The sequence below is a fragment of the Streptomyces sp. NPDC003248 genome (genome assembly GCF_055563235.1).
Genome location: NZ_JBVHDT010000008.1, coordinates 168,541 through 226,211 on the forward strand (window position 1 = coordinate 168,541; position 57,671 = coordinate 226,211).

Consider the following 57,671-nt stretch of genomic DNA (forward strand, 5'->3'; position numbering starts at 1 on the left):
CCCGGCGCGGCGCCGCCCCGCGTGGCCGCCCAGCCCCCGGTGGTGCGCGGCTCCCCGCCCCCCCCCCGCCCGCCCCCCCCCCCGCCCCCCCCCGGGGGGGGGGGGCCCCCCACGGCCTGCCTGGGGATCGTGCGGCGGGCACCGGTCAAGAGCGCTCCGGTACCTCCCGGACGAGTTCGTACGCGACGTCCTCGGCGGACCGGCAGACCAGCACGCGGTGGGCGCCCGCCGGAACCCGCCAGGCGGCCGACGCCGCGTCCCATCGGGACCAGGCGCGCTCGTCGAGACGGACCCGCACCTCGGCCGACTCCCCCACGCCCAGGGTGACCCCGGCGAAGCCGCCCAGCCGTGCGTCCTTCTCACCGGGCGCCGCCAGGTACACCTGTACGACGTCACGGCCGGGCCGGTCACCGGTGTTCGTCACGGTCAGCCGCACCGACCACGTCTCCGGCCGCTCAGGACCGCCGGCACCGTCCCGGACGAGTTCGGCGCGTCCGTACCGCCAGGTGGTGTAGCCCTGCCCGGCGCCGAAGGCGAAACGGGCTGGGGTGCCCGTGCCGAGCAGGTGGCGGTAGCCGGTCGGTTCGGCCGCCGTGTAGTGCCGGGTGAGGTCGGCGTCGAGAGTCTCCCCGTGGGTGGAGCGGTCGGCGTCGGTACGCGGAACGGTCACCGGCATACGGCCGCCCGGTTCGTCGTCGCCCGCCAGCACGCGGGCGAGCGCCTCACCGTATCCCTGGCCCGCGTACCAGGTCTGGAGCACGGCGGGGACGTCGTCCGCCCAGGGCGCGTCGACCGGACGCCCGGCGTTGACGACGACGACGGTGTGCGCGTTGGCGTCCGCCACGCGCCGGATCAGCTCCCGCTGTTCCGCGGGGAGTGCGGAGTGGGGCAGGTCGCGGCTCTCGCGGGCGGTCCGCAGTTCGTCGCCGACGACCAGCACGACGGCGTCGGCGTCCGCGGCGGCGCGAACCGCCCGTTCGACGGCGTCCGGTGTGGCGGGAGGTGCGGCGCTCACGGTGAGGGCCTGGACCCGCCCGCCCCCGGTGGTCATGTCGGCGACGACGCGCACCGGCTCGCCCGCCCGCAGTGCGACGGCGCCCGTGCTGGTCTCCGCACGGGCGACCTGGCCCATGAGGTCGCCGGGGGCGGGTGCGGGCCGGTGCGCGAGGCGCCGGCCGTCGACCGTGAGCACGGTGTCACCGGATCCGCCCGCGCCGATCGTCCACAGGCCGTCCCGGTCGGGCGTGAGGACGGCGGTCAGGCGCAGCCGGCCCGGCTCGGTGGTCGGCCCGACGCCCGGGACCGTGCCGAACCAGACGAAGGAGCTGTCGCCGCGGGTCTCGGCCACGACGCGGGTGTCGTCGCGGAAGTGCTCCAGCAGAACACCGCGGTGCCCGTCCGGCGTGGTGACGTCGAAGGCCCCCAGGGGTGCCGCGGGCGTGCTGTCCACGCCTCGTTCGTGGACGATCTCGCAGGAGGAGCCGTAGCGTGCGCGCAGTGCCTCGATCGGGGTGACGGCGCTGTCGGCGGGACGGACCCGGCCGAACGTGGCTCCCTGGTGACAGGGCCGGTCGGCGTTGGGGCCGATGACGGCGAGCCGGGTGAGGCGGTCCGGTTCCAGGGGCAGCAGCCCGTTTCCGTTGCGCACCAGGACGAACGAGGCCGCGGCGGCCCGCACCAGGATCTCGTGGGCGCGGTCGGCGGGCACGTACTCGTCGGGACGGGCCGGGACGTGGTCGGCGCCGTCGAGACGGCCGACCCGCCGGGCCAGCCGCAGCAGTCGGGTCGTGGCGTCGTCGACGCGCTCCTGCGGCACCTGCCCGCGCTCGACGGCCTCGGCGAGGCGTCGGCCGAAGTGGAGGGCGGGTCCCGGCATCTCCAGGTCACAGCCGGCGAGAGCCGGGCCCACGGTCTCGTGCAGGGCGAAGTAGTCGGAGATGACGAGCCCGTCGAAGCCCCACTCGCCCTTGACGATGTCCAGCAGTTCGGTGCTGGCCGCGCAGGGAACGCCGTTGAGCCGGTTGTAGGCGGTCATCAGGGCCCAGGCCCCGGCCCGGACGGCGAGTTCGAAGGGCCGCAGATAGACCTCGCGCAGCGAGGCGTCGTCCACCGTGCTGTTCATGCGCCGGCGTTCGGTCTCGGTGTCGTTGGCCACCAGGTGTTTCGGGACGGCGGCCACCCCCTGTCCCTGGAGTCCCTGGACGAAGGCGGCTCCCAGCAGGCCGGCCAGCAGCGGGTCCTCGGAGAGCATCTCGAAGGTGCGGCCGGACAGGCCGGTGCGGGCGAGGTTGAGGTTGGGGGCGTAGACCGCGTCGATGCCGCGGCGGCGGGCCTCCGACGCCTCGGCCGCGGCGACGGCCCGGACCGTGGAGGGGTCCCAGGTCGCGCCGAGGGCGATGCCGCTGGGCAGGAGCAGAGAGGTGTCACGTTCGTCGAAGGTCGGACTGACCAGGCCGAGCGGTCCGTCCACCAGCACCACCGGCCGCAGTCCGAGGTCCGGCTCGGCGAGTGTGGCCCAGCCGGAGGATCCGGCGGTGAGCCGGGCGCGCGCGGCGGGGTCCACCGCGTCCGGGGGCGGCAGGCCGTCACGCCCGGAAGCCGGGACCGCGTCCCGGTCGCGCGCCTGCGGTGCCAGGTCGGTCATGAGGCGATCCTCCTGTCCAGGGGGCGGAGCCTCGTGCGGCTCGGCCGCCGGGCCTGCGCGGTGCGGACGGCCCAGCTTCACATATTTAGAATCCTCATTCTAATCAGGGCGGCGCCGCGACGGACAGGGCACCACCCGACTCGCCCCGCTTCGGAACCGCGACGCACACGGCACCGGCGGACGCCTTGACGGCAGCGCCCCGTGGAACCTAGTTTTCAGAATCATCATTCTGATACAACTGCTCCACGGGGCCCCGCGGCCCCACCGCCGCGCTTCCGCGGCCCCACCGCCGCGCTTCCGCGCCCCGGCCAGAACGGAACCAGCCTGTGAGTCACCTGATCGTCGGTATCGGCGGCACGACCCGCCCCGGATCCAGCAGCGAACTCGCCGTCCGCACCGCCTTGACCGCGGCCGAGAAGCGCGGCGCCCGGACACTCCACTTCGGCGGGGACTTCCTCGCGTCCCTCCCCCACTACGCGCCGGAACGTCCTGAGCGCTCCGCACAGCAGCGGCAGCTCGTCGACGCGGTGCGCCGCGCCGACGGCCTGATCATCGGCTCGCCCGGCTACCACGGAGGCATCTCCGGGCTGGTCAAGAACGCCGTCGACCTGCTCGAAGACCTGCGGGACGACACCCGCGTCTACTTCGACGGACGCGCGGTCGGCCTCGTCGTCACGGCGGCCGGCTGGCAGGCCTGCGGCACCACCCTGACCGCCCTGCGCAACGTCGTGCACGCCATGCGTGGCTGGCCCACGCCACTCGGCGTCACCCTCAACTCCGGGGCCGGGCCGCTGTTCACCGCGGACGGGGAGTGCGCCGACGCCGCCGTCGGCGCCCAGCTCGACCTGCTCGGCGGCCAGGTCCACGAGTTCGCGGTCCGCTTCGGCGCACCGGCTGCCGGCGTGCGCGCGGCCTGAACCCGGCGACCACCCGGCCGCCTGACCCCGCGGACCTCCCTGACACGGTCCGCGGCGGGCGGCACGTCGGGGCGCAGGTCACCGCCCCGCGCCCCGACGTGCCGCCGATCAACCCGAGAGCGGCCCGGCCTCGCCGTCGGCGCACAGGAACGCCAGGGCCATCACACCGAGATCCTCCAGCAGCGTGTCCAGATCCGTCCCCTCCGCCGCAGCGGCAGGCACATCGAGCGCCAGGCCACGGGCCAACGCGGCGTAGACGACGGTGAAGCACGACCCCACCGCGCGGACCGGATCGGCATGCCGCATCTCGTCGTGCCGCGCCAGCAGCAGACCGACGAAGCGCTCCCGCATGTCGAAGTACGCGGCCTTGCCCACCTTGGCCACCTCGGGGTCGACCGCCCCGCGCTGCTGGAACGCTCCGAGCACCCGCCCCTGACGCTCCAGCAGGGCGGCGAACCCCTCGATCAGCCGGGGCAGCAGCTCCGCCAGGGAGGCTCCGGTCCACCGGTCGGGGTCGGTCAGCGCCCGGTGTTCCGCGAGCATCCCGGTCAGGAAATGCCCCTGTGCCGCCCGCAGCAGGTCGTCCTTGCCGTCCACCCGCGTGTAGATCGAACCGATGGACACCCCGGAACGCTTGCTGACCTCGGTGAGGGCGAAGCCGGCGTACCCCTTCTCGGCCAGCAGCTCCAGCGTGGTGTCCAGGACCAGCTCGAACGAGCGCTGGCTCCGCTCCTGCTTGGGCGCGCGGAAACCACCGGGCGCGGTCGACTGCTCGGAAGGTGAAGGCACCACAGCAGTCTAGGGCGCTTCTGACGGATCTCCGCGGCGTCGCGACGCCGCGGAGATCCGTCAGAAGCGCCCTAGGGCCTGTTGCGAAAGTCCCGCCTGCCCGACGACGCCATGCACGCACTCTCGCCGCACCGGCCCCTGACCCAAGTACATCCAGTACGAGGGCCAGGGGCCGGCACGCCGAGAGCACGCACCTGACGCCGCCAGGCCCGCCCTCCGGGCGGACGACGGGACTTTCGCAACAGGCCCTAGGTGCCACCTCCATGGTCGCCGGTGTCCAGGTCCCGGCCCCCTCCGCCGCGGGAGCCGGTCGGGGCGCGTCGCCGGGACTCAGGCCGGGTAGGCGTGGGTCTGTGTCGCCTTGACCGTGGCCCAGACCGGTGCGCCCGGGTGCAGGCCGAGTTCGGCGGCGGCGGCGGTGGTGAGGTCGGCGGCGAGAGGGAGATCGCCGGTGAGGGCGGCTCGGATCCGGTCGCCGTGGGTCTCCAGGCCCGCGATCTCGCAGTGCCACAGGTTGCGGGCGCTGGAGCCGGTGGGGCGGTCGCGGTGCAGGGTGACCGCGCTCGGCGGGAAGGTGACGAAGACCGGCCCGGTGAGGTCCTCGCTGGTGGTGATGGCGGGCCCGGCGTCGAGCCGTACGGTGTGGCCCTCGGCCTCCCCCTTGTGGAGGTTCAGGCCGACGAGGTGGGCGATGTAGTCGGTGCGCGGGTGGCGGGCGATGTCCTGCGGGGTGCCTTCCTGCACCACGTGCCCGTCCTCGACGACGACCAGGCGGTCGGCCAGGACCATCGCGTCCAACGGGTCGTGGGTGACGAGTACGGCGACGGCCTCGAAGTCGGCGAGGTGGCGGCGGAGCTGGGCGCGGACGTCGAGGCGGGTGCGGGCGTCGAGCGCGGCGAGGGGCTCGTCGAGGAGGAGCAGCCGGGGGTGCGTGGCGAGGGCGCGGGCGAGGGCGACGCGCTGGGCCTGCCCGCCGGAGAGCCTGCGGGGCTTGGCGCCGGCGTGTTCGGCAAGGCCCATCCGCCGCAGCCACTCGGCGGCCCGGGCCCGCGCCTCCGCTTTGCCGGCGCCGTGGCAGCGGGGGCCGAAGGCCACGTTGTCGAGGGCGGTGAGATGAGGGAAGAGCAGGTAGTCCTGGAAGACGACGCCGACCGGGCGGGACTCGGGCGGTGTGCGGTGCAGCGGGGCGCCGTCGAGCCGGAGGTGCCCGTCCGTGAGGGGGACGAGACCGGCCAGCGCGCGCAGGGCGGTGGTCTTGCCGGCGCCGTTGGGGCCGAGCAGGGCGACCACGTCACCAGGGGTGGCCGTGAGGGTGACGTCGAGGCGGAAACGGCCGCGGTCGACCACGAGACGGGCGTCCAGCCCCTCGTCGGCGGGACGGGGCAGGGTGCCGGTGTCGTGCGCGGTGTCGTCGAGGCCGGTCATGATGCGGTCATCCAGCGGTCGCGCAGTCCCGCGAGGACCGCGATCGACACGGCCAGCAGGACGAGGCTGAGGGCGATGGCCGCCTCCGGTTCGCTCTGGAGGGCCAGGTACACGGCCAGCGGCATGGTCTGGGTGCGGCCGGGGAAGTTGCCGGCGAAGGTGATCGTCGCGCCGAACTCGCCCAGCGCCCGCGCCCAGGCCAGCACCGCCCCCGCCGCGATGCCCGGGGCGATCAGGGGGAGCGTGACGCGGCGGAACGCGGTGAACCGGGAGGCGCCCAGGGTGGCCGCGGCCTCCTCGTAGCGCGGGTCGGCGGCGCGCAGGGTGCCCTCGACGCTGATGACGAGGAACGGCATGGCGACGAACGCCTCGGCGACCACGACCCCGGCGGTGGTGAAGGGCAGGGTGACGCCGAACCAGGCGTCGAGCCACTGTCCGACGACGCCGTTGCGGCCGAGCGCGAGCAGCAGCGCCACACCCCCGACCACCGGCGGCAGGACGAGCGGCAGGGTGACCAGGGCCCGGACGAAGCCGCGTCCGGGGAAGTCCACGCGGGCCAGCAGCCAGGCCAGCGGCACACCGAGGACCAGGCTCACCGCGGTGGCCGCCGTGGCGCACAGCAGGGAGAGCCGCAGGGCCTGCCAGACCTCCGGGCTGGTCAGCTGCCGCGGCAGACTGTGCCAGGGGGTGCGGACGAGCAGGGCGATCAGCGGCAGGACCAGGAACGCCAGCCCCACGAGTGCGGGGACCAGCAGCGGCAGCGGTACCCCCCGTCCGGCGCCGGCGCGGTCACGTCCGCGCCGTGGCCCGCCCACGAGGGGGTCGGCCACGGCCGTGGACTTGTCGTGCGGGGAGGTCACGGCTGGAGGAACCCGGCCTCGGTCAGGACCTTCTGGCCCTCGGCGGACCGCACCAGGGCGATGAACGCCTCGGCGGCCTCGGCGTTCGGGGCGTCCTTGAGCAGGGCGATGGGGTAGTCGTTGACGGCGTCGGCCGACTCGGGGAAGTCCACGCCCTCCACCTTGTCACCGGCCGCCTGCACATCGGTCTTGTAGACGACGGCGGCGTCGGCCTCCTTCAGCACCACCTTGTTGAGGGCGGCCTTGACGTCCTCCTCGTAGGAGACGGGGGTGAGCTTCAGCTCGCTGGCGTCCAGGGCCTTCTGGGCGGCGGCGCCGCACGGCACCGCCTCGTCGCACAGCACGACCTTCAGATCGGAGTCCGTGAGGTCCTTCAGGGATGCGATCTCGTCCGGGTTGCCGGGCAGGGTGGCGATCTCCAGCTGGTTGCGGACGAAGGTGACCGGCTCGGTGGCGTTGTCCTTCGCGTCCGTCACGATCGCCATGGTCTTGGAGCTGGCCGAGGCGAAGACGTCCGCCGGCGCGCCGCCGGTGATGCTCGCCGCGAGCGTGTCGCTGCCGCCGAAGCTGAAGGTGACCTTCGTGCCCGGGTGGGCCTTCTCGAACTCCTCACCCAGGGTCGTGAAGCTCTCCTTCAGCGAGGCGGCGGCGAACACGGTCACCGTGCCCGACAGCTGGTCCGAGGAGGACGCCGAAGCGGAGGAACCGGACGTGGCGGACGACGAGTCGTCGGAGGAGGAGGAGGAGGAGCAGGCGCCCAGGGCCAGCAGTGCGGCGGCGCTCGCACCGGTCGCCCGCATCATCCGGCGGGTGCGGCGGGTCCGGCACACGGAACGGGTTGTCACGGATCTGCTCCTCCTCGTGCGGCTGCCTCACCGGTCCGGTAGGCGTGCATACGCTCAGCATACTGCCGCACATGCCAGGTGTAAGCAGCGCATGACCTGGCAGGAGCCGGGCTATCGGACTTCAGGGGTGGCATGTGCGCCTGCACGGACATCGTCTGGACCGCCACGGAGCCCGGCGCACCAGCGGCATCGAGGCGACAGCCGTGACGGGCGGCGGCGGTGGTGACCGCCTCCGCCCGTCACGGCCGGACCGTCAGGAGTCCTCGATGGTGATGAACGGGTCCCACTGGAAGTACCCCTTCAACTGCCGGTGCCGGTCGAGGATCTGGAAGGAGAAGTGGTACACGACCTTGCCGACGCTCTTCACCGTGGTGCGCCAGTAGTGGTCCTGGTACCTCTGCGTCACGAAGTCCGGACTGCCCTCGCTGCCCTCCCGCGGCAGCGGATAGACGCCGTCGACCACCTCGATCTCCGGCGTCCTGATGAGTGTGTGATCGCGGTCGCTGCTCACGTACCGGTACAGCAGCGCCTTGTAGTCGCTGCCCAGCGACACCGTCGTCTCCCGCCACCGGATGGTGTCCCCCGGCTCGGCCCGCAGGTTCAGCTCGGCGCCCGACGTGCCGACGATGTGGTCGTGCCGCGTCGTCATGTAGATCAGGCTCTGGTCGACGTAGGTCGGCGCGTCGGGATTCCGTGACGCGTCGGGGTTCTGCTCGACGATCGTGGCCGCGTCGAACGCGATCAGTACGTTCAGGTCCGCCATTTCTTGCCCCCTGGGGATTCGAGATTTCCTGTTGCGGGAGTTCCTGTCGCGAGCGTTTCCGTTGCGAGCGTTTCCGTTGCGAGCGTTTCGGTCACGAGGATTCCGGTCACGAGGTTTTCGGCACCTTGTACGCCATGGCCCGCGGATAGTCGTGCCGGTGCAGTCGGACGCGGACCAGGAGGGGTCCGGCGTTGACCGGGTCGCGCGGGTCGCCGAGTCGGGCCAGCAGGTCGTCCAGCTCCGTGGGGCGGGCGACGCCGAGGCCGCTCGCCGGGGTGTCCCGGCCGGCGAAGACGGCCGCGAGGCGGTCGTAGTGCCAGGGGTGGAGGACGTTGTAGAAGTCCGGCTCGGCGGGGTCCTGTCCGGCGTAGTAGGCCGGGTGCACCAGCATCTGCTCGATGCCGTAGAAGGACCCGTTGTCCAGGACGAACACCACCGAGCGCAGCCCGAGCCGGGTGTGCGTGGAGATCTCCTGGCAGGTCTCCTGGAAGGCGCCGTCGCCGACGAACACCATCGGGCGGGCGCCCTCGCGTTCCGGGGCGAGCGCGGCGCCGGTGGCCGCGCCGACCGACCAGCCGATGGACAGCCAGCTGATCTGGGACAGGAAGCCGCCCGCGGGCCGGGACAGGTTCATCGAGCCGATGAGGGAGAACGCGGCGTCGGACACGACCGTCCAGTCGTCCGTGGTCTCCTGGCCCAGGAAGTGGTTGACCCGGTCGAACACCCCGTCGTAGGTGAGCCGTTCGGCGTCCTGGGAGCGCGCGCGGCTGACGCTCAGCGAGGCGCGGTGCTGTGCCAGGCCGGCGGGGCGGTCGTCCCGCGCTCCCCGGTAGCTGTAGGACTCGGCGTAGTAGTCGGCGGACAGGCCCTCGGAGCCGTAGGCCTTCACCAGCGCGTCCTGGACGGCGGGCAGCAACCGGGCGAGCTGGACGTCGGGGAAGTAGGAGGTGCCGACGCTGACGCCGCCGTGCGCCGCCATCACCCAGTCGGTGCCGACGCTCTGCTCACCGCCGAGGTTCTTCGACGTGGACCAGGCCCCGAGCCCGATCCGGCAGGTGGCCCAGTCCTTGAAGACCCCGTACACGTCCGGGTGGCTGGCCTTGCCGTTGTAGACGCCGTGGAACTGCGGCAGGTCCTCTCCCACGACGGCCTTGGCACCGACGGTCGTGCAGAACGGGACGCCGGTGGCCTCCACCAGGTCGGTGAGTTCCCCGCCGAGCCGGTACCGGTCGATCTCCTCGCCGGCCCACACGATCGGGCGGGGCCTGCCGTCCGGGCCGGGGTGCTCCTCGATCAGGGCGAGGATCGCGTGCACGGCCTGGTCCAGCATGCTCTGGTGGCGCTCGCCGAAGGGCCGTTCGCGGCGGACGATCGACCCCGTCGGCTCGGGGCAGGGCTGGTCCCACAGGTCTTCCATGACCTCCAGGTAGACCGGCCGGCGCTCGGAGACGCAGGCGGTGAGCGCGGCGTCGATCTGGGCGGGTGCCAGGCCCGGGTGGGAGATGACCTGTGCGTCCACGGTGACCTGCCGGTAGACGTCCAGGTTGCTCTCGGCGCGGGGGCTCATGTGCGAGGTGAGCAGCCCGACCGCGCGGAAGTTCTGCCACTGTTCGTACGGCGGGCAGGCGTTGACGGCGATGAGCGGGACCTGCTCGACGTACGCGCCACCGCAGGCGTTGAGCAGATTGAACGCGCCCACGCTGTACGTCACCGCCGCGGCGCCCACGCCGTGGATGCGGGCGTAGGCGTCGGCGGCCTGGCCGGCGCCGCCCTCGGTCGGAGTGCCGACCCAGTCGATGTCGCCCTCGGCCCGCACGGCGGTGAGGAACGGGCCGAGGTGGTTGCCGGGGACGCCGAACAGATGGGTGATGCCCAGCTCGGCCAGCCGCAGGGCGAGATAGCGGGCCACCGTGCAGGCGGGGGCGGGCGCGCTCACGAGGACTCCCCTTCCCGGTCCGCGCCCGGGACGTCCTGGTCCGGGCCTTTCCGGTCGGTGACCGGCGGGGCCTGGTGGACGGCGAGGGCGGCGCGGACGGCGCTCTCCAGGGCGCCCTCGATCCAGGCGTGCTTGAGGGACGTGTGCTCGCCGGCGAAGTGCACCGGGCCCTCGGGCCGGGAGACGTCCAGGTGGAAGCTGGTCATCTGGTGCGCGGTGTAGATGGCGGCCTCGCCGAAGGCGTACGGGTCGCGGGCCCAGCTCTGGGTGGCGCCCCGGCCGGTGAAGAACACCTCGATGCGACGGCCGTGCACGGCCTGGAGGTTGCGCAGGGCGTAGAGGTAGCGCTCCGCCTTCGGCATGGAGTCCCAGCGTGCGGCGTCGTCGGACCAGGAGTACGAGGCGAGGACGACGCCGCCGCCCGTGCTGTCCGCGACCGGGTGCGAGGGGTAGTACACGAACCGGTTGGGGTTGTCGGTGGCGGAGCCCCCGCCGAAGCAGTGGGTGGCGGGCCTGACGGCGGGGCCGCGCAGCGGCAGACTCCCGTCGATCCGCCGCATCTCCTCGGTGACGAGGCTGTCCTTGACGGCGGCGCCGAGCAGCCCGGCCCCGGGCTCGGGCAGCGTGGGCACGGCCACGGTCCCGGTGTCCGCCTCGTGCCCCCGCCGGTAGTACGCGTACAGGCCGGGCGCGATGCCGTCCAGCGTGTCGCGCCAGTCGTCCTCGGTGAACTCCCACCAGCGGTGGCTGAATTCGAGCAGCACCTTGGTGGCCTGGTCGTAGTGGGTCTCGATGACGGCGCGGCGCTTCTTGTACGACATCGAGGGGACGATCTCCACGAAGCGCAGCGCGGAGAACGGGATGGTGACGACCGCCAGGTCCGCCGTCCACAGACGGGGCAGTTCCTTCGGGTCCTCCTCGTCCACGGTCTGGACGGCGACGCCCCACCCGTCGGGCCCGACAGCCCCGGTGCCTTCGGGGTCGGTGTCGCGGCTGGGGTCGTGGTATTCGAGGCGGATCACGCGCCGGCCGAGCCGCACCTCGTCGCGCAGGCCCTCGTACAGGGCGTGCGGCAGGCGCCAGCTGCCGCCGGGGATCTCCCAGTAGCGGACGCCCGGGTTGATGTCGCTGCGGCTCAGGAAGCTGTGGAAGAAGGAGAGGTAGAGCCGCGAGGACATGTTCTCCAGGGTTCCCACGGCCTCGACGGCCTCGTCGCTGAGCCCGGCGCGGTCGCGCAGGAAGGAGCCCATCGAGTAGCCGTCGAAGTCGCGGATCACCCGCGCCCAGCCCTCGACCCACTCGTCGAACGGCTTGTCGACCCGCTTGCCGTCGACGACGTCGGAGTAGTAGTCGCGCACGCTCTCCAGCGCCTCGTCCACCATCCGCGCGACAGGGGCGCGGACCTCGTCGTCGGTGAGGTGGAAGCCCTCGTTGATCCGCTCGGGTCCGGCGGCGTAGTCGGCGCGCCGCACCTGGACGCGGTTGGCGCGGATCCAGGAGTTGCCGCGCTTGTCGGGTTCGGCGAAGTCCGGGCTGTCGTCGCCGTACGTCCACGTCCGGCCGGTGAAGGAGGTGTACGTCACCGGAGGGACGGGCACGTCGGGGCCGCTTCCCGTGTGGGGGTCGATGTCCACGTTGTAGAACTGGCGCCGGCCGAGGCCCAGTTTGTCGACCAGGGCGAGGACGAGCGGGTGGAAGTCGGGCAGCCGCATGGCCCCGGCCTCGGCGTACTGGGCCGGGTCGGCGAACGGCTGGTGGTGCTTGGTGGTGCGGAAGGTCTTGATGCGTCCGCCGACGCGGTTGGCGTTCGCCTCGAGGATGGTGACGTCGTGCCCGGCGTCCTTGAGCAGCCGGCCGACGACGAGGCCGGTGATGCCGGCGCCTATGACGAGGACCTTCTTGCGCGGGTGGCGGGTGGTACCGAGGCGGCCCGTGTCTATCAGAGCGTGCAGGTATTCGAGCTTGAGGTCTTTTCCGTCGGGTCCGACGAGGAGGAGTTCACGGGCGAGCCTGAGACAGGTCTGCCAGCGGGCACGGGTGGCGGAGTTGTCCCGTGGAGTGTCGGTCATAGCCTGCGATCGTAGATATGCCGAAACGATTTATCGGCCCACCCGGAAGACAAAGTCCTGAAAATGCCGAGAGGACTTGGTGACGCGATTTCTACTTGCCTGAATTCTCGCCGAGAAAGCGGAAGATCCCCGAGGGGCGGAAGGGAAGTCGGTTGCAACCGGAAGGGAAATTCACTCATGGAATGTGAAGACCCTGAGGTGAGTGCGTGCCGACCCCACCCACCGATCCGACGGAAAACCGCCACCCTCTCCCACAACTGACCGACCGAACAGCTACGTCGACCTACACATCCGGCCAACGTGCACCTTCCCCTGGCGCGTCGCCACCGGGCGGGGAGCATTTCTCGACACTGGACATACGTTCATCGAACTCGAATTCGACCAGGAGAACAATGCGAGCGGAAAACAAGGTTGGTTCGCCGGAGTCGAAGAAATAGCCCGCTTCCGGTGCGGTCACCCCTCGTTCAGCGCCACCGCCGCGGCCTCGCCCCGCGTGCTCACCTCCAGTTTCCTCAGCACGCCGGTGACGTGGAACTTGACCGTGCTCTCGGTCACGCCCAGCTCGTCCGCTATGGCCTTGTTCCGTCTGCCCTGCGCGAGGAGCCGCAGTACCTCCCGCTCCCGTCCGTTGAGGCTCGACAGCTTGGTCTCACGCGGCCGAACGGCCGGCGGGTCGATGGGAAGAGCGACGCCCACCCGGCTTCCCCAGCCAGGCGCACAGTCCAGCTGAACCGTGGCGCCCAAGGTCCTGGCCCGTCCTTCCAGTTGGCTGGAGAGCGCGTTCACATCGAGGCCCCCGGCCTCCTGGTCCCGCACGTCGATCCGCAACATCGTGCCGTCGCACGTCCATGCGATGCGCAGCCGGGAGAGGCACGGCTGGGCGATGAAGGCCAGCACGGCGGTTCTGGTCATGGCCCGAGCGGCATGGGCGACCTCCCCGGGCAGTGTCCGGGCCGCCTTGGCCGGCGGTACGAACTCCACGCTCGCCCCGTGATGCCTCAGCAACTGCCGCATGTCCCTGCGCAGCTTCGTGAACGCCGCCTGCGCGGGTTCCTCGGTCAGCGCCAGGTCCGTCTTCTGCGCCGACCGCAGGGCCACGAGCGCGAGGGACGCCGACTCGGTGGCGGCGGTACGGGCACGGCGGTCGTCGAGCGCCGTGCTGCGCAGGGTGTTCAGGACGGACAGCAGCGCGCTTTCCTGGGCGGCTGCCATCTCGGCGATGGTGCGTGCCCGCTCGCTGGAGGCAGCCCGTGATTCGGCGAGGTAGTCCGGACTGGCCTGGGAGACCTGCTGCCGGATCGAGGTCGCGACGATGCCGAAGAGCGCGGCGAGAGTGCTCGGCTCGGGAAGGCGGGTCCGCCCTGCCCGAGGTACGAGGACGAGCAGGGTGTCGACCGGATCGCGGACGGCCCAGACGGTGCGGTTCATCCCTCCGACCGCCGCGGTGGTGCTGACCGCTCCTCCTGGCCGGAGGTGCGCCTTCAGTTCCTCGAGCTCGGCGATCGTGACCTTGTTGATCATGTCCGTCGCCCCCGCGACCTTCCGCGGCCGGCCGGTGCACTCGCGCGTGAAGACGACCAGCGCCGTGTGCGGCCAGCGGTCCGCGAGGCAACGGGAGAACCTGAGCGCGATCTCGTGCAGCGGACCCTCGATGACCTCGCGCAGCGCGAGCAGGTCCGCCTCCGACGGCGGTGTCTCCATGGCGGGCATTCTTCGCACCCTAGCCGGTGCGCCGACTGGCCGGAAGTCGAGTTCGCACTGGTCGGTCGGCCAGGTGGCCGGCCGCCGGTCCAGGGCTAACGTCGCAGGTGGCATGCGCGGCGCGCGTGCCGTGCCCGATCCATGGATGAAGGAACCAGTTCAGATGCCTCAGCAGGTGCGCGGTGTGATCGCCCGTTCCCAGGGAGCTCCGGTCGAGCTCACCGACATCGTCATCCCCGATCCGGGGCCGGGGGAGGTCGTCGTCGACATCGCCGCGTGCGGCGTGTGCCACACCGACCTGACCTATCGCGAGGGCGGTATCAACGACGAGTTCCCGTTCCTGCTCGGCCACGAGGCCGCCGGCACCGTGGAGAGCGTCGGCGACGGCGTGGAGTCGGTGCAGCCGGGCGACTTCGTCGTCCTGAACTGGCGTGCCGTGTGCGGGCGGTGCCGGTCCTGTAAGCGCGGGCGCCCCCAGTACTGCTTCAGCACGTTCAACGCCGGCCAGAAGATGACCCTGACCGATGGCACGGAGCTCACGCCCGCCCTCGGCATCGGCGCCTTCGCCGACAAGACCCTGGTCCACGCCGGGCAGTGCACCAAGGTGGATCCCGCCGTGGACCCCGCCGTCGCCGGTCTGCTCGGCTGCGGCGTCATGGCCGGCCTCGGTGCCGCCGTCAACACGGGCGGGGTGAGCCGGGGCGACTCGGTGGCCGTCATCGGCTGCGGTGGCGTCGGCGACGCCGCGATCGTCGGCGCACGCCTGGCAGGCGCCTCGACCATCATCGCGGTGGACCGGGACGACAAGAAGCTGGCCTGGGCGGCGGACCTGGGCGCCACCCACACGGTCAACGCCGGTGAGACCGACGCCGTCGCCTCGATCACGGAGCTCACGGGCGGTTTCGGCGCCGACGTCGTCATCGACGCGGTCGGCCGCCCCGAGACCTGGAAGCAGGCGTTCTACGCACGCGACCTCGCGGGCACCGTGGTCCTGGTGGGTGTGCCGACTCCCGACATGACCCTGGACATGCCGCTGCTCGACTTCTTCTCCCGCGGCGGTGCGCTGAAGTCCTCCTGGTACGGCGACTGCCTGCCCGAGCGCGACTTCCCGATGCTCGTCGACCTCCACCTCCAGGGCAGACTGCCGCTGGAGAGGTTCGTCTCCGAACGCATCGCGCTCGAAGACGTCGAGACGGCCTTTCACACCATGCACGCCGGTGAGGTGCTGCGCTCGGTGGTCGTCCTGTGACGGGTCTGCGCATCGAACGGGTGGTCACCTCCGGCGTCTTCGCCCTCGACGGCGGCACCTGGGACGTCGACAACAACGTATGGCTGGTCGGCGACGACACCGAGGTGGTGGTCATCGACGCGGCACACGACGCACAGTCGATCGTCAAGGCCGTGTCGGACCGGAACGTCGTGGCAGTGCTGTGCACCCACGGTCACAACGACCATGTCACCGTCGCCCCACAGCTGTCCCGCGAGGTGCAGGCGCCGGTGCTGCTGCACCCGGGGGACCGGGAGCTGTGGGAGATGACCCACCCCGGGCAGCCCTTCCATCGCGCGACGGACGCGCAGCGCATCGGTGTGGCGGGGACGACGGTGGAGGTGATCCACACGCCCGGGCACTCGCCCGGCTCCGTCTGCCTGTACCTGCCCGAAGCCGAAGCGCTGTTCACGGGCGACACGCTGTTCGCGGGCGGCCCCGGAGCCACCGGCCGGTCCTTCTCCGACTTCCCCACCATCATCGGATCGATCAGGGACCGGCTGCTCACGCTGCCGGAGGACACCAAGGTCCACACCGGGCACGGTGACGGCACCACCATCGGCGCGGAGGCACCGTTCCTGGCGGAGTGGATCGCGCGGGGGCACTGAGATCCGAGCCGGCACCCGCCTCGGAGGAGCCCGCCCCGCAGGGCCTCTCACGCAGCGGCGCATCTGCGTCCGCAAGACGTCCGGTGAGCCGGGACGCGTGGGCGGCGGCACCGGGATCGCCCAGCCCGCCCACCGCCTGGAGCACGTCCGTGCGGCGCTCCGGGACCCGGTCAGGCGGGTTCCCGGAGCGCCGGTCCCCGGCACGGAGCGGCTTTACGCCGACCGGGTGGCCGAGACGATCCCGGCGCCGTTCGTCCGCGCGGTGTCGCCGAGCCAGTGGGCGCTCGGCTTCGGCGTGCGGACCTGGGTGTCGCGGTCGACGGCGACGAGGCCGAACTTCGGACGGTAGCCGAAGATCCACTCGTAGTTGTCGAACGCGGTCCAGGCGATGTAGCCGCGGACGTCGATCCCGTCGGCCAGGCACGCCGCGACGCCGGCGACCGCGGTGCGCAGGTAGTCCAGGCGCTGGGTGTCGTCCTCGGTGGCGAGGCCGTTCTCGGTGACCAGGACCGGGACGCCGGCGACGGCCGCCGCCTCCCGGACCGTGGCCTCCAGTCCCTGCGGGTAGATCTCCTCGCCGAGCTGGTTCACGGGCGTGCCGGCCGGGACGGGGGCGAGCCCGTCGGCGTCGAAGACATGGCGGCCGTAGGTCTGGATGCCGACGAAGTCGTCGCCGCGGGAGGCCAGCAGATACCGCTCGTTGACCTCGCGGCGCACCGTCTCGGCCCGCTCCTCGCCGCCGGGGGCCGCGTGGATGTCGGAGTTCGCGAGCGTCCAGCCGACCATGAGATCCGGGCGGTACGACTTGATCGCGGCCACGGCCGCGCGGTGGGCCGCGAGCTTCACCTCGAAGCCGGCCTCGGAGGCCGTGAACTGGAACGGCGCCACCCGCCGCGCCTCGATGCCGAGCCGTTCGGCGGCCGCCGCCCACACCGGCACCGACGCCCGGTGCTCGGGGGCCTCGCCGCCGATGCCGATCGCGGCGAGGAGCGAGGGGAGGTTGGGCTCGTTGAGGGTGCAGGCGACGTCGACGAGGTCGCCGAGGTGCTCGGTCACCACCTTGCAGTAGCGGGCGAACCGCGCAGGCGTCTCGGCGTCCTCCCAGCCGCCGGCCGCGAGCAGCCAGCGGGGCGAGGTGAAGTGGTGGTAGGTGACGACGGTCCGCAGACCGTGTTCCCGGCACGTCTCCAGGACCCGGCGGTAGTGGGCGAGGGCCGCCGCCGAGAACTGCCCCTCCTCGGGCTCGATCCGCGCCCACTCCAGGGAGAAGCGGTAGCTGGTGAGGCCGAGGGAGGCGAGCAGCGCGATGTCCTCGCGGTAGCGGTGGTAGTGGTCGATCGCGTCCCCGGAGGGCTCGGCGAAGATCGTGCCGGGCAGGTTCTCCAGGAGCCAGGTGTCGCTGTTGACGTTGTTGCCCTCGACCTGGTGGGCGGCGGTGGCGACGCCCCAGTGGAAGCCGTCGGGGAAGGGGGCGTGGGGGGTGGCGTTCATGGTGTCCTCTCGGTGCCCGCTCAGCGGACGCCCTTGACGAAGGTGACGGTGATGCTTCCGGCCAGGCACAGGGCGGCCGCCCCGAACCACAGGAGCCGGTAGTTGTGGCCCGCGCCGAGCGCGAGGACGGCCGGCGCGACGGCGGGGACGATGATGTTGGGGATGTTGAGGGCGAGGCCGAAGACGGCCATGTCCTTGCCGGTGTCGCGGGCGTCGGGCAGGACCGCCGCGCAGAGGGCGAGGTCGGCGGTCAGGTACGTGGCCTGGCCGATCGCGAAGACCACCCACGCGACGATGAACTGCGCGAACGTGGTCGACGTGGCGCCGATGACGAGGGCGAGCGCCATCAGCACGGCGGCGACCGCGACCAGCGGCTTGCGGCGGCCGGTCTTGTCGGCCAGCCAGCCCGAGCCGGTGAAGAACAGCACGCTGACCGGGGCCGAGATGAGGGAGAGCGTGCCCGCGTTCGCGCCCGCCTCCGCGATCGGCATGTGCAGGCCGTCCATCATGAAGTAGATGAAGTACGAGAACATGGCCGTCATGGCGATGCCCGCGAGGAACCGCGAGAGCCACACCCAGGCGAAGTTCGGGTGCCGGCGCGGGTTGACCACGAAGGCGCGCGCGATGGCCTTGACGTCCAGCGGGGGCAGCTCGCTGCGGACCTTGACCGGGTCCTGGTAGAGGAACAGCAGCGGCAGGCTGAGCACGATGGCGAGCAGCACCGGGACCGTCATCAGCAGCAGCGGGGTGCCGACCAGCGCGGCGGCCAGGTAGGAGCCGGCCGACAGGGCGAGCGCGCCGAACATGCCCATCACGCCCATGACCCGGCCGCGCTTGTCCTCGGGCAGTCCCTCGACGGGGATCACGGCGTAGGCGTTGAAACCGATCTGTGCGCCGAGGATGGCGACCAGGTACGCCACGACGACCACGGGAGCGGAGGACACCAGGCCGATCACGGCGCAGCCCAGCAGCGCGAGGAGGAGACAGCCGACGATCCAGGGGCGCCGGCGGCCGAAGCGGCTGGTGGTCCGGTCCGACAGGGCGCCGGCCAGCGGCGCGGCGATGAGCAGCCCGAAGGCGCTGATCGAGACGGCCGTGCTGTAGCTGGCGTCCTTCGACGCCGGGTCGATGCTCGCCAGGCGCAGCGACAACGCGGTGCTCAAGGTGAGGGACATGATGTACATCCCGACCGCCGCCACCATGACCAGGGCCATGGTCCTGCGGGGCGACCCCGTGACCGTCGGTGCCGAAGCGGCTGCGGGATCCTCCGCGGTCCGGGGCGCCGACCCGTGGTTCGTGGGGTCGTCGGCCTTCGTTGCGAGGGTGGGGTCACTCATGTGGATCCTCCTTTGGACCGGAGCCGCCGTTGGCTCGAGGTGACCGCTGAGGCGCCTGCCTCGGAGCAGGACCGTAAACGAAAGTTCACCACAATGGAACATGTTGAACGGTTTTTCTTGACCGTTGTGGCAAAGGAATCGGTGCGCTATCGTCTGGACACGCCACGAGGGGAGGGCCGGATGACCCACGGGACGCAGGTCCCCGCCCGCAGGGGCAAGCGCGCACCGTATGCGAACGGTGAGCGCAAGCGGGCCGAACTGGTGGACGCCGCCTTCCGGGCTTTCGCGGAGAAGGGCTACCAAGGGCTCTCGATCCGGCAGATCGCGGAGAGCGTCGGCACCAGCCACAGCCTCCTGCTGCACCACTTCGGGAACAAGGAAGCGCTGCTCGAGGCCGTGCTCATGCGCCGCGAGGAGATCGAGCGGCCGTGGCGCCACACGCTCATCGAGAAGCAGGGCCTCCTGCGTGCCGTACCCGAGGTCATGCGCCACCACGAGGCGATCCGTGGCGTCATCCGGCTCGATGTGACGCTGCGCGCGGAGGCCGACAGCCCGGATCACCCGGCGCACGAGTTCATCCGCCGCCGGGACGCCGAGTTCGTCGACTCGGTCCGCGCGGAACTCGAACACGAACTCGCGGAAGGCCGGCTCAAGCCGGGCCTCGACGTGCGCGTCCTCGCCCGTCAGATCACCTCGCTCATCGAGGGGATCCAGGCCGCCTGGCTCTACGACGAGTCCATCGACATGGCCGGTCACCTCGAGGCGTTCATGGCTCTGATCTCCCGCCCCCGGTGACCTGAGCACCACGACGTCCGGGCGCCGGCCCATCGGGCAGGGAGCGCCGTCGGCGCGCACAAGAGTGGGATGCCGACGCGGGAGTCACCCGACAGCCCGCCCCCCCCGGTGAGGAGGAGCGGGCCGCCGGGCTGTTCCAGGACATCGGGCCACGTACACGGCGATGACGCGATGCGTCATGTCCTGTGCGTAAAGGCCCAGTCGTTCTCCGTCGTGGCGGATGTGCGGGCGGGGGTGGGGGTTCGGGCCGACCCATGGGGCGTGGTGCCCCGGTCCTTCCAGTCGCCGCCGGTCACCAGGAGCGGGTCGAACATCACGACCACCGTGGCGAGTATCAGGAACATGCCCGGTCCGGCCAGCATCGGCAGCAACAGGGCGGCGGGCGAGCCGCCCTGGCCGGTCGCGGCCCCGGAGTGCAGATGGACGTGGACCGCGGCGATGCCGGTGTAGTGCATGCCGCAGACCGCGAGCCCCATGACCACGCTGGCCCCCAGCGAGGGCAGGAAGCCCCGGATGGAGACGGCCGCCCAGAGCGCGGCGGTGGCGGCGACCACGGCGATCACCGCGGAGAGGGCGACCATGGTGGTGTCGTAGGTGATCTCGCCGTTGACCTGCATGGCCGACATGCCCAGGTAGTGCATCACCGCGACGCCGAGACCGGTGATCGCGCCGGCGGTGCCCAGGGTCACCGGGGCCACGCCCCGGTAGCCGACGATGAACATGCCGACGCTGACCACGACGACGGCGACCAGCAGGCTGAGCAGCGTGGTCGGCGCGTCGTAGGTGAGCGAGCCGCCGTCCACGCTGAAGCCCAGCATGCCGATGAAGTGCATGGTCCATATGCCGCAGCCCAGGGAGGCGGCGCCCAGGGCCAGCCAGCCGGGCTTCCAGCCCTGGTGGTGCATCGTGCGCACCACACAGCGCAGGCCCAGTGCGGCGCCGAGACACGCCACCAGAAAGGCCGCCACGGGGGTCACCGTCCCGTAGCCGAACCCGCCTGTCGAGCCGGACATGACTTCCTCCCGTGCTTTTTCGTGCTCCGTTGCCCGGTGCGGTCAGAGGCCCGTGGTGTTGAGGAGGAGGTCGGGGCTGCCGGTGCCGGCGTTGGTCACCGCGCCCGTGGTGGCGGCCGCCTCGATCGCGGCGGTGACCGTCGCCGGGCTCGCCGAGGGGTGCTCGGCCAGGTAGAGCGCGGCGGCGCCGGTGACGTGCGGGGTCGCCATGGAGGTGCCGCTCTTGACGGCGGTGGCGGTGTCGGAGGAGTAGCCGAGGGAGGTGATGGAGGAGCCTGGGGCGAAGATGTCCACGCAGGTGCCGTAATTGGAGAAGCTGGAGCGGGCGTCGGTGCTGGTGGTGGAGGCGACGGTGATCACCGAGGGCTCCCGGGCGGGTGACTGGTCGCAGGCCTCCACGGCGTCGTTGCCGGCGGAGACGGCGACGGTGACCCCGGCGTCGACCATGCCGGCCACCGCGGCGTCCTTGGCGTCGCTCACGCTGCCGCCTATGGAGACGTTGGCGACGGCGGGCAGTCGGGCGTTGGCGGCGACCCAGTCGTATCCGGCGATGACGTTCGCGGTGGTGCCGCTGCCGCTGCAGTTGAGGACACGGACCGCGACCAGGCTCACGCCCTTGGCGACTCCGTAGGTGGCACTGCCGACCGTGCCCGCGGTGTGGGTTCCGTGGCCGTTGCAGTCGGAGGCGACGGTGTCCCCGTCGACGAAGTCGTAGCCGTAGGACGCGCGGCCGCCGAAGTCGCTGTGGGTGATACGGATTCCGCTGTCGACGATGTAGGCGGTGACGTTGCTCGCCGTGGTCGAGTAGGAGTAGGTGCCGCTGAGCGGGAGGCTCGCCTGGTCGATCCGGTCCAGTCCCCAGGTGGGCGAGGACTGGGTCGCGTCCGCGCGTTCGACGCTGTTCTGCTCGACGAAGGCCACGGAGGGGTCCGCGGCGATCCGGCGGGCCTCGGTGGCGGTGGCCTCGATGGTGAAGCCGTTGAGGGCCGCGCCGAAGGTGCGGCGCACCGAGCCACCGAACTCGGCACTGAGCTTCCTGGCTTCGCCGCTCTTCGCGCTGGGGGCGCCGTGCTTCAGCACGACGATGTACGAGCCGTCGATGGCGAGGGGGTTGTCGGCCCCTCGGACGGTGCCGAGCGGGGCGGCCTCGTCGGCGACGGCCGACGAGGCCGGAACCACGGCCAGGAGCAGCGCCGTACAGGCGCCGGCGGCGGAGACGGAGACGGAGACGGATCTTCTGGGCAGCATCGGGGGACGACTCCTTGGGATGGGCCGGGAGCTATGGGAAGACCTGAGGGAATGCCGGATCGCCGGATTGCCATGCACCTGCCATAAGCGCTTCCGGAGGACAGACGGCGTGGTGGTGCGGGCTGGTGCGTCAGCCCCGGAAGGCGGGGTGCTTGATCACGCTAGCGCTCGGGATTCGGGCGAAACAGATGATCCGTGCCGTCGATGTGGATCTTAGGGCGCGCTTAAGGGAGGGATCGGAGACCGATAAGGAAGCGGTGCGACCGGGATCCCTGTTGCCACCGCGGGTGGGTCAGCAGGACGCGCCAGAACAGGCCGCCGGGCGGTTCCCGCAGGGGAGAACCGCCCGGCGACGTCCGGGTGGGTTGACCGGCCCGTGCGTTACCGCACGTCGTAGGCCCGGGTCACCGTCTGGGAGACCGAGTTGCCGTTGGCGTCGGTCATGTCGGCCCTGAGCGTGACCGACTTCCCCGTGGCTCCGCTGTGGTCGACCACCGCGTTCCACACCCCGCCCCTGCGTTCGGTGCGCGCCTCGGTCCAGGTCTCGCCGCCGTCGTAGGAGTAGGCGAGCTTCACCGCGGTCAACGTGCCGGGCCGGTAACCCGCGTGGCCCGTCGCCGTGAGGGCGATCCGCTGACCGGCCTGCGCGGGGAGGGTCTTGAGACCGTCCTCGGGGAGGTCGTAGTGCGGGAAGAGCAGCGGGATGCCCTGGGAGTAGACGTCCTCGTCGAGGGCGGACCGGAAGGACCAGGTGGTCGACGACTGCACGGAACGCTTCCAGACCCGCGCCGGGATGCCGAACTTGGCCGTGTTCAGCGTGAGTTCGTAGGACGACTCCTCGGCCGGGACGGTGAACACACCGAACGGGTACGGGCTGTCGCCGATCGTCTCCCCGTCCCGCTTCAGCACCATGTTGCCGATGTCACCGAAACTGCCCTGGAGTCCCTGGTGTTCGGTGTCGCCCCAGAAGCCGGGTGCGACACCGATGAGGTTGCCCTGCCGTTCGGCGGCGAGCGTGTCGTCGCCGCTGCCGTCGAGCGGGGTGGTCGGGGCGAGGACGCCGCCGTACCACTCCTCGGTCCGCTTCTCCCCCTTCGCGTACGTCCGCACGGGGCTGACCATGGCCTCCCCGAACGGGAAGCTGCTGGACACGTACTGGCCCCAGCCGGTCGTGCCGGGGGTGAGGTACTCGGTGCGCCGGAACGGCGCCGGGACCGTCTCGATGCCGCCGAAGTAGGCGGACAGACCGTTCGGGCGGGTCATCGTGCGGGTGTCGATGTGGTCGGTGGCGGTGCCCGCCATGGAGTGGTACGTGGCCGTGGTCGCCGCCAGGTCCTTGTCACGGGCGCGGTAGGCGCGGTCGCTCTCGACGGGGCCCGTCTCCGGGTACGCGAGGTGGTAGACGTACGGGCTCTTCGCCGTGGCCGTCCACCGCAGGGTCACGTCCCCGGCCGCGAGCAGGGCCTCGGCCTCCTCGGTCGGGATCGCGAGGATCGGCAGCGCGCCGCCGGTGAACCCGGCCGACGGGTACCAGCGGCCCGGCGCCTCGCGGTAGCCGAGGACGGCGAGGGCGCCGGCCGCCTTGGCGCGGTTGGCGACCTCGGAGGCGGAGCCGCTGTCGGGCAGCCTGACGAGCGCGATCTTTCCCTGGGCGCCGGAGAGTTCGTCCGCCGTTCCGGACCCCGCGTCGAAGAGCGCCGCCTCTCCCCTGCCGTCGAGGTTGACGGAGCTGGTGGACGCGGTGACCGGGTGGAGCTTCTGGCCGCCCACCACGGCGAGTTCACCGATCTGCGGGGCGGCGGTGCTCCAGAAGCTGTCGAACTCGAAGGTGCCGTCGGTGGCCCGGCCCTGGACGGAGGCGTAGTAGCCGCGCAGGGACCGCCCGCCGTTCGCGGTCCCGGCGTGCAGCCAGATGTCGTCCCACGCACGGGCGAACCCGAGGGTGGCGCCGCGCAGTTCGGACGGCTTGTCCGTGCGCACGCTCAGCCGGTGGGCCGTGCGGGCGTCGAGGACGATCGTGGTGTCCCCGCGGATCTCCAGCTGCGGACGGGCCAGATAGGAAAGGGAGTTGTAGAGCGTGCCGGCGGTCTCCGGGGTGGTGATGAAGCTGGAGAGGAAGTAGCTGCCCGGACGGACCGCGTACGTCTGGTCGGCGGCGCCGTCGTTGAAGCGGCGTTCGCCGCTGGCGTCGTCGGTACCGATGAGGTCGACGGAGGAGGCGCCCGTCGCCGGGTTGCCGAGGCGGTCGATCAGCTCGACGCGCACGGTGACGGTCTCCGGCTGGACGTACAGCGCGAAGGGGGTGGAGACGGTGACGCCGTCCGAGACGGCGATCACACGGCCGGTGATGTCGCCGTACTGGGCACGCTCGAGGCGCGCCGTCGGGTCGACCTCCAGGGGCACCTGGACCGTCCCCCCGGCCGGGACGGTCACCGAACCGGCGGCCGGGTGGACGACCGACGAGCGGACGGCGGAGCCGTCGTTGCCGGTGACCCCCGTCACCGACAGCTTCAACTTCACCGCCCGGTCGGAGGTGTTGGTGTAGGGGACGGAGACCGTCGTACGGTCACCGGCGTCCTGCGGCCAGGTGAAGGTGCCCGCCTGGACGGCCGGAGCGCCCAGCACCGTCTGGCCGACGGCGCCCTTCACGTCGAGACGTCCGCCGCCGGTCTCGCGGACGTCGCCGGGGATGTCCGTCTCGGCGGAGGAGACCAGGGCGGCCTTGATCTGTGCGGCGCTCCAGTCGGGGTGGCGCTGCTTCACGATCGCGGCGGCACCGGCGACATGCGGGGTCGCCATCGACGTACCGCTCATGGACCGGTAGGCGTACACGCCCCGGCCGCCCGCGTTGGCGGCGGAGATGTCGACGCCGGGGGCGGTGATCTCGGGCTTGAGGGTGTGCGAGCCGTAGACCGGGCCGCGGCTGGAGAAGGAGGCCGTGGAGTCGTCGCGGTCGACGGCGCCGACGGTGAGGACGCTGGGGGCGCAGCCGGGCGAGGAGACCGTGTTGCCGGCGGGGCCGGTGTTGCCGGCGGCGATGACGAAGAGGGTGTCCTTGTTCGTCCGCGCGAGTTCCTCCGTGGCCTGGGCCATCGGGTCGGTGCAGTCCGTCCGGGACGGGTTGCCGAGGCTCATGGAGACGACGTCGGCGCCCTGGTCGACGGCCCACTGCATACCGGCGATGATCCAGGAGGTCTCGCCGGAGCCGTAGTCGTCGAGGACCTTGCCGTTGAGGAGGCCGGCCCCGGGCGCCACGCCCTTCTTCTTCCCGTCGCTCGCGGCGCCGGTGCCGCCGACGGTGGAGGCGGTGTGGGTGCCGTGACCCTGGTGGTCGTCGGCGTCCGCGGAGTCGGTGAAGTTCCGCGAGGCGGTGATCCGGCCCCTGAGGTCGGGGTGGTCGGCGTCGGCGCCGGTGTCCAGGACGGCGACCTTCGTGCCCTTGCCGTCGTAGCCGGCGGCCCAGGCCTCCGGCGCGTGCACCTGCCGGGTGGAGCGGTCCAGGGTGGCCTCCACCTTGGCGTCGAGCCAGAGCTTCTCGACGGGGCCCCGGGTCACGTCGGCCCAGAAGTCGTCGGCCTGCTCCTTCTCCGCGTCGAGGGCGACCCCGTCGATGGAGTCGAGCACGAGCTCGCGTTCGGCGCCGCGCGGGGTCTTCGGGACGCTGCGGGCGGTGACGGCGCGGTCGTAGGTCGCGATCAGCGGCAGCGCGTCGGTGTGCGCGTCGTCGTAGCCCTGCCGGACCAGCCCGGTGACGTTGAAGAGTTCCTCGTCGACCCGTCCGGCGGCGAGCGCCTCGATCGCGCTCTCGGGATAGACGTACAGGTCCTCGCCGACCCGGCGGGTCTGGGTGAAGGGGGTCGTGCCGTCCTCGCCGGGCAGGGCGACGGCCCCGTCCCCGGTGACGAGGACCCGGTCGCCGGTGACGAGGGTGACGACGGAACCGGCGCCGGAGGTCGCCCGGCTGCCGGTCAGCGGTCTCGGATCCTCGGCCGCGTGCGTGGGCGCCGCTGTCGTGACGGCCAGGACAGCGGCGGTCGCCGCCCCCAGGGCCGTACGGCATATCGCTCTCACCAAGATCGCTCCTCTGCCGTGTCGCCGCCTGCCCGCGGGCACGGAAGCCCAGGCCGCATCGGCCCAAGTCGGGCTGAACGGACGGTGGTTGATACTGCGGTGGCGCCACGATGGCAGAGGGGCGGGTGGTACGGGGATGATGTGCGCGGCGGGTTTGCGCCGTGGCCGGTTCAGGCCACGGCCGATGGCGGGGGTCACAGGGTCTTCCGGCCCGGCTCGTGGACGGGCGTCCGGGCTCTGCCGGCCGGGGTCTTCGGGAGGGGCGGCTTTCGATGCTGGGTGTGCTGGGGCTGGACGAGACGCACGAGGCGGCGTACCGGACGCTGGTGTCCGTGGGCGTGGCCGAGGTGCCCGACCTCGCGCGGCGGCTGACGCTCGGTGAGCACGACACCGAGCGCGCCCTGCGCCTCCTGGAGCGGCACGGGCTCGCGGCCCGGTCGACGGCCGGCCCCGGCCGCTGGGTCGCCGCTCCCCCGGGTGTGGCCCTGGGCGCGCTGCTCGTCCGGCAGCGGCACGAGCTGGACAAGGCCGAGCTGGCGGCGGCGCTGCTCGCCGAGGAGTACCGGGCGGCGACCACCGAACCGGCCGTGCACGATCTGGTCGAGGTGGTGATCGGGGCACGCGCGGTCTCCCGGCGTTTCCTCCGGTTGCAGCTCGGGGCGGGCGACGAGGTGTGCGCACTGGTCACCGGCAGGCCGACCGTGGTCTCCGGCACGGACAACGATGCCGAGGAGCAGGCCGCCGACCGCGGGGTGCGCTACCGGGTGGTCGTCGAGCGGTCCGTCCTCGACCTGCCGAACGGCATCACGGAACTGTCCGCCGCGCTGGGCCGCGACGAGGAGGTGCGGGTGGTGGACCGGGTGCCGACCAAGCTCGTCGTCGCCGACCGGTCCCAGGCCCTGGTGCCGCTGACCTCGCCCACCGCGGAACCGGCGGCGCTGGTCGTGCACGCCGGCGGGCTGCTGGAACTGCTGACGGGCCTGTTCGAGTCGGTGTGGCGGGACGCGCTGCCGCTCCGCCTCGGCACACGCGGGATCGCCGGGGAGGAGCCCGACGGCCCCGACCTGGAGGTGCTGTCCCTGCTGCTCGCCGGGATGACCGACGCGAGCGTCGCCGAACAGCTCGGTCTGGGGCTCAGGACCGTACAGCGCCGGGTGAAGCGGCTGATGGAGCTGGCCGGGGTGACGACCCGGCTGCAACTGGGCTGGCGTGCGTACGAGCGGGGCTGGGTGACCCGGAGGTGATTCGGCCTTCCGTCCCTGACGCGGCGGCCCGTGACGACGTCGCCCGCCCCCGCCACTGCTACGGGTGCGAAGCCGGCCGCTTCCCGGATGTGTGGCCCGTCAGGGGGCGGTGGCCCGGAATCCGATGACCGCGATGTCGTCCCGCTGGTCTTCGACGCGGGTGACCAGGTCGTCGATGAGGTCGGCCAGCGGCAGGACGCGGGCGGGGGCGGCGTCGGTGTGCCGGGCGAGCTGCCGGAGGCCGTCGCTGATGTCCTGACCGGGTACCTCCACGAGCCCGTCGGTGTAGAGCAGGAGCGTGTCGCCGGGAGCGAGCCTCACGTTCCAGTCGGTTCGGGCCAGGCCCGGCGCGACGCAGAGGGGCGGGTCCGCGTCGTTCGGGGTGTACAGGTACCGGGGAGGGGACGAGGCCGGCACGAGCAGGGGCGGCGGATGACCGGCGTTGGAGAGGACCGCGTTCCAGCCACCTGTCCTGCCCCGGCGGAGTGTTGCGTGTACGGCGGTGACCAGAGGGGCGATGTCGAGCCCTTGGGCCACGGAGTCCAGCCTGCTGAGGCTCCGGGCCGGGCTCTCCTGGGCGGTACAGTCGAAGATGATGCCGCGGAGCATGCTGTGCAGTTGACTCATGGCGGTCGCGGCCGCCAGGTCATGACCGGCGATGTCTCCGATGGTGAGGGTGACGGCCCCGTCGGCCAGACCGAGCGCGTCGTACCAGTCACCGCCGATCTCGGCGGTGGAGTTCGCCGGCCGGTAGGAGGCGGCGAGTTCGGCGCCTGTGACGGTGGGCGGAGCGATCAGCAGGGCGCGTTGGAGCGCCAGCGCGGTGGCGCGTACGGACTGGTGCTCCATGGTGCGGCGCAGCGGACCGGCCATCCGGTCCAGCACCTCTTCCAGGAGGGCGAGTTCGGATTCGCTGGGCGGCGGGTTGCCGTTGCAGGTGGCGGCGGAGGCGAGCGCGACCGGTTCACCGTCGATCACGACCGGGATCAGTGTGAGGCTCGTGGCCCTGGCCTGCCGCATCCACTCACCGGACAGCCCGGACACCAGGTCGTCGGGCGGCCGGCCTTCGGGGAAGACCAGCCGCCTGGCCCGTCCCGCGCCGATCGCGCTCTGTGCCAGCGGGCCCAGCTCGAACCCGTCCTTCAGCGGGGGGATCGGGGGCAGGCCGGGGGCGAGTGAGGTGCGTCCGCTGGTGGTGGCGTATCCGGCGCCGGGAGGGGCCCCGGACGGCAGCTCGTCGGGCCGGCGCAGCCGGAAGACCGCGAAGGCGTCGGCCAGTTCCGGTACGACCGCGGCCGCCGCCGCCGCGAACACCTCGGACAGGTCGTGGGCCGTCGGGACCTGAGCCATCCGCGCCAGCATGCATTCCCGCGTGCGGGCCCACCACTGCTCCTCGGCGTCGCGGGTGGTGCCGATCCATTCCAGCAGGGCTCCCTCGCGCAGGACCGGCGCGGCGGTGATCTGCACATGCCGGTAGCGGTCGGGTGGGTCCTGCTCCCGTACTCGGACGAGGGCTTCGAAGAGCGCCGGACCGGAGACGGCCGCCTGCCATTCCCTGGCCAGCCAGGGCCGGTCCTTCGGGTGTACGGCGTCCAGCCAGGTCTGCCGGGATCCGGGGTACCACAGCCGTCCGGTCGGGTCGGCGGGGTCGAGCGCCAGCAGGCTGAGCTCACCGTCGGGGGACATCCGCCACACGATCTGCCGGGAGGCGGCGAGCAGCGTCTCATAGCGACGCAGTGCCTGACGCGCTTCCCTGCCCGCCGTGTCAGTCCCGGTGTCCGTGCGGGTGTCCGTGCGGGTGTCCGGCAGGGGCGTGGCCAGGATCAGCACCGCGGGCCCCTGCCGTGCCACCACCGGGGTGCAGCTCACCACGCAGGCGCGACCGGACCGACCCTCGGACCCCGGCTCCGCCGTAGTGATCAGTGGATCGGCCGGCACGGTGGGCCGTTCCTCGTGCCGGGCCCGGTCCAGCGCCCCTCTCAGCGGTGCGAACCGGGAGCCGGGGAGAGCGTCGCCCATGTCCAGGCCCGGCGTCCATCCGCCGAACAGCTCCCGGAAGGCCTTGTTGCACTCGATCAGCCGATGCCGGTCGCCGGTGGTCAGCGCCGCACCGGTCGGGATGCGGTGGAGACTCCTGAGATCCAGTTCGGGGCCGGTGGAACGGGGTGCGTCGTGCCTCACCCGGAGATCTCTGCCCAGCCCCGCCCCGTTCCTCCCGGTGAGCACCGCCGGATCCCTCACCGGGAGGAACACCGCCGAACCGGCGGCCGTTCCCCCCGCCGACGCCTTGAGAGGCCCCGTACCGTACCTCTGCTCACGAGATACTCGGGAACCCGAGCCACCCGACCGCCCACCGTGTGCGGTGCAGTGACCTTGTCAGTACATTGGAGAAGTGGCCCTTACCGGGGAGCCAGCCGACGCGAGCCATGTCGACTACGCCGCACTGTTCGCCGCTACTCCCAGTCCGTATCTGGTCGTCGGTCCTGACCTGGTGATCGTTGGCGTCAATGCGGCGTACTGCCGAGTGACCGGCCGGACGAGCCAGGACCTGCTCGGGCAGCACCTCTTCGACGCGTTCCCCGACAACCCCGCCCATCCGGAGGCGGACGGGGTGCGGAACGTCTCGGCCTCCCTGCAACGGGTCCTGGCCACCGGACAAGCGGAGACCATGGCCATCCAGCGGTACGACATCCCCCGCGCCGGGCAACCCGGGAGTTTCGAGGAACGCTGGTGGTCTCCGGTGAACGCCCCCGTTCTCGGCCCCGACGGCGAGGTCGCCTGGATCATCCACCGGGTCGAGGACGTGACCGCCTTCGTGCACGACCGACGACGGTGGCAGCGGAACCCCGTGCACACTCCGGGCCGGGTGGGGGCAGGCATGGAGGCCGAGTTCTATGCCCGGGCCAAGGAACTGGAGCGCCTGAACGAAGAACTGCGGCGGGCGCACGCGCGGGAGCGGCAGGTGGCGATCACCTTGCAGGAGGCGATGCTGCGCTCGCCCGACCTCGCACGACACTCCGATGTGGCGGTTCGCTACCTACCGGCCATCGGTTCCCTGAACGTGTGCGGGGACTGGTACGACGCCGTGGACCTGGCTGACGGGCGCTTCTTCGTCGCCGTGGGCGACGTGGTGGGCCACGGTCTGGAGGCGGCCACCGTCATGGGGATGCTGCGCAGCGCGCTGTCGGCGGCCAGCCGTACCGTCCCCGGCCCCGCCCAGGCGCTGGAAGTGCTGGGTCTGTACGCCCGTTCCGTCGAGGGCGCACTGGCCGCCACCGCCGTCACCGCCCTGGTCGACACCCGCTCGCGGTTGATCATCTACTCCAGCGCGGGGCATCCCCCACCCGTCCTGATGCACGTCGACGGCACCTGCCACCTGCTGGACCAGGCCGTCGACCCGCCCCTCGGGGCCCGCCCCACGCACGTCCCGCGCCCCCAGGCCGGTATCCCCTACCACCCCGGCGACACCCTTGTCCTCTACACCGACGGCCTGATCGAGCGCCGTGACGAGGACATCGACACCGGTCTGGAGCGCCTGACCGACACCTTGCGCCAGTGCCTCGGGCTGCACCCCGAGCGCCTGGCCGACGCCTTGCTGGAGAACCTGGGCGTCCGGCACGGGGCCCGTGACGACATCGCCCTGGTCGTCGTCGGACTGTGAAGCGGCACGACCAGGACCGGTCCGTCACGAGGGACCCGTCCGCTTACGGCGCCGTCGGGCCGGTCGGGTGACGGTCCGCGCTGATGACGGAAGTCGCGCAGCACGGCTTCACCCGCGCCCGCTCCCCACCCGTCGGTCACCGGGTTCCTGACCCGTCGGCCGGGCGGGCAGTACGAGGCGGAACGTGCAGCCCTGCCCGGGTGCGGTGTCCAGTTCGAGGCGTCCGCCATGGCCCTCGGCGATCGCGGCGGCGATGGACAGGCCGAGGCCGCTGCCGCCGTGCACGCGGGAGCGGGAGGGGTCGACACGGTAGAAGCGCTCGAAGACGTGCTCGGCGGCCTGCGCCGTGAGGCCCGGCCCCTCGTCCGCCACCTCGATGACACCGACCGGCGTGCCGGGCGGCAGGGGCGGCGACGCGCCGGCGCGCCCCGGGCGGTCGGCTCCGCCGGTGGCGGCGCTCGCCCGGGTCCCGCCCATGCGTTACGTGGACGGGCGTACCGGCAGGGGTGTGGACGCGAGCGTTGGACAGGAGGTTCTCCAGGACCTGGCCCAGCCGGTGGGCGTCGCCGTCGGCCTCGACCACCTCCAGTTCGTCGCTGCCTCCGGGGATCTCGAGCGGCCCCAGGTCGACCGGGTGGCTCGCCCGGTGCGGGGCGGCGGCGCGTACGGCGTCCGCAGCCAGGGACAGCAGGTCCACCGGCTCGCTGTCGTACGACGGTTCGCGGTCGAGGCGGGCGAGGAGCTGGAGGTCGTCGACGAGCAGGCTCATGCGTTCCGCGTTGCGCGCGATCATGTGGTACGCCTCGGCCTCCGCCACCGGGCAGCGGCGCAGGACCGACCAGGTACACGGTCACGGCCCGCAGGAGGGCGACGGGGTGTCGGTGCCGGCGATCGATGCCGTCACCGCCGGACCCACCCTGTCCTACAGCTCCGGCGTGGTCGAGGGGCGCGTCGGCAGATCAAGCTCCTTCGTTGCGCAGCCTCCAGATGTCCTTCCAGTGCCGGGCGTGATCGGCCGCCAACAGCGGGTCGGGCGCATCGGCCCGCTGCACCGCGAGGCTGACCCCACATGTCCCGCACAGCTGATGGATCCGGTGGAAACCGTCGTGCCAGGCGCTGGTGTTGTTCCGGTTTCCGCATACACGGCAGGTCGGCGCAGGGACCTCATCGGGCGGGACCGACGAACGGAGCACCCGCTCGACGACCACTGGCAGCGGCTCATCGGGGTGGACCGTCGGCTCGGGACAGTAGGCGATGTTCCCCCACCCACGCTCGGGGCGAAGTGACCGCCGAGGCCCGGAAGACCACCTCCGCTCCCCACGTGCCGCTTCAGCCTGGGAGTGCGCGGCGGCACGGTGCCATGAGGCCGGGTCGCCGCATACTCGATCGCACGCGTCAGCGCGTCAGTCGTCCTCGCCGGTGTCGTGATCCGAGTGGTTCGCGGTGTTGAGCTTCCAGTACGCGCGGGTGTGCAGGACGGGCGCGCCGGCGACGGGCGGGGCCGTGGGCAGCTGTGCTCCGTCGGCCAGCAGGTGGCGGCGGATCTCCCGCATCGCTCCGGCCTCGCAGCCGACCCAGACCTCGGTGGGCTCGTCGGAGAAGGTCACGTCCTGGGCGCAGGCGACCAGTTGTCCTCCGGGGCGGCCGGACTCGGCGGTCCAGGTGATGTCCGCGCCGACGGGGCCGTCCAGGTCGATACGGTCTTCGAGGCCGACGATCTCGATCACGGCCTCGGCCCGTGTCCCGTCGGGCAGGGACTCCAGGATCGTCGCGACGGCGGGCAGGGCGCAGTGGTCGCCGAGGATCACGATCCTCGACGTGCCGGGGCGGGGGAAGAACCCGCCCCGGGCCTGGCCGGAGATCTCCAGCGTGTCGCCGGGCGCGGCGGCGGAGGCCCAGCGGGTGGCCGGGCCGTCGGCGTGGATGCCGAACTCGACGGTCAGTTCGCCGCCGTCCGCGTCGAAGTGCCGGACCGTGTAGGTCCGCATGACGTTGCCGCCGTCGGGACCGGGCACGAACACCTTGAGGTGGGCGCCGGGACCGTCGGCGGTCCAGCCGGTCAGGTCGCCTTCGGCCCGGACCCGGACCAGGCGGGGGGTCACCGAGGTGACCTCGGCGACGGTCACCCGGCGCCGGGGCAGTCGCTGCCTTCCGCCGCGGCCCCGGGGTGCTCCGGAGGGCTGAGGGCTGGTCATGATCGGCTCCTGAGATGCGGTGTGGAAGGGGTGGGGGCAGCGGGCTCATGGGGTGGTCCGGTGCCGGTGCGGACGAGCCGCCCGCGGCGCCCGCCGGTGGGGCGGCGGGGCGCCGCGGTTCCTGGGACGGGGAGCGTGGCGCGCGGTACGGGGCGCGTCCTCACGTGTGCCGGAGTCGCCGGGCCGCCACCTGGCGGACCAGGTAGTCCCAGGTCCGCAGGAGGTAGTAGTCGGTCTCGGCGTGCGCATAGCGCTTGCCGGGGTTGCGCAGCCGGGGCAGGACACCGCCGGCGGAGTTCGCGAGGAGCTGGAGCCGGCAGGCGCGCTCCAGCAGGATCGCGGTGGTGACGGCGGTGGCCACGCTGGAGCCGACGGCGATGATGCCGTGGCCGACGAGGAAGAGGCCCCGCGCGTCGCCGAGGCAGTCGGCCACGGCCGCGCCGAGTCCGGGCGTCTGGATCAGGCCGACGGGTTCGTCGAAGCGGGGGACGCCGTCGGCGAAGGGGCCGGCGCCGTTGGAGAAGGAATGGAGCGGGGCCCCGGTCGCGGCGAGCGCGATGGCGTGGGGCGAGTGGACGTGCACCACGCTGTGGACGTCGCCGCGGGCCCGCAGGACCTCGGTGTGCAGCGGGAACTCCTTCGGCGGGGTGCCGGTGCCCGCAAGGGGGGCGCCGTCGTGGTCGACGAGGATGACGTCCTCCTCGGACACCTCGTCGAAGCCGCGGCCCCCGGACTTCAGCCACACGCCCCGGCCCCCGGGGTCGCGTTGCGAGACATGGCCCCACACGGGGTCGCCGAGGTCGTCCGTGCCGAGCACATGGCAGCCGGTGACGACCTGGGATGTCGGGTTCTCGGTGGGCAACGCCTTCACCTCGGTGCTTTCTGTGGCTCGGTGGTGCGCGGGCTCGATACTGGGGATCCCGGCACCGGGCACCCGGCGCACGGGTCCCGGACACCGGATGCGCGGTACCGGTCATCCGGTCCTGCGGATCCGGGGGCGGCCGGGAGCCTGCTCCGGCCGCCCCCGGGTGGCCTCCGCGGGGAGGCGGACTCTTCAGCCGGCCGGGTACTCGCGGTCGAGGATCTCGTCCACGACCGCGTTGAACCGCTGGGGGTTCTCCCAGTAGTCCGAGTGCGGAGCGCCCTCGACGAGCTGGACGTTCGCCTCGGGGAGGAGCTCCCGCAGCCGGGCGTAGGCGGGCGCGTAGACCATGACGTCGGCGCCGCCCTCCAGGACCGTGATGTGCACGCCGGACTTGATGGCGTCGCGTATCCGCTGGACCGGCACCGAACCCTGGAGGGAGTTGCGGAGGCGGTTCGGCCGGCCGGGGCCGGTCTGGTTGAAGCTGCCGACCTGGAAGAAGAGGTGGACCCGCTCCTCCTCCTCGGCCTGGAACTCCTTGGTGAGCAGGAAGTCGGCGACCGACAGGTGCTTGACCTGCTCGCGTCCCTTGGCGTTCAGCTCGGAGATCTCGTCGCCGACCGGGCCGAGGGTCGAGGTCATGATGAGACCCGCGATGCGGTCGGTGTTGTTCACCGTGTACGACAGACCGCTGTAACCGCCGAGCGACTGGGTGATCAGGAAGGCCAGGTCGATCTCGGCGTGGTCGAGGACCGCCTGGATCGCCTCCGGGTGGGTCCCGGTGTCGAACCGGCCGGACTCGATCCGGGAGAGACCGAAGCCCGGCAAGTCGATGGTGATGACCTGGTACTTCTTCTTGAAGTGCGGTACCTGCTGGTACCAGGCGGCGTGGTTGCCCCCGCCGCCGTGGAGCAGGACGAGCGCGGGTCCCTCGCCGTTGACCTCGTAGTAGACCTGGCCGTCCCCGGTGCTTGCGTAGGGCATCCGGTCACCAGTTCCGGTCGGCGTGGTGGGTGATCTCGACGTGGTGGCCGTCGGGGTCGTGGATGGTGGTGGTCCTGGAGTTGTTCTGCGGCCGGCTGTAGGGCTCGTCGTAGGGGACGCCGAGCCTGTCCAGGTGGCCCAGGAAGGCCTCGAAGTCCTCCACCTCGACCGCGAAGTGGTAGTGCGTCTTCGGGTCGATGTCGTCGATGGGCGAGAAGTGCAGGTCGAAGTTGCCGTGCGTCATCAGCAGCGCCTGGATCTGCGGCGCGTTCGCCGAGCCGGAGCGGCCCTTGGGGATGATGCGCCGCATGTTGAAGACCTTGGAGTACCACTCCTCGGTCCGCGCCACATCGGTGATGGGGAAGTTGACGTGGTGGATCGCGTGAGCGTCGGTGCTCTTGTCGTCGAGATCGGGCACAGTATGTCCTTTCGCTGCCCACCGGCCGCACGAGCCTCGGGGCGGGGATGGGGGAAGGTGCACGTCCGGGGCGCCGCAGCCGGACGTCGTCCGCGCCGGCCGGCCCACCAGCCGTTGTATCGTGACCTATCGTTATCGAGCGTAGTGAGGGTCCGAGAGAGGCGTCAACCCTCCGGGCGGACCCGTTGCGCGGGGACTTGCACCCCCGCTGACCTGCACTGTCGACGGGCAGCCCGCCGCAGGGGGCCGGCGCGCGCCGGTGGAGGCAGCTCAGGGCTCGGAGGCCCGGAGTCCGCCGCGAGGGGGTGTCGCCGGATGCTCACCTGAATCGGCGAGCCGTTCCTCATCCGGCGTCGCGGGCCATCTTGATGGGGCCGGTGCCACCGAAACCGATCACGGAGTCGACGTCGACGATGACGGCGACACCGCGCCGCTCCGCGTCGCGCTCGCGCTCCACCTCGGGGATGCCGGCGTAGACGACGTCGTCGAGCGACGCGTCGACACGGGCACGGCCCTTGATCACGATACGGCGGGCGCCGACCGCGGGGTCGGGGCCCTGCGCGGGGTCGTAGTAGAGGATCGAGACCGCGGGGTTCGCGGTCACGTCCGCCGCCAGGCCCGTGTCCTGCTTGCGGACCCAGATCGCGACCTGGTCCTGCGAGTGGACGTGGACGCTGCCGCGGTAGGAGATGGACGGCGTTCCGTCCACGGCCACCACGCCGACCACCGCCGGGCGTTCACGCTCCATCGCGGTGTTGAGCGAGGCGGCGATGTGGCCGGTGAGGTCGATCTTCTCCGCGGGCCTGTCGACCGCGTCGGCGGGCTTGCCTGCCATGGGGCTCCCTGGGTGAGTGTCCGTCGGGCCGGTCCGGTGGCGCGCGGGGACGCCGCGCGGCACCGGTGCCGGGCCGGGTGGGTGAGACGGGATGGAAGGGGAACTGTGTGCCGCGGCCGGGGACGCCTAGGCGCGATCCGGGCCGGCACCGGTCTGCCGGCCGTCGTCCGCCAGCAGGCGGTAGAGCTTCTTGCGGGTCTCGTCCAGCAGCCGGGTGGCCTCCTCGGTGGCGTCGCCGCTCCCGGTGAAGGCCACCTGGCGGGCGGCCACCGACGTCGCGTGGACCGCCCGGCGCAGACCGAGGGCACCGTCCGACGGCAGCGCGAGCGCGCCGGACGAGGCGTTCAGGCGCTCGACGTACGCCGCGCCGGCCGCGGTCAGTTCATACGTACGGCCGGACTCGCTCTCTCCGTCCGTACCGCTGACCAGGCCCTCGACCTCCAGCTGCCGCAGAGTGCCGTGGACGAAGGCCGGGCCGGGGAAGCGCTGCCCGAAGCCGCGGGCCTCCAGTGCCTGGAGCAACTGGGCCCCGCTGCGCGGGCTCTCCGCCTTGAGCAGAGTCAGCAGCACCCATCTGCCGGCACCGAAACGCCGTCCGTAGCCGTAGCCGTAGCCGGCCGGCGGCCCCGCGGCCGGCCCGTAGCCGGCGTACGCGAACCGCCCGCCGCGCTTCCAGCCCCGACCCCGGCCGCGGCGACCGCCACGGCCCACGCCGTAGGCGTCGTACAAGGGTGGGAAGTCTTCGTTGTACACGTCATCTCCCTTCTCCACTATGTCGATGATATATCGCTAACAATCGCTGTCAAGACAATCGATAATCAGAGGTTGTCCGTAGGCCACAAGGGGCGGCGGTCGTGAGGGGTGGCGGTCCAAGCGCACGCGAGCATTCCCGATGCATCACGAAGCCCCTACGCCGAGAGCGCGGCAAGCCGTCGGGCACACGTGGCCGTAGTCGCCGGCGCACTTCAGGTGCCGCGAGCGCCGGCCCGTCAGCGGGTCTCGCCATCGTCCCGCGAAGGCGCGAGTCCGTGGAAGCGTCCGCCGTGGAACACCAGGGGCGCGCGCCCCTCGGGCCGGGCGAGGCCGTGCACCCGGAGCAGGGCGACGGTATGGTCGCCGCCCGGCACCAGTGTGGCGACCGAGCACTCGAACCAGCCGGCGCAACCGTGCACGAAGACCGCGCCGGCCCCGCCGGCTTCCCAGTCCACGCCCTGGAACCGCTCGGCCTGGGTCCCCCGTGACAGCTGCCGTCCGACGCGGCCCTGATGTTCCGCCAGGACACTGACGCCGAGGCGCGGCAGCCCGCGCAGCGCGGCCCAGCTCCCGGAGGAGTTCCGCAGGCAGACGGCGACCAGCGCGGGGGCCAGCGACACCGGGGTGAAGGAACTGACGGCGAGGCCGGCGGGCTCGCCCCCGACGAGGCCGCACACGGCGGCCACACCGCTGGGGAAGCAGCCGTAGGCGTCCCGCAGGGCGCGGGGGTCGAGCGTGTCGTGCAGGGTGGTGATCATCGATCCTCCGGTCACGGGCCGGGGTGTCCGACGGACCGCCGGGAGGGCGTCAGCCGGGGCTGGAGACAGGGGACACGCGACGGACCGTCCGGTGGAGCGGTCCTCCGCAGGCCGGGCGCCCGCACCTCACGTGCCGTCGGCCGCACCCCCGGGAGAGCGCGGCACGGACGCCGGTGAGGGCCTCGCAGCGAAAGCGACCCCCTACCGCGTTATATCACTACGTATCGCTACTGGTCCACCTGGCCGACGGTTCCCCGATGGGGCGGCCGCCCCTGCGGGGTGACGCCCGGGAGTCCGAGCACGTCGCATTCCCGGGCGGAGGAAGCGGGTTGTGGTGCGCGCGATTCCCCGCGACGTCCTCCCGCGGGCCGCGCCGGCGGATCGCCCACCGCGCCGGAGGGGCAGGGCGACGGCATCTCCCCGGCCATGACTCCATGACCGCGACGGAGCTGTTCAGAGTGCTGCTGATATCATGTCGATATATCTGTGAGCAGGATCCGCGCGCGGGACCTTGCGAGCGGGATGACGAGTGGGTGAGCCGAGAGCTCTCCCCCGGAAGGCGACGGGTGGAATGGCCAGGGGAAGTCACGACCGCGGTGAGGGTCGCCGTATGCGCCGGGGCAGAGTACCGAGCCTCCTTCTGTCGGCCCTGCTGGACGGACCAGCCCACGGTTACGAGCTGATGGACCGCCTGGAGGCGGCCAGCGGCGGCACCTGGCGGCCGAGCCCCGGGTCCGTGTACCCGCTGCTCCAGTCCTTCGTGGACAGCGGCCTGGTCAAGGGCAGCGAGGACCACGGACGCAAGGTCTTCTCACTGACCGACGCGGGTCGCGAGCGCGCTCTCGAGCGACGGGACGGCACAGGCGTCGAAGTCGAACCGGATCCGGACGACGAGCACAACTCCGGACCGCTGCGGATCGAGATGGAGCGGCTGAAGGCCGCCGCCCGGCAGCTGACGTCGTCGGGGGCGACCCCCGAGCAGACCCAGGAGGCGCTCGCCGCCGTCCGGAACGCACGGCAGATCATCTACCGCATCCTGATGGACCAGTAGCCCCCCTCCCCTCTGCCGTCCTCTCCCACCGCTCATGGGAACACGAGCGGCGACGGCCCTCTGCCGCCCGTGGAAACACAAGTCCGGTCGTTTCCGCATCGGCGGTGACCGGCCTCGCAGGCGTCGGCGCCCAGGACGCGGGCGACGCCCCCGTCGATGCCGGCATCGGCGGTTCGTCCGGCACCGCCTCGCGGGACGGCCCCCGCCGCCGTACCCGCCGTGCCCCCGGTGCCCCGCCTCCACGCCGAGACGGGGCACCGGACGGTGTACGGGGAGGGCGCGCGGGGCTGCCGGAGCCGGCGGAACGTCAGTGGCCGCGGGTTCCCGGGGTGCCGCCGGACTCGGCCGGCCGGACGTCCCCGGCGACGGCCGGCGCGGCCGGCTCCCCGGCGTCCCGGCGCCGCGGGCTCAGACTGAACAGCAGTCCGGCCGACGCCGCGCACGCGAGGGCGCCGACGCCGAGCGCCCACCGGGGCGAGAGATGTTCCCCGACGGCGCCGACGACAGGGCCGCCGATGGGGGTGCTGCCGGCGAAGCCGACGGACCACAGGGCCATCACCCGGCCGCGGTAGCGGGAGTCGCTCGTCGTCTGGAGGGTCGCGTTGCTGATCGCCATGAAGGCGGAGCTGCCCACGCCCACGAAGAACAGCGCGACCAGGGCCACGGGGAGGACCGGGCTCAGCGCCAGCGCCGTGATCGCACCGCCGTACAGAGCGGAGGCCCAGGCGATCGGGACGTGGCCGGTGCTGTCGCGGCGGGCGATGAAGAACCCGCTGGTGACCGCGCCCACGCCCATGGCGGACGTCATCCAGCCATAGGTGCCGCCGTCGCCGCCGAAGGTGGTCCTGGCCAGCAGGGGGAGGGTGATGGGGAACTCCGCGGCGAAGGTGCCGACCAGGAACACCACCAGGAGCGGCCAGAGCAGCTCACGGTGGGAGCGGACGTAGCCGAACCCCTCGCGCAGTTCGCGCAGCGGCGGGCTCTTGTCGCGGCGAACCGTTCCCCTCGGCAGCGTCCCGAGGGCAAGGATGATTCCGGTGAAGGACAGGGCGTTCAGCAGGAAGCACCATCCGGTCCCCACGGCGACGATCAGGACACCGGCGACGGCCGGGCCGACCGCGCGGGCCGCGTTGATGAGGACACCGTTCAGGGAGACCGCGTTGCGGATCAGCTGCGGGCCGGTCAGCTCGATCAGGTAGGCCTGGCGGACCGGGTTGTCGACGGCCTGCGACGCACCGAGGACCAGGGCGCACACCAGGATCGCCGGGATTCCGACGTGGTGGGTGACGGTCAGCAGGCCGAGCGTCAGGGCGGAACCGGCCATCGCCGACTGGGTGATCAGCATGAGGTTCCGCTTGGGGAACCGGTCCGCCAGCAGCCCGGCCCACGGCGCGAGCAGCAGTCCGGGCAGGAACTGGAGTGCGGTGAGCCAGCCGAGCGCGGTGCCCGAGTGGGTCAGTTCGACGATCAGCCAGCCCTGCCCGACGGACTGCATCCAGGTGCCGGGGAGGCTGATCGCCTGGCCGGTGAAGAACCGCCGGAAGGGCCTGGCGCGCAGCGCCGCGAACATCCGGGTCCGGCCGGGCGGGGGCGTGGCCTCCGGTCCGCCGACCGCGCCGGGCGATGCCTCCGGCACGGCGTCCCGCGGGCCCCCCGACGGGGCGTCCGCCGGGATCTCGTCGGCGCGGGGGCCGGCGCCCGCGGTGGTGTCGCGGTCGCCGGCCCCGATGTCCCCGGGCTCAGGTGTCTTCGGGGGCTCGCCCGGTCTTCTCATGGTTCCTGCCTCGGTCTTCACGCCCGTGGGCGGTGGTGTCACGGGTGTGCTGGTCAGGCGCCGGGCCGGGCGCGGTGAGCGGGAAGTGGCAGGCCGCGAACTGATCGGGGCGCACTTCGCGGATCTCCGGTTCCTGCTGTGCGCAGAGGTCCTGGGCGGAGGGGCATCTGCCGCGGAAGCGGCAGCCGCTGGGCGGTGACAGCGGGGAGGGTACGTCTCCTTCGAGCGGGGAGCCGGCGAAGGGCTGGTCGGGGTCGGGCAGCGGCACCGACTCCAGCAGCGCCCGGGTGTAGGGGTGGGCAGGGCGGTCGTAGACCTCGGCCGAGTCGCCGAACTCGCACACCTTGCCCAGGTACATGACCATCACGCGGTCGCTGACCGAGCGCACCACCGCCAGGTCGTGGGCGATGAAGACGATCGTCAGGTGGAATTCGGGCTTGAGCCGTTCCAGCAGGTTGAGGATCTGGGCCTGGACGGAGACGTCGAGGGCGGAGACCGGTTCGTCGCAGATCAGCAGCTTCGGCTTGAGGGCCAGGGCGCGGGCGATGGAGACGCGTTGGGCCTGTCCGCCGGAGAGCTGCCGGGGCAGCAGGTCGGAGAACCGCTCGGGGGGCAGGCCGACCTCGGTGAGCATGTCGGTGGCGGCCTGTTCACGCTCGGCCTTGGCCACACCGGTGATCGCCAGACCCTCGCCGACGATCTCCTTGACGTGTCGGCGGGGGTTGAGCGACCCGACCGAGTTCTGGAAGATCATCTGGATGTCGCGGCGCAGCGACCGCATCGTCTTCTCGTCGGCTCGGTCGATGCGTTCGCCGGCGCAGCTGATCTCGCCGGAGGTGAGGGTGCCGAGCTTCAGGACCGCCCGGCCCATGCTCGACTTGCCGCATCCGGACTCGCCGACGATGCCCAGCGTCTCGCCGGGCAGGACGTCGAAGCTGACGTCGGAGACGGCCTGGACCGTGCCGCCCCGGGTCCGGTGCTCGACGACCAGGTTCCGGACGCTGAGCAGCGCCTCGTCACCGCGCAGGTGAGCGGTTCCGCTACCGGCCACCGGAGTCACCTCCCGGCGTACCGGCGGTGGCGGTGGCGGTGGCGGCCGGTGGGGCCGCCACCGGGTTGGCGCAGGCCACGTGATGTCCTTCCGCGATCATGGTCATGGCGGGGCCCGGTTCGTGGCACGGGCCGGAGGCGTGGGTGCAGCGGGCCGCGAACCGGCAGCCGGACGGCGGCTGGACGGGGTTGGGCAGGGTGCCCGGGATGAGCTGGAACAGGCTGTGCCGCTGGTGCGCGATGGTCGGCGTGGCGGCGAGCAGGGCGTGGGTGTAGCGGTGGCGGGGGGCGTCGAAGACCTGGCGGGTCGAGCCGGTCTCGGCCAGGCGGCCGGCGTACATGACCGAGACGCGGTCGGTACGGCCGGCGACCAGCGGCAGGTTGTGGCTGATCAGGATCATCGACATGTTCCGCTCCCGCTGCACGCGACGGAGCAGGTCGAGGATCTGCCGCTGGATCGTCACGTCGAGTGCGGTGGTCGGCTCGTCGGCGATCAGCAGCTCCGGTTCGCAGGCGAGCGCCACGGCGATCATCACGCGCTGGCACATGCCTCCCGACATCTCGTGCGGGTAGTTGCGCAGCCGGCGTTCCGGGTCGGAGACACCGGCCTCGGCGAGCAGTTCCGCCGCCCGGGTGCGCGCCTGGGACCTGCCGAATCCGAGGTGTTTGCGCATGCCCTCGGTGAGCTGGCGTTCCACGGTCACGACCGGGTTGAGCGAACGGCTCGGGTCCTGGAACACCATGGACATCTGGGGTCCCCAGATCTCGCTCATCTCTTTGCGGGAAAGGCCGACGAGTTCCCGGCCTTTGAAGCGGACGGAGCCCGTGCGGTCGGCACGGCGGGGCAGCAGGCCCATGATGGCGCGGGACATGACGGACTTGCCGGAGCCCGACTCGCCGACGAGGCCCATGGCCTCGCCGTGGCCGAGGCTGAACGAGACGTCGTCCACGGCCTTGACCACGCCGCGCCGCGAGGCGAGGTACGCCCGGAGGTTGGTGACTTGGAGCAGTGGTTCGGTGTTCACGGCTTCCTGTTCCTCCTCTCAGTGCTCGATCGTCTTGTCGAACCGGGTACGAAGGTCGTCGCCGATCTGGTTCAGGGCGAAGACGGTGAAGAAGATCGCGATCGAGGGCACGAAGACCAGCAGCGGCTGGTCGGCGATGTTGTCCTTGGCCGCGTTGATCATTCCGCCCCAGGACGGGCGCGGCGGCGGGATGCCCAGTCCGAGGAAGCTGAGTGAGCCTTCCGCCACGACGACATGGCTGAGCACGATCGGCAGGTAGGCGACGAGCGGGGGCAGGACGTTCGGCAGGATCTCCTTGAACAGGAGCCGGAACGGCCCCGCTCCGAGGCCCTTGGCCGCCCGGACGAACTCGCGGGAGGACCACGCCAGGGTGTGGGCGCGGGCGAGCCGGACGAACTGCGGGACGCCCATCACGCCCATGCCGATGATCAACGTCTTCACGCTGGGGCTGAAGATCGAGGCGAGGGCGAGCAGCAGCACCAGGCCGGGGAAGGCCAGCATGACGTCGGAGATCAGCACCACCCCGCTGTCGAACCACTTGCCGAAGTACCCTGCGAGCAGGCCGAGTACGGTCCCGACGACGAAGGCGATGAGAGTCGCCGCGGCGCCGACGACCAGGGAGACCCTGGCGCCGTGGATGAGCCGCGAGACCATCGAGCGGCCGAGGCTGTCGGTCCCGAGGAAGGTCGAGAAGGAGCCGAAGTCGGGTGTCGCGTGCGGCGATCCGATCGGGATCGCGTAGTCCGCCAGCGGGAGCAGGGGGGCCAGGACGGCGAGTCCGATGATCAGGACGATCCACCCTTCGCTGAGCCGGACCAGCGTCCCCTTCCGCCGTACCAGCGGCGTCACGTTCGGCAGGACCGCGGCGCCCCCGGTGACGCCGGCCGTCGTCCCCTTCTCCATGGACGGGGTTTCGGTGGTGGTCATGCCGTGCCCACCCGCCTCACTCTGGGGTCGACCACGCTGTGACTGATGTCGGCCAGCGTGTTGGCCGCGACGCAGACGATGCCGGTGAAGGCGACCATGCCCTGGACCATGATGACGTCTCGGGTACCGATCGAGGTGACCAGGAGCTGTCCGAGGCCGGGCAGCGAGAACAGTGTCTCGGCCACCGCGGTCGCGCCGACGAGCCGGCCGATGCTCAGTCCGGTCATCGTGACCAGTGACAGCGACGAGGGCCGGAACGCGTGCCGGAACATGACGTACGCCCTGCTCATGCCGCGGGCCCTCGCGGCGCTGACGAAGTCCTCGCCCAAGGTGCTCATCAGGTCGCTGCGCAGCAGCCGGTGGAAGGCGGCGACCTCGACCAGCGCGATAGACACCGCCGGCATGATCGCGCTCCGGAGGTTCGCGCCGAAGCCGTCGCCGACCGGTGTCCAGCCCATGACGGGGAACCAGCCGAACTGCACGGACAGGAAGTAGATCAGCACGGGACCGGCGATGAACGCCGGCACCGACAGGAACACCGACGACGCCGCGGTGAGCGCGCGGTCGAGCGGGCTGCCCGGCCAGGAGGCGCACAGCACCGCGAAGACCACCGCGAGCAGCAGCGAGATCAGGATGGACAGCGTGGCGAGTTCGAGGGTGACCGGGAGGCGTTCGGCGATGGCGCTGCCCACCGACTGGTTGGTCAGCGGCGAGGTGCCGAGGTCGCCCCGCACGGCATGGCCCAGCCACTCGGCGTACTGCTCCAGGACCGGCCGGTCGAGGCCGAGTTGCTCGTTGAGCGCGGCCACGTTCTCGTCGGTGGCGTTCTGGCCGAGGATGACCTCGGCGACCGAGCCGGGGGCGCTCGCCATCAGGAGGACGAGCGCGAAGGTGACCAGGAGCATCACGAGGACGCCTCGGCCCAGCTTCCGCATGACGGACAGCGCCGTCCGGCTTCGCTTCACCATGCCGGCCTGCCCGGGTCGGGGAAGCCTGCGGCCCCGGTCGCCCGGTGGGTGTGCCGGGGCGCCCGGCAAGGCGGCACGGAAGGTGCCGCCCGCGACGGAGCTTCCCGGTGAGGGCAATGCACTCATCGTTCCTCGCTCACTTGTCGAGCCACAGTTCAGCGGGAAGCGGCGAGCCGGACCCGTCGAGCACCACGCCGCCGACGCCCTTGGAGAGGGCGGTCTGCGACGTACGGGCGATGAAGACGGCCGGGTCGAGCGCCGCGAGCCGCTCGGAGACCGTCTTGTAGGCAGCCGCGCGCTCCGTGTCGGACGGGGCGGAGGCCCCCTTGGCGAGGGCGGCGTCCAGCTGGTCGTCGGCGAGGAGCGTGGCGTTGCGCGGTGACGTGCTGGAGAAGGCCGAGGACAGGGCCGGCTCCGGGTCCAGGAAGAACGCGGTGGAGGTGAGCATGTCGTACTGCTTCTGGCCGTAGACCTTGCCGGACTCCGACCAGTCGACGGTGTCGATCTCGACCGTGACGTTCTGGTACGCGCTGAGCTGGGACTGCACCGCCTCGGCCAGGGCCTTGTCGGTCGGGAACGCGGTGAACGTGAAGGAGACCGGCTTGCCCTCGGCGGCCAGCTCGTCGAAGAGCTTCTGCGCGCCGGCCTTGTCGTAGGTGTGCAGGGCGACGTCGTTGTAGTACGGGCTCTCCTTGGGGAAGAGGTTGTCCGCGACGACCGCCTTGCCGTCGTACACCGCCGCGTTCAGCGCGTCGACGTCGATCGCCTCGCTGACCGCCTGGCGGGCCTTCAGGTCGTCGAAGGGCGCCTGCGAGGCGTTCAGGGTCAGGAAGCGGCCGCCGCCCGAGGGGACCGACTCGGCCGTCAGACCGGCCGCCTTCGCCTTGGCCACGGCCTTCCAGTCGACCTCGACCCCGAGGTCGGCGCCGCCGCTGGACAGCGTGTTGACGCGCTGCTGCGGATCGGCCGACGTGGTCAGCGTGATGCCGTCCAGGTAGGGCTTCGGGGCGTCGTAGTACGAGGCGTTCTTGACCAGGGAGATGGCGCCGCCGCGGGTCCACGTCTTCAGGGTGAAGGGGCCGGCGCCGATCGGCGCCTTGTCGAAGGAGCTCTCGCCCTTCTTCAACGCGGCCGGCGACGCTATCCAGTTCATCGCGGTGCCGGCGACCTGCTCGCCGTACAGGGCGGTCGGCCGGGTCAGCGTGACCTTCAGGGTGGTCGCGTCGACGACGGTGGTGGACTTCACCACCGACGCGTACGGCAGCGAGTCCGAGCCCAGCTTCGCGTCCCGCAGGCGGTCCCAGTTGTACTTCACCGCGGCCGCGTCCAGCGCGGAGCCGTCGGAGAACGTCAGCCCGGCCTTCAACGTCAGCGTGTACGTGCTGCCGCCGTCCGCGCTGGAGAAATCGGTGGCCATCCGGTACTCGAGGGCGCCGGTCTTCTCCTGGGTGACCATCAGGTTGCCGTACAGCGCGTTGCCCAGGAACGCCGTTCCCTGGAGGGAGTTCTGGAGGAGGGCCGGATCGAGGTTGCGCGGCTCGCTGATCTCGATGGCACGAAGAGTGCCGCCCTGGACGGGCTTTCCGGAAGACTGCGCGCCACCCGCGGCGCCGCCCGTGTCGTTCGCTGACGAGCATGCCGCGAGCAGAAGCGCGGCGCAGCAGCCGGCGGCCACAGTGAGAACTCGTCTGTTCCGGATCATTTCGTACCTCTCGAAGACGGCGGTGTCTGAAAGTGAGGGCATTCGAGATGTCATCGCCCGCGGTGACCATGGGTGCGGAGCGGCTCGGTCGACGGTGCGCCGGCGGCCGATGCCGCGGCGGACCCCTGGCTCCGCGGAGGGCGGAAGATGCGGATGGTGCAAGGGAGGTGGCCGGGACGCCGCAAACAGTGACAACCCGGGACGAGGCCTGTCCAGAGTGCCGACGAACCTTCCTCGAGCCTGGCGGCGCAACCATAGCTTTCCTATCACGATAGGTCTGTGACTGACTCGCTTGAGGACAGGCGAAGTTGCTTCGCCTCTCACGACTGGACCGCAAGTCGCCCGGATGAAACGGATCGCGTTCCGCGCCTCCCTGCACGCCTGACCTGTCACCTTGTGTGATGACGCAAGGGTGCGACGGTGATCGACTCCCGAGGCGGCTCCGCTCAGCCCATCGGTCGGCGACGCACCCTTGCGGTCGATAACGACCGTTAGTGATAGGTCAACGTAATGTCCAGCCTCTTGCCGCACCCAATCTCGCGCAACAGTCCCCACCCCGCGGAGACGCAGCCCGCCGCCCCTCGCGCCGCCGAGGCCGACGCCCGCAGGCGAGCCTCACAGGCTCCGCCACCGAGCGCCGACGATCGTTCCGAGACGGGATCATCTGCGCCTGAGCAGGATGAAACACCTCTTACGGCTGCCGTGTCGGCTCGCCGGACTCATGCGCCGCCCGAAACCTAAGCGTGCACAACGCTCTCTTCTCCCCCCGCAAGCCATGGTTCACGTTGGTCACCGATAGCTCACGATGTAACGATTCGAGCGAAGGCCGGTCCGCCGGATCCTCGGTGACCCCGTGTGCACCGCGCACCTTCCGACCACCCCCGACACGCCCGCGCCAAGCGTCACGCGGCGATGGAGGCGAGCACCCGCACCGGACAGCTCCACCGCGGATGAAGCCGGCCCGCCGCTTTCCGCTCACCCGAGAGGCAGGAAATGCGCAGAACTAATGGAATGGCTCGAACCGGACGAAGCGTACGAACGTGCCCGGCCCTGTTCACCACGCTCGCACTGGCCGCGGCCGTGATGCTGACCAGCGTGCAGGCATCCGCCGCGGATGCCCCGAAAGCCACGTACAAGATCCAGTGGTTCCGAGGTACCGAGTCCGGAAAGTACCCGGCGAAGGCCATCACCAGCGAGACGCGCACCGGCACGGTGGGCAGGAAGATCCAACTCACCGGCGACGACCTCGACGCCCCCGACGGCTACGCGCTGGACAAGAGGCACACCACCGTCGAGTCGGCGACCGTCGCCGCCGACAACTCGACGACCGTCTCGGTCTACTTCAAGGCGGACGAGAAGGCGACCGATCTGTTCCAGCGGGGCAACCTCCTCTGGACGACGACCACTTCCGGCGACCCGGACCAGGACGGCAAGTTCCTGAGCTCCACCACGGCCCGGAACAACCTGAAGGCCATGACGTACTGGTACCGGTCGGCCAAGCTCGGCGACATCGGCGCCATGGACGCGATCGTCAACTACACCTACTACGAGCGCGGCGGATTCGTGCGGGACGACGAATCCAACATCTACACGCCGTACTACGGCGCGAACATGGGCAACAACATCGAGGGCGAGCCGGGCTGGTCCGTCATCCGCCGCTTCGGGCTCATGGCGGTCCATGCGCACCTGGCCGACCTGAACAGCCTCGACAACAGCGGCACCGCGCAGTCCGACATCTACCACGCCCTCGCCGAGTCGTATGCGAACGACGAGATGAAGGCCGTCTACCCCGACATGATCGACTACAAGGCATCGCTGCCGTACTACCTGGCAGCCGCGCAATCGGAGGGCGACTTCAAGGGCTGGCGGTACGTGGCCGAGCTCTACTGGTTCGGTCGTATCGCTCCCGACAGCGGGAAGACCGCCGGCGAGGAGGCGCTGGAGTACATGGAGAAGGCCGCAACCGGCTACGACTCCGTGGACTATCTGAAGAACGACGCCACCGCCAACGCCTATCTGGGTTTCTGGTACCTCAACGAGAGCGGCACCGGTCCGGACCTGCCCGTCCCGTCGGGCGAGACGAAGGTGTCGATGGCGCTGAAGTACTTCACCCGGGCCGAGGACATCGCCGACCACGGCACCATCCGCAAGATGCAGGAAGCGCTCGAGAAGCTCGCCGAGCTCTACGAGACCGGCGCGAACGAGCAGTCCGGCGTGCCGACCACGGCGGATCTCGAACAGGCGCTCGCGGTGTACGACGAGATGCTCAGCCCGGCGTACTACCCCGGCACGCGGACGTACGTGGACGCCGTCGCCAGGGTCGAGGCGAAGCTCGCGGCGATCGCCGACGGCGGGACGACCGCCGTCGTCCACAACGGCGCGCCCATCACCCTCGACCGCCCCGCGATCGTGCGGGACGGCGAGGTCCTGGTCCCGTCGACCGTGCTGAACTCGCTCGGCCTGACGACGGAGTACGACGAGGCGTCGCGGACACTGACCGCCACGAACGCAGAGACGACGCTCCAGCTCACCGCGGGAAGCGACCGTGCGGTCGTCGTGCACACGGACGTCAAGATGGACGCCTCCGCGCAGGTCGTCGACGGTGAACTGTTCGTTCCGCTCCTGTTCACGGCCAGGACCATCGGGCTCGACACGAGCTACGACGCCGCGGTCGACACGGTTACGCTGAGCGACCCCGCCGCGCCGGCGGTCAGCTCCGACTTCGACGACGGCGACAACGCCGTCGTCACCTTCGGCGGACGCGAGTGGATCGTGCTCGCCCAGAAGGACGACCGTCAGCTGATCGTCGCCAAGGACGACCTCACCGGCGCCGCGTACAACAGCGCGTACAACCCGACCACGGGCCAGGCGCTCTACACCACCTGGGAGAACAGCGAACTCCGTTCCTACCTGAACGGAACGTTCTACGACACCTTCAGCGCGGACGAGCAGTCGGAGATCATCAGCACAAGGATCGGCAACACGCCGAACACCGACTACAAGACGCTGGCCGGAAGCGACACTACGGACAACGTCTTCGTGCTGTCGCAGCGGGAATACGAGACCTACATCGGCACCGATCAGGCGCTGGTCAGCGCCCTTAACCCCGACGCTTCGGACTGGTGGTGGCTCCGGACGCCCGGCGTCGACCAGCGCTACGCCGCCTTCGCGAACTCGGCGGGCTTCGTCGCCTCGTACGGGCGCCTCGTGACCAACCCGCTCGGCGGCGTACGTCCCGCCCTGTGGATCAGGATCCCGGCGACCGACCCCGGCGGCCACCCCACGATGACGGTCACACAGACCGGCGCGAACGAGCTCACCGCGACGTTCGACCGGGCCCTGGACGCCGCGGCCGCGTCGTTCTCGATCGTGAAGGACGGATCGCCGCTGGACATCTCGTACTTCGAGTGGGCCGAGAACGCGAAGTCCGTGGTCTTCACGACGGCGGACGAACTCACCGACGGCAGCTACACGGTCGCCATGGCCAATGTCACCAACGGGAGGACCCTGAGCGGAACGCTGGCGATCGGCAGCGGCATCGGCGCCACGGGTGCTGACGGCTGACGGATGCCAACGCGGGAGTGCGACGCCGGGGCGACCCGCGACACCCGGCGCCGCACTCCTGGCCGACACGGCCGCCGCGGCTCCTGCGGTGTCCGGTCTGGGAGCGACGCCGCAGACGTGCGTGTTCGCGCTGATCACGGTCGCTCGAACCGCCGGCCGGGAACAGGCCGTACGGTCGGCTCACGCACCGGTCATCAGCAGGCCTTGCGGCCGCCGGGAACCGTAGGAGCGTGTGAGGTGACAGCCGGCTCGCCGGACGGGCTGGTGCCGTGTCCTCGGACGCGGCACCGGCCTTTCGCGCGCGCTGCGTCCGTCATGCAGGGCGCGACGTCCTCGCCCACCAGGTAAAGGAACAGCACGATGGTGAACGACGACTTGGCACTGGACGACCCGGTGGGCCAGTCGCTCAGCGGCCGGCACGCATCTCTCGCCCGGCGGCGCGGCCGGGCCGCCACCTACCTGACGGAAGTGGCGACCTTCTCCGCGGTGCCCACCGCGCCGGACGCGGCGGACTGGTCCGACCTGGCCGCGCTGCTCGGGCCGGGCGCCTTCGCCGACGTGTTCAGCTCACCGGCCGTCCCGCCGCCCGACTGGTGGGTGCGCTCGCCGCACGCATCGCGGCGCGCGGCGAACGTCCCTTCCTGCATGTGGCCGAGACGAACACCGGCGCGATCGCGCTGTACGAGCGCCTCGGCTTCAAGACCCGCGGACGGGTGACGTTCCGAGGCTTCCGCACGCCCTGACGGCCGGCCGCCCGATGCGGTTCCGCCTGCCGTGGGACGGATGCGTCGACACCGCCGCCGACGGGGCCGGACACCTCACCGCTCCCGAGGCGTCTCCGCGTCCCGCCGGAGTGGATGCCAGGGCGCGTCCGAGCGGGTGGGGCGGGCGCCGGCGGTCAGTTCGAGGGCGTAGACCGGGCGGTCGCCGGGGACGGGGCCGAGGTAGGTGTGGCCGGTCATGTGGCACCAGGCGGGGAGGTCGAGCGGTGCGGCGGGGTCGGTGGCGATGACGTGGACCACGGTGCCCGGCGGCGCGCCGTCGATCCGCTGGCGGAGGCGGAGCAGGAGGGTGACGCAGAGCAGGCCGGTGCCGTCGACGGTCAGGCCGGCTCCGGCGGGCGGAGGCGGTGGGGTCATCGGCTGTTCGAGGCCGAGGTGGTGCCGGGGCCCGTGGCGGGGTCCAGTGGGAGATCCAGACCGTGCGAGACGACCGGCCGCACGCTGCCCTCGGCCAGGCGGTAGGTCAGGCCGACGACTGCCGTGCGTCCGGAGGCGACCTGCTCGGCCAGGTCCCGGGAGCGGTCCATGACGAGGTCGACGGTGTTGCGGACGTGCGTGGCGATGAAGCCGTCGTCCTCGCTCACCCCGGCGGCCTGAGCGGCCAGCACACTGGGGGTCACCCGCTCGATCACGTCCCGCACGTACCCGTGGGCGGTCGTGCCGTTCTCCACGGCCGCGCGGGTGGCCGCGACGGCCCCGCAGGCGTCATGGCCGAGGACGACGACCAGTGGACAGCCCAGCACGCTCACTCCGTACTCGATGCTGCCGAGGATCTCCGGTCCGGCCGTGTGCCCCGCGGTGCGTACGACGAACAGGTCTCCCAGTCCTTGGTCGAAGATGATCTCGGCGGCCAGACGGGAGTCGGAGCATCCGAGCAGCACGGCGTGCGGGTGCTGGGCGGACGCCGTGTCGGCGCGGCGACCGGCGTCCTGGTTGGGGTGCCGGGGTGTGCCGCCGGTGAAGCGCCGGTTGCCGGCCAGGAGCAGGTCGAGGGCTTCGCGCGGGGTGGTGGGGGTCTCAGGGGTGTCGTCGCTCATGGGCCGCAGGTTACGTCCGGGGCCGGCTCACCGGCGTGCCGGGGGTGCGTGACGTGCCGGCGGTGGTGCGCCGTCGGCGTTCGGGCGGGGGAGGCCGGTGGTGGCACGGACAGGTGCCCGGGCGTCCGCCGTCCGGGGCGTGAGCGGCCGGCCCGGGGCCGCGGTCCCGGGCCGTCCGCGACGGCTACGCCTGGCGAGCCGGCTCGGAGGCCCGGGACACCGCTCGCTCCGCCGGGATCGTCCGCTCCACCGGACTCTCCCGCTCCGCCGGACTCTCCCGCTCCGTCGGAATCCCCTGCTCCGTCGGAACGCCGCAACGGATCCAGTCGTCGATCCATGCGATGAGGTGCCAGTCCTGGTCGTTGGCGAGCGGGTCGGCCACATGCGCCGGCTCCCCGTCCACCGCGGTGGGGAACACGAACGCGCAGGTGGCGCCGCCGTCGTCGAAGTAGTTGCACATGTTGGCGCGGAGGATCCGGTCGGCCAGCTCCCGCAGTGCGGGCGTGCGCAGTTCGCCGGGCAGGTTCGCCACCGCGTCGGCCGTCAGGGCGCTCCAGTGGTGGGGGAACACATCACCCCACTGCCGTCGCAGCCCGAACCAGAATCCGTCCCAGTGCCGGATGGCGATGCCGTTCAGCCGCACATGCTGCTGCGGGCCCCCGAAAGCGAGCAGCTTGGGCAGGGCGGCGCGGTTCGCGTCGAGGAAGGCCTCGTCTGCGGTCAGCCGGTACGCCTCACTGTAGAGATTGATCAGGGGCGCGATGATCGACTGCTCGTAGGCGACCTCGTGCGCGGGCAGGTCGTCGCCCTGTGCGAGGAAGTGCCGGGCACTGGCGACAAGGCGGTCACGGAGTTCCGTCGCCCGCTGCTCGTGCCCGGCGGCTTCGAGTTCGGTGGCCGTACGAACGGTGACGGCGGCCAGCCCGATCGCGAGGAACCGCTCGATGCCCATGTGGAAGGCGCGTTCGAGAATGCCCGCGGCGTGTCCGAGCATCGTCTCGTCCCGGTTCCACAGGTACCGCTCCAGGTAGAAGCGCGACAGCCACGGCATGTCGTAGAGGCGCGGCGGGTCCGTGACGTTCGATCCGCGGCGCGGTGTGTAGTCGGCCTCCAGCAGGTGCTCACGGGCGAAGAGCGCCCACCCGTCCAGCTCCTCGTCGACCTCCGCCGACAGCCAGCCGAGACGGCGTGCCAGTTGCAGCATGATCGCCATCCCGGTGCGCTCCGCACCGTCCGACCAGTCCTGCCACCCCCCGGCGGGAAGGGTGAGCCGGGTGCGGACGTCCGTGCTCACCAGACCGTAGGCGAGCGAGCCCGCCCGTTCGGTGGCCCGTTGGTAGCGCATGATGTAGTCCGCCCGCTTGCGCACCATGGTGGGGAGCGGGTCGTGGAAGAGGATCTGGGTGTGGCTGTGGTCCCCGATGGACACGGTCACATCGCCGTGCCGGGTGCCGCTGACGGCGTAGCCGCCGGGTACTTCTCGTACGGACACGTCCGGGTGGTCGACCCGCACCGTCTCGGCGGTGCGGACCAGTATCTCCTCACCGGTCTGCGCGGCGAGCCGGTCGAACTCGGCCGGGGCACCGGTGTCGGCGAGGAACGACTCGACGGTGTCGTACCAGCGCAGTTCCCACCCGAGCCGGTAGGTCTCCCCGGGTGCCAGGGTGAACTGCGGCTGCCCGCCGAACGCGTCGGGGTTGCGGGCGTGGTCCGTCGGGTGCAGGACCACGTGTCCGCGCACGTTCGAGGAGGAGTTGTGGTTGCGGGACTCGACGGAGTAGCCGTGCAGCGCGCCGTCGCGGACGATCAGACCGAGGGAGCGGCCCACGCCGGACATCGGCTGCGCGAGCACCCATGCCCACTTGCCGCCGGTCATCACATGGGCGTGCACCGAGCGGTGCACGGCCGAGCGGGCGTTCTCGTACAGGTCGGCGAACGGGGTGTTGATGCCGATGCCGGTGATGCGCACCGGTGCCTCGCCGACGTTCTCGAAGGAGTACGTCTCGGTGAAGGCCGGGCCGCCGGCTCGCTCGACGGTCAGTCGCACGTCGGCGGTGACGTCGAAGGTCACCCGGATCGCCGCATCCGTCACCACCCGTTCGTCCGGGACGTTCCACCGTCCGGCACCCCGGTCGGTGACGAGGTGGCCACTGCCCCACGCGTGCTCCGCGAACTGCCAGGAGATGGAGTCGTCGAGCAGGTACCGCCTCTCGGGATCGGCGTCGCAGACGAACTGCGCGGGCGCGCCGTCCGGAGTCATCACGACGGTGCCGCCGTCGAACCGGACAGCGTCGGGCATGGGATCAGACATGGGAGCACTTTCTGGACGGGACGCGCGCCGGCGGGCTCGTGCGGCCTCCGGTGCGCGTGCGCGTGGGACGCCGGTCAGCCCTTGAGGGCGCCGCTGATGAGGTCCAGCCGCCAGTACCGTTGCAGGAACAGCAGCAGCAGGACGCAGGGGATGATCGACAACATCGCTCCGCTGATGGCCAGCGAGTACAGGGAGGGCTCGCCGGAACTCTGCGAGAGCAGGCTGTACAGGCCGAGGGTGAGGGGGAACTTGTCGGTGTCGGACAGCATGATGTACGGCAGCAGGAAGTTGTTCCACACGCCGACGAACTGCAGCATGAAGACGGTGACCATGGCCGGGACCATCATGGGCAGTGCGATCGAGACGAAGATCCGGAACTCTCCGGCCCCGTCCATGCGGGCCGATTCGAGTGTGTCCGACGGGACGGAGGAAGCGGCGAACACGCGGCACAGGTAGATGCCGAACGGCGAGATGATCACCGGTAGCAGGACCGACCAGTAGGTGTTCCCGAGTCCGATGAGGGACATGAGCATGTACTGCGGGATCGCGATGACGATCCCGGGGACCAGGACTCCGGCGAGGATGGCGTAGAAGATGATCCGTCGGCCGGGGAAGTCGAACTTCGCCAGTCCGTACCCGGCGGCGACGGAGACCAGGACCGACAGGACCGAGCCGATGCCGGCGTAGAGGAAGCTGTTGAGCGCCCAACGCCCGAACTCGCCGCTGTTGTGCGTCATGAGCGACCGGATGTTCGCCATCAGTCCGGTGCCGGGTGTGAAGGTGAACGTGCTGAACAGCTGGCCGGGTGACTTGGTCGAGGCGACGACCACCCAGGCGACCGGGACGAGACAGTAGAGGGCACCGATGAGCAGCACACCGGTGGAGAGGGCGTAGACGCCTCGGCGGGTGCGGGGCGGCGTGGCGATGGTGCTCACTGCTCCTCCTGGAATGCCTTGCGCTGAGTGCTGCGCAGCAACGCGACGGACAACACGACGGTGAAGAGGGCGAGCAGCACGGATTCGGCCGACGCCAGGGGGAGGTTGTCCCGGGTGAAGCCGTCCCGGTAGACGGTCATCAGCGGCACCCACGTGGCGGAGATGCTGGTGGTCATGGGCTGCAGCGTGGTCGGCTCGCCATAGACCTGCAGCGTTCCGATCAGGCTGAACAGGCCGGTGAGCACGAGCGCGGGGGCGACCAGTGGGATCTTGATCCGCCAGGCGATCTGCCACTCACTGGCGCCGTCGAGGCGGGCCGCTTCGTAGACCTCGGCGGGCAGACCGCGCAGGGCCGTGTAGATGACCACCATGTTGAAGCCGATCCCGCCCCAGATCGCGATGTTCGCGATGGAGAAGAAGACCTGCGGATCGTCCAGGAACGGGATCGTTCCCAGGCCGAGGGCGCGTGTGATGTGTGAGAAGGGGCTGGTGCCCGGCAGATAGAGGAAGCCCCACATGAGGCTGGCGACCACGCCGGGGACGGCGTACGGGATGAAGATCGCGACGCGGGAGAAACGGCGTGCGCGCACCCGGTACGTGTCCAGCAGCAGTGCGAATACGAGCGCCAGACCGAGGGTGAGCGGGATCGCGATCAGCCCGTACAGGGCGAGTCGGCCGAAGCCGGCGAGAAAGTCCGGGTCGGTCACCGCGTCGGTGTAGTTCGACAGGCCGACGAACACCTGTCGGCGGGCGGCGAGGATTCCGCCGCCCTGCACCCGGTAGCCCCGGAAGCTCAGCCACAATGCGTAGACGATCGGGACAAGCATGAACGCGACGTAGAGAAGCGCCGCGGGGGCGACGAAGAAGTAGGGGGCTCGGGGTGCCCTCCGGCGGCGCCGGGATCGCTTGACGTCCGAAGCCGTGAGGGGACGGGGCGCTGCTGTTGCCATGGTTCGACTCCTGGGCGCGGCCCTGACCGCAGCGGTCAGGGCCACATCGGTTGCGCTACTCCGAGACCTTGAAGCCGGTCTTCTTCATGTCACTGACGACGGTGTCCTGCACCGCCTTGACCGCAGACGACAGCGTCGAGCCGTTCTTCATCGCCTTCGCCGTCTCGTCCTGGTACGCCGACTGCCCCACGTCGGTGTTGGGTCCCCACTGGATGGCGGGAAGCGTGTCGCCGGCTATCTCGGCGGCGAGTTTCCAGAAGTCGGTCTGCTGCGGCATCAGTGTCGGCGGCTCGGCGGTCGCGGCGAGTTCCTGTCCGGAGATGTTGCCCGGGTAGGTTCCGGCCGCGATGCCGATCCGGCGCGCCTCCTTCGACGTCGACAGCCACTTGATGAACTCGGCGGCCTGCTCGGGGTGCTTGCTGTCCGCGGTCACGATGGTGGAGGAACCGCCCTGGAAGCCGACCTTGTCGTCCCCCTCGGTCCACGTCGGCAGCTTCGCCATCGCCCACTGTCCGGCGGTGTCGGGTGCGTCGGCCTCGATCACGCTGGGCGCCCAGATCGCGGACGGCCAGGTGAGGATCTTGCCCTGGTTCAGCTCCTGGTTCCACTGCGGCGTCTGGATGCCCTCGACCTTGACGTAGCCCTTGTCGATGAGTCCCTGCCAGTAGTCCGCCACCTTCAGCGCCGGCTCGCTGTCGATGCCGACCTTCCAGGTGTCGCCCTCGGTGGCCCACATGGCGGCGCCGGCCTGCTGTGCGAGGCCGGCGAAGTTGCCGAACTCGGTGGGGTTGAAGGTGGCGATGTAGCTGTCCGGGTCCTTCTCGTGGATCTTCTTGGCGGCCTCCGCGTACTCGGCCCACGTGGTGGGGACCTCGACGCCGAGTTCCTCGAACCGCTTGGTGTTGTAGAGCAGCACCTGGGGGCCGGCGTCGTTGGGGACCGCGAAGGTCTTGCCGTCGTAGGTCGTCAGGTTCCACATCGAGTCGGTGAAGTCGCTCTTCAGTTCACTGTCGATGTGCTTCGTGATGTCGATCGCGACGCCGCTGGTGACCACGGCCGGAAGCGACTGGTACTCGACCGAGGCCATGTCGGGGCCGCTGTTGCCGGCCCGGTGCTGGGTGAGCAGCTTCGCCGGGACCGAGCTGTTGCCGGTCGGAGCGATTTGCTTGACCTGGATCTTCGGGTGGGTCTTGTTCCAGGCGTCCACGATCTTCTTGTTGGCGTCGCCCCAGGCGTAGTACGTCAGGTGCACGACGCCGTCGGAGCTCTCGTCCGAGCCGGATCCGCCGCATCCGGAGAGGACGAGAGCCAGTACGCCCGCGGCTGCGGACGGGAACGCGAGTTTCCTTCGCATTGCTATCTCCCTTGATGAGGAATGCGATGAGGCCAAGCGCTCCGTTGCTTCGTACGGGGGGTGCGGCGCGGAAACTGCGCCCCGGCTCGGCGGTTCGAGGTCATGATGGAAGCACGCAGCGATACGTATCGCAATAGTCGTGACGACATCTGACGCCGACGCGTCCGAAGGGGCTGACCATGGTGAACGCACACGGTGAGCCGCCGCACGGCGAGCGGCATGAGGGCCCGGCCCGCACGCCGGCCAACCGTCCACGTCGGCGCGCGGGCCGGCCGCCGCCCGGCGGTTCCCGCGTACCGCCCGTACCTCTCAGCCAGGCGCGTTGAACAAGGTGGTCGTGGCCCGGCGCGTCAGACCGCGGGGCTCGACGAGTTCCAGACGGGCCGGCGCGCGGGAGCCTTCGAGGCGCTCCAGCAGCAGCCTCATCGCCAGGCTGGAGACGGTACGCGGCAGGGGCGACACGTTGGTGACCGGACGGGCGAAGGACAGTGCGGTCTCGTCCGTGCAGAGGCTGACCAGCGACAGGTCCTCGCCGAGGAGCAGATGCCGCTCGTGCACCAGTCGGACCAGCCACTCGGTGACCTGCGGGGCGCGGCAGATCAGGCCGAGACGGTCGTCGGCGTGGGCCAGCAGCCGGTCGGCGCTGTCCACCACGCCCTCCCAGCCCTCCAGCCTGCGGGGCACCACGGTCAGCTCGACACCGTGGGCCGCCGCCCGGTCCCGGAGCCCGTCGTAGAAGTCGAACATGAACT

General features: G+C 71.3%; 45 protein-coding genes and 1 pseudogene (1 of these 46 running past the window's edge). 10 read left to right on the forward strand and 36 right to left on the reverse strand.

Translation table 11 applies throughout. The features are described 5' to 3' along the window. Nucleotides 1–145: 145 nt before the first annotated feature. A complete protein-coding gene (locus ACZ3KJ_RS20710; RefSeq protein ID WP_467528850.1) occupies nt 146–2,644 on the reverse strand; it encodes a beta-glucosidase in 2,499 nt (832 codons plus the stop codon). A 326-nt stretch (nt 2,645–2,970) separates the two neighbouring features. Here ACZ3KJ_RS20710 and ACZ3KJ_RS20715 point away from each other — a divergent pair, with 326 nt between their 5' ends. Next, entirely contained in the window at nt 2,971–3,561 is a 591-nt protein-coding gene (locus ACZ3KJ_RS20715; protein ID WP_467528852.1) for an NADPH-dependent FMN reductase, read from the forward strand. 108 nt (nt 3,562–3,669) lie between these two features. Here the strand turns inward: ACZ3KJ_RS20715 and ACZ3KJ_RS20720 are convergent, their stop codons facing one another. From ACZ3KJ_RS20720 to ACZ3KJ_RS20755, 8 genes are all read right to left on the reverse strand, one after another. Continuing rightward, nucleotides 3,670–4,350 (reverse strand): TetR/AcrR family transcriptional regulator, encoded by a 681-nt coding sequence (locus ACZ3KJ_RS20720; RefSeq protein ID WP_467528854.1) that lies wholly within the window; start codon nt 4,348–4,350, stop codon nt 3,670–3,672. Nucleotides 4,351–4,680: 330 nt separating this feature from the next. Continuing rightward, on the reverse strand, nt 4,681–5,775 hold the full coding sequence (locus tag ACZ3KJ_RS20725) for an ABC transporter ATP-binding protein (RefSeq protein ID WP_467528856.1): 1,095 nt from the start codon (nt 5,773–5,775) through the stop codon (nt 4,681–4,683). Next, nucleotides 5,772–6,635, reverse strand: a complete 864-nt coding sequence (locus ACZ3KJ_RS20730; protein ID WP_467528858.1) for an ABC transporter permease — start codon at nt 6,633–6,635, stop codon at nt 5,772–5,774. Before ACZ3KJ_RS20730 ends, ACZ3KJ_RS20725 begins: the two co-directional genes overlap by 4 nt. Then, nucleotides 6,632–7,480: a molybdate ABC transporter substrate-binding protein gene (gene modA, locus ACZ3KJ_RS20735; RefSeq protein ID WP_467528860.1), complete on the reverse strand. Its 849-nt coding sequence runs from the start codon at nt 7,478–7,480 to the stop codon at nt 6,632–6,634. The genes ACZ3KJ_RS20730 and modA overlap by 4 nt, the downstream gene beginning before the upstream one ends. Before the next feature lie 253 nt (nt 7,481–7,733). Next, the gene (locus ACZ3KJ_RS20740) at nt 7,734–8,243 is read right to left on the reverse strand and encodes an inclusion body family protein (protein WP_467528862.1); all 510 of its coding nucleotides are present in this window, start codon (nt 8,241–8,243) and stop codon (nt 7,734–7,736) included. Between the two features lie 106 nt (nt 8,244–8,349). Beyond that, on the reverse strand, nt 8,350–10,179 hold the full coding sequence (locus ACZ3KJ_RS20745) for a thiamine pyrophosphate-binding protein (RefSeq protein ID WP_467528864.1): 1,830 nt from the start codon (nt 10,177–10,179) through the stop codon (nt 8,350–8,352). After that, nucleotides 10,176–12,248, reverse strand: coding sequence for a flavin monoamine oxidase family protein (locus ACZ3KJ_RS20750; RefSeq protein ID WP_467528866.1), 2,073 nt, complete (start codon nt 12,246–12,248; stop codon nt 10,176–10,178). Before ACZ3KJ_RS20750 ends, ACZ3KJ_RS20745 begins: the two co-directional genes overlap by 4 nt. A gap of 453 nt (nt 12,249–12,701) precedes the next feature. Next, nucleotides 12,702–13,949, reverse strand: a complete 1,248-nt coding sequence (locus ACZ3KJ_RS20755; protein WP_467528868.1) for a helix-turn-helix transcriptional regulator — start codon at nt 13,947–13,949, stop codon at nt 12,702–12,704. A gap of 163 nt (nt 13,950–14,112) precedes the next feature. Here ACZ3KJ_RS20755 and ACZ3KJ_RS20760 point away from each other — a divergent pair, with 163 nt between their 5' ends. Together ACZ3KJ_RS20760 and ACZ3KJ_RS20765 are read left to right on the forward strand one after the other, a co-directional pair. Continuing rightward, nucleotides 14,113–15,198: an S-(hydroxymethyl)mycothiol dehydrogenase gene (locus ACZ3KJ_RS20760; protein ID WP_467528870.1), complete on the forward strand. Its 1,086-nt coding sequence runs from the start codon at nt 14,113–14,115 to the stop codon at nt 15,196–15,198. Further along, nucleotides 15,195–15,824 (forward strand): MBL fold metallo-hydrolase, encoded by a 630-nt coding sequence (locus ACZ3KJ_RS20765; RefSeq protein WP_467528872.1) that lies wholly within the window; start codon nt 15,195–15,197, stop codon nt 15,822–15,824. Before ACZ3KJ_RS20760 ends, ACZ3KJ_RS20765 begins: the two co-directional genes overlap by 4 nt. Nucleotides 15,825–16,037: 213 nt before the next feature. On the opposite strand, the gene ACZ3KJ_RS20770 is transcribed toward ACZ3KJ_RS20765, so the two are convergent. Both ACZ3KJ_RS20770 and ACZ3KJ_RS20775 read right to left on the reverse strand, forming a co-directional pair. Beyond that, nucleotides 16,038–17,315, reverse strand: coding sequence for a glycoside hydrolase family 1 protein (locus ACZ3KJ_RS20770; RefSeq protein ID WP_467528874.1), 1,278 nt, complete (start codon nt 17,313–17,315; stop codon nt 16,038–16,040). Between the two features lie 20 nt (nt 17,316–17,335). Beyond that, nucleotides 17,336–18,652 (reverse strand): MFS transporter, encoded by a 1,317-nt coding sequence (locus ACZ3KJ_RS20775; protein WP_467528876.1) that lies wholly within the window; start codon nt 18,650–18,652, stop codon nt 17,336–17,338. A 180-nt stretch (nt 18,653–18,832) separates the two neighbouring features. On the opposite strand from ACZ3KJ_RS20775, the gene ACZ3KJ_RS20780 reads away from it, so the two are divergent. Further along, nucleotides 18,833–19,447: a TetR/AcrR family transcriptional regulator gene (locus ACZ3KJ_RS20780; protein ID WP_467528878.1), complete on the forward strand. Its 615-nt coding sequence runs from the start codon at nt 18,833–18,835 to the stop codon at nt 19,445–19,447. A 176-nt stretch (nt 19,448–19,623) separates the two neighbouring features. Here ACZ3KJ_RS20780 and ACZ3KJ_RS20785 read toward each other — a convergent pair whose 3' ends face one another. The 3 genes from ACZ3KJ_RS20785 to ACZ3KJ_RS20795 all read right to left on the reverse strand — a co-directional run bounded on the left by ACZ3KJ_RS20785 (nt 19,624) and on the right by ACZ3KJ_RS20795 (nt 25,779). Then, a complete protein-coding gene (locus ACZ3KJ_RS20785; protein WP_467528880.1) occupies nt 19,624–20,460 on the reverse strand; it encodes an MHYT domain-containing protein in 837 nt (278 codons plus the stop codon). A gap of 42 nt (nt 20,461–20,502) precedes the next feature. Continuing rightward, on the reverse strand, nt 20,503–21,708 hold the full coding sequence (locus ACZ3KJ_RS20790) for a S8 family peptidase (RefSeq protein ID WP_467528881.1): 1,206 nt from the start codon (nt 21,706–21,708) through the stop codon (nt 20,503–20,505). A gap of 381 nt (nt 21,709–22,089) precedes the next feature. Further along, nucleotides 22,090–25,779 (reverse strand): S8 family peptidase, encoded by a 3,690-nt coding sequence (locus tag ACZ3KJ_RS20795; RefSeq protein ID WP_467529086.1) that lies wholly within the window; start codon nt 25,777–25,779, stop codon nt 22,090–22,092. 272 nt (nt 25,780–26,051) lie between these two features. Between ACZ3KJ_RS20795 and ACZ3KJ_RS20800 the strand changes: the two genes are divergently transcribed. Further along, nucleotides 26,052–27,023: a helix-turn-helix transcriptional regulator gene (locus ACZ3KJ_RS20800; RefSeq protein ID WP_467528883.1), complete on the forward strand. Its 972-nt coding sequence runs from the start codon at nt 26,052–26,054 to the stop codon at nt 27,021–27,023. 99 nt (nt 27,024–27,122) lie between these two features. Here ACZ3KJ_RS20800 and ACZ3KJ_RS20805 read toward each other — a convergent pair whose 3' ends face one another. Continuing rightward, the gene (locus ACZ3KJ_RS20805; RefSeq protein WP_467528885.1) at nt 27,123–29,204 is read right to left on the reverse strand and encodes a SpoIIE family protein phosphatase; all 2,082 of its coding nucleotides are present in this window, start codon (nt 29,202–29,204) and stop codon (nt 27,123–27,125) included. Between the two features lie 211 nt (nt 29,205–29,415). On the opposite strand from ACZ3KJ_RS20805, the gene ACZ3KJ_RS20810 reads away from it, so the two are divergent. After that, complete coding sequence (locus ACZ3KJ_RS20810) at nt 29,416–30,684, forward strand: SpoIIE family protein phosphatase (RefSeq protein WP_467528887.1); 1,269 nt, start codon at nt 29,416–29,418, stop codon at nt 30,682–30,684. Between the two features lie 108 nt (nt 30,685–30,792). Here the strand turns inward: ACZ3KJ_RS20810 and ACZ3KJ_RS20815 are convergent, their stop codons facing one another. Continuing rightward, nucleotides 30,793–31,161 (reverse strand): sensor histidine kinase, encoded by a 369-nt coding sequence (locus tag ACZ3KJ_RS20815; RefSeq protein WP_467528889.1) that lies wholly within the window; start codon nt 31,159–31,161, stop codon nt 30,793–30,795. A 290-nt stretch (nt 31,162–31,451) separates the two neighbouring features. On the opposite strand from ACZ3KJ_RS20815, the gene ACZ3KJ_RS20820 reads away from it, so the two are divergent. Further along, nucleotides 31,452–31,970 carry a hypothetical protein gene (locus ACZ3KJ_RS20820; RefSeq protein WP_467528891.1) on the forward strand — a complete coding sequence of 173 codons (519 nt, stop codon included), beginning with the start codon at nt 31,452–31,454 and terminating at the stop codon, nt 31,968–31,970. Nucleotides 31,971–32,087: 117 nt separating this feature from the next. Here the strand turns inward: ACZ3KJ_RS20820 and ACZ3KJ_RS20825 are convergent, their stop codons facing one another. From ACZ3KJ_RS20825 to ACZ3KJ_RS20855, 7 genes are all read right to left on the reverse strand, one after another. Next, entirely contained in the window at nt 32,088–32,879 is a 792-nt protein-coding gene (locus ACZ3KJ_RS20825; protein ID WP_467528893.1) for a siderophore-interacting protein, read from the reverse strand. Nucleotides 32,880–33,039: 160 nt separating this feature from the next. Beyond that, complete coding sequence (locus ACZ3KJ_RS20830; RefSeq protein ID WP_467528895.1) at nt 33,040–33,741, reverse strand: class II aldolase/adducin family protein; 702 nt, start codon at nt 33,739–33,741, stop codon at nt 33,040–33,042. A gap of 192 nt (nt 33,742–33,933) precedes the next feature. Next, nucleotides 33,934–34,725 carry an alpha/beta fold hydrolase gene (locus ACZ3KJ_RS20835; protein WP_467528897.1) on the reverse strand — a complete coding sequence of 264 codons (792 nt, stop codon included), beginning with the start codon at nt 34,723–34,725 and terminating at the stop codon, nt 33,934–33,936. Between the two features lie 4 nt (nt 34,726–34,729). Then, nucleotides 34,730–35,143: a VOC family protein gene (locus ACZ3KJ_RS20840; RefSeq protein WP_389516318.1), complete on the reverse strand. Its 414-nt coding sequence runs from the start codon at nt 35,141–35,143 to the stop codon at nt 34,730–34,732. Between the two features lie 343 nt (nt 35,144–35,486). Continuing rightward, nucleotides 35,487–35,978, reverse strand: a complete 492-nt coding sequence (locus ACZ3KJ_RS20845) for a hypothetical protein (protein WP_467528900.1) — start codon at nt 35,976–35,978, stop codon at nt 35,487–35,489. A gap of 126 nt (nt 35,979–36,104) precedes the next feature. Continuing rightward, entirely contained in the window at nt 36,105–36,731 is a 627-nt protein-coding gene (locus tag ACZ3KJ_RS20850) for a PadR family transcriptional regulator (protein ID WP_467528902.1), read from the reverse strand. A gap of 236 nt (nt 36,732–36,967) precedes the next feature. After that, nucleotides 36,968–37,504 carry a flavin reductase family protein gene (locus ACZ3KJ_RS20855; RefSeq protein WP_467528904.1) on the reverse strand — a complete coding sequence of 179 codons (537 nt, stop codon included), beginning with the start codon at nt 37,502–37,504 and terminating at the stop codon, nt 36,968–36,970. 595 nt (nt 37,505–38,099) lie between these two features. Here ACZ3KJ_RS20855 and ACZ3KJ_RS20860 point away from each other — a divergent pair. Next, nucleotides 38,100–38,540, forward strand: coding sequence for a PadR family transcriptional regulator (locus ACZ3KJ_RS20860; RefSeq protein ID WP_467528906.1), 441 nt, complete (start codon nt 38,100–38,102; stop codon nt 38,538–38,540). A gap of 307 nt (nt 38,541–38,847) precedes the next feature. On the opposite strand, the gene ACZ3KJ_RS20865 is transcribed toward ACZ3KJ_RS20860, so the two are convergent. The 6 genes from ACZ3KJ_RS20865 to ACZ3KJ_RS20890 form a co-directional block, all read right to left on the reverse strand. Then, the gene (locus ACZ3KJ_RS20865; RefSeq protein ID WP_467528908.1) at nt 38,848–40,314 is read right to left on the reverse strand and encodes an MFS transporter; all 1,467 of its coding nucleotides are present in this window, start codon (nt 40,312–40,314) and stop codon (nt 38,848–38,850) included. Next, a complete protein-coding gene (locus tag ACZ3KJ_RS20870; RefSeq protein ID WP_467528910.1) occupies nt 40,280–41,365 on the reverse strand; it encodes an ABC transporter ATP-binding protein in 1,086 nt (361 codons plus the stop codon). The genes ACZ3KJ_RS20865 and ACZ3KJ_RS20870 overlap by 35 nt, the downstream gene beginning before the upstream one ends. Next, nucleotides 41,355–42,389, reverse strand: coding sequence for an ABC transporter ATP-binding protein (locus ACZ3KJ_RS20875; protein WP_467528912.1), 1,035 nt, complete (start codon nt 42,387–42,389; stop codon nt 41,355–41,357). The genes ACZ3KJ_RS20870 and ACZ3KJ_RS20875 overlap by 11 nt, the downstream gene beginning before the upstream one ends. Before the next feature lie 18 nt (nt 42,390–42,407). Next, a complete protein-coding gene (locus ACZ3KJ_RS20880) occupies nt 42,408–43,316 on the reverse strand; it encodes an ABC transporter permease (RefSeq protein ID WP_467528914.1) in 909 nt (302 codons plus the stop codon). Beyond that, nucleotides 43,313–44,284 (reverse strand): ABC transporter permease, encoded by a 972-nt coding sequence (locus tag ACZ3KJ_RS20885; RefSeq protein ID WP_467528916.1) that lies wholly within the window; start codon nt 44,282–44,284, stop codon nt 43,313–43,315. Before ACZ3KJ_RS20885 ends, ACZ3KJ_RS20880 begins: the two co-directional genes overlap by 4 nt. 136 nt (nt 44,285–44,420) lie before the next feature. Next, nucleotides 44,421–45,986 (reverse strand): ABC transporter substrate-binding protein, encoded by a 1,566-nt coding sequence (locus ACZ3KJ_RS20890; protein WP_467528918.1) that lies wholly within the window; start codon nt 45,984–45,986, stop codon nt 44,421–44,423. Between the two features lie 1,095 nt (nt 45,987–47,081). Between ACZ3KJ_RS20890 and ACZ3KJ_RS20895 the strand changes: the two genes are divergently transcribed. Together ACZ3KJ_RS20895 and ACZ3KJ_RS20900 are read left to right on the forward strand one after the other, a co-directional pair. Then, nucleotides 47,082–49,550 (forward strand): DUF6273 domain-containing protein, encoded by a 2,469-nt coding sequence (locus ACZ3KJ_RS20895; RefSeq protein ID WP_467528920.1) that lies wholly within the window; start codon nt 47,082–47,084, stop codon nt 49,548–49,550. 360 nt (nt 49,551–49,910) lie between these two features. After that, nucleotides 49,911–50,293: pseudogene (locus ACZ3KJ_RS20900) on the forward strand (GNAT family N-acetyltransferase). A gap of 75 nt (nt 50,294–50,368) precedes the next feature. Here ACZ3KJ_RS20900 and ACZ3KJ_RS20905 read toward each other — a convergent pair. From ACZ3KJ_RS20905 to ACZ3KJ_RS20935, 7 genes are all read right to left on the reverse strand, one after another. Then, nucleotides 50,369–50,689 carry a sulfurtransferase TusA family protein gene (locus ACZ3KJ_RS20905; protein ID WP_467528922.1) on the reverse strand — a complete coding sequence of 107 codons (321 nt, stop codon included), beginning with the start codon at nt 50,687–50,689 and terminating at the stop codon, nt 50,369–50,371. Continuing rightward, entirely contained in the window at nt 50,686–51,369 is a 684-nt protein-coding gene (locus tag ACZ3KJ_RS20910) for a carbonic anhydrase (RefSeq protein ID WP_467528924.1), read from the reverse strand. Before ACZ3KJ_RS20910 ends, ACZ3KJ_RS20905 begins: the two co-directional genes overlap by 4 nt. A gap of 184 nt (nt 51,370–51,553) precedes the next feature. Further along, a complete protein-coding gene (locus ACZ3KJ_RS20915) occupies nt 51,554–53,680 on the reverse strand; it encodes a hypothetical protein (protein ID WP_467528925.1) in 2,127 nt (708 codons plus the stop codon). A 74-nt stretch (nt 53,681–53,754) separates the two neighbouring features. Beyond that, nucleotides 53,755–54,615 carry a carbohydrate ABC transporter permease gene (locus ACZ3KJ_RS20920; protein WP_389517924.1) on the reverse strand — a complete coding sequence of 287 codons (861 nt, stop codon included), beginning with the start codon at nt 54,613–54,615 and terminating at the stop codon, nt 53,755–53,757. Then, nucleotides 54,612–55,565 carry a carbohydrate ABC transporter permease gene (locus tag ACZ3KJ_RS20925; RefSeq protein ID WP_467528928.1) on the reverse strand — a complete coding sequence of 318 codons (954 nt, stop codon included), beginning with the start codon at nt 55,563–55,565 and terminating at the stop codon, nt 54,612–54,614. Before ACZ3KJ_RS20925 ends, ACZ3KJ_RS20920 begins: the two co-directional genes overlap by 4 nt. Before the next feature lie 55 nt (nt 55,566–55,620). Next, nucleotides 55,621–56,919, reverse strand: coding sequence for an ABC transporter substrate-binding protein (locus ACZ3KJ_RS20930; protein WP_389517920.1), 1,299 nt, complete (start codon nt 56,917–56,919; stop codon nt 55,621–55,623). Nucleotides 56,920–57,228: 309 nt separating this feature from the next. Beyond that, nucleotides 57,229–57,671, reverse strand: the 3' end of a protein-coding gene (locus ACZ3KJ_RS20935; RefSeq protein WP_389517918.1) for a LacI family DNA-binding transcriptional regulator. Its footprint extends 625 nt past the window's final position; the window shows 443 of its 1,068 coding nt (coding positions 626–1,068); its start codon lies beyond the right edge, outside the window; it ends in the stop codon at nt 57,229–57,231.

Excerpts from the sequence above, each read along its gene's own strand:
- ACZ3KJ_RS20710 (WP_467528850.1), bottom strand. The coding sequence starts at position 2,644 with ATGACCGACCTGGCACCGCAGGCGCGCGACCGGGACGCGGTCCCGGCT.
- ACZ3KJ_RS20725 (WP_467528856.1), bottom strand. The coding sequence starts at position 5,775 with ATGACCGGCCTCGACGACACCGCGCACGACACCGGCACCCTGCCCCGT.
- ACZ3KJ_RS20740 (WP_467528862.1), bottom strand. The coding sequence starts at position 8,243 with ATGGCGGACCTGAACGTACTGATCGCGTTCGACGCGGCCACGATCGTC.
- ACZ3KJ_RS20750 (WP_467528866.1), bottom strand. The coding sequence starts at position 12,248 with ATGACCGACACTCCACGGGACAACTCCGCCACCCGTGCCCGCTGGCAG.
- ACZ3KJ_RS20755 (WP_467528868.1), bottom strand. The coding sequence starts at position 13,949 with ATGGAGACACCGCCGTCGGAGGCGGACCTGCTCGCGCTGCGCGAGGTC.
- ACZ3KJ_RS20760 (WP_467528870.1), top strand. The coding sequence starts at position 14,113 with ATGCCTCAGCAGGTGCGCGGTGTGATCGCCCGTTCCCAGGGAGCTCCG.
- ACZ3KJ_RS20770 (WP_467528874.1), bottom strand. The coding sequence starts at position 17,315 with ATGAACGCCACCCCCCACGCCCCCTTCCCCGACGGCTTCCACTGGGGC.
- ACZ3KJ_RS20775 (WP_467528876.1), bottom strand. The coding sequence starts at position 18,652 with ATGAGTGACCCCACCCTCGCAACGAAGGCCGACGACCCCACGAACCAC.
- ACZ3KJ_RS20780 (WP_467528878.1), top strand. The coding sequence starts at position 18,833 with ATGACCCACGGGACGCAGGTCCCCGCCCGCAGGGGCAAGCGCGCACCG.
- ACZ3KJ_RS20785 (WP_467528880.1), bottom strand. The coding sequence starts at position 20,460 with ATGTCCGGCTCGACAGGCGGGTTCGGCTACGGGACGGTGACCCCCGTG.
- ACZ3KJ_RS20790 (WP_467528881.1), bottom strand. The coding sequence starts at position 21,708 with ATGCTGCCCAGAAGATCCGTCTCCGTCTCCGTCTCCGCCGCCGGCGCC.
- ACZ3KJ_RS20800 (WP_467528883.1), top strand. The coding sequence starts at position 26,052 with ATGCTGGGTGTGCTGGGGCTGGACGAGACGCACGAGGCGGCGTACCGG.
- ACZ3KJ_RS20815 (WP_467528889.1), bottom strand. The coding sequence starts at position 31,161 with ATGGGCGGGACCCGGGCGAGCGCCGCCACCGGCGGAGCCGACCGCCCG.
- ACZ3KJ_RS20820 (WP_467528891.1), top strand. The coding sequence starts at position 31,452 with ATGCGTTCCGCGTTGCGCGCGATCATGTGGTACGCCTCGGCCTCCGCC.
- ACZ3KJ_RS20825 (WP_467528893.1), bottom strand. The coding sequence starts at position 32,879 with ATGACCAGCCCTCAGCCCTCCGGAGCACCCCGGGGCCGCGGCGGAAGG.
- ACZ3KJ_RS20835 (WP_467528897.1), bottom strand. The coding sequence starts at position 34,725 with ATGCCCTACGCAAGCACCGGGGACGGCCAGGTCTACTACGAGGTCAAC.
- ACZ3KJ_RS20845 (WP_467528900.1), bottom strand. The coding sequence starts at position 35,978 with ATGGCAGGCAAGCCCGCCGACGCGGTCGACAGGCCCGCGGAGAAGATC.
- ACZ3KJ_RS20860 (WP_467528906.1), top strand. The coding sequence starts at position 38,100 with ATGCGCCGGGGCAGAGTACCGAGCCTCCTTCTGTCGGCCCTGCTGGAC.
- ACZ3KJ_RS20865 (WP_467528908.1), bottom strand. The coding sequence starts at position 40,314 with ATGAGAAGACCGGGCGAGCCCCCGAAGACACCTGAGCCCGGGGACATC.
- ACZ3KJ_RS20880 (WP_467528914.1), bottom strand. The coding sequence starts at position 43,316 with ATGACCACCACCGAAACCCCGTCCATGGAGAAGGGGACGACGGCCGGC.
- ACZ3KJ_RS20885 (WP_467528916.1), bottom strand. The coding sequence starts at position 44,284 with ATGGTGAAGCGAAGCCGGACGGCGCTGTCCGTCATGCGGAAGCTGGGC.
- ACZ3KJ_RS20890 (WP_467528918.1), bottom strand. The coding sequence starts at position 45,986 with ATGATCCGGAACAGACGAGTTCTCACTGTGGCCGCCGGCTGCTGCGCC.
- ACZ3KJ_RS20905 (WP_467528922.1), bottom strand. The coding sequence starts at position 50,689 with ATGACCCCACCGCCTCCGCCCGCCGGAGCCGGCCTGACCGTCGACGGC.
- ACZ3KJ_RS20910 (WP_467528924.1), bottom strand. The coding sequence starts at position 51,369 with ATGAGCGACGACACCCCTGAGACCCCCACCACCCCGCGCGAAGCCCTC.
- ACZ3KJ_RS20915 (WP_467528925.1), bottom strand. The coding sequence starts at position 53,680 with ATGTCTGATCCCATGCCCGACGCTGTCCGGTTCGACGGCGGCACCGTC.
- ACZ3KJ_RS20925 (WP_467528928.1), bottom strand. The coding sequence starts at position 55,565 with ATGGCAACAGCAGCGCCCCGTCCCCTCACGGCTTCGGACGTCAAGCGA.
- ACZ3KJ_RS20930 (WP_389517920.1), bottom strand. The coding sequence starts at position 56,919 with ATGCGAAGGAAACTCGCGTTCCCGTCCGCAGCCGCGGGCGTACTGGCT.